The organism is Acetobacter cibinongensis (assembly GCF_000963925.1).
GTDB lineage: Bacteria > Pseudomonadota > Alphaproteobacteria > Acetobacterales > Acetobacteraceae > Acetobacter > Acetobacter cibinongensis.
The window spans coordinates 115,344-173,014 of record NZ_BAMV01000001.1; the positions used below are offsets into that span (position 1 = coordinate 115,344).

Below are 57,671 nucleotides of genomic sequence, written 5' to 3' on the forward strand. Positions count from 1 at the left end.
CCAGCCGTTAGCACACGTCCCTGCCCCGCTCCCGCATGCGCCTGACGGAACTGATCTGACTGCGTCCAGCCCACAAAGGCATCATATGATTCCCATAGGGTGTGAGACGCATAAAGGCGCACCCCATCTTTTTCTGGTCCTTGTAAAAACTGGAAGCTGATGAATCCTGGAACAGTTTTTAATAAAACTTCTCGGTCTAGCCAGCGCTTCTGGAATGCTTCTTCATTTTCCGGCGCCACCAAAAATCTGTTCATTGCGATATAGTGGGACATAGTCTTTTTCTTTCCCTAGCTGTGATTGGAAAACATGTTGTGTGGTAGAATATAGGGCTTTCCTGTCGTCTCATGCCTGCACACCTGACCATTCTGCAAGCCAAAGACGTGGCTTGCCAATTCATTGGTCAAAACTTGCTCAGGAGCCCCCTCGGCATGAATTCGCCCTTCATGCACCACAATAATTCGATCTGCACAGGCCGCTGCCCAATTCAGATCGTGAATAACCAGCACTACACCACCACCCCGCCGAGCATGAGCACGTGCCAGATCAAGCACCAGATGCTGCCGGGACAAATCCTGAGCAGAAATCGGCTCATCCAACAACAGAAAACCCGGCTGTTTGTCCGTATCATGCACTGCGGCTTCCAGTTGCATCATAACTCGTGCCAGATGAGCCCGTTGGCGCTCCCCACCGGATAAGCCCATAATATCACGCTCAGCAAACGCTCCCAGCCCCACGCGCTCCAAGAGCAAACCAGCCAACTCCAGCCGAGCCGAGGCCATCATGTGCGGTGCGGATACTCGTCCCCCCATTGCCACCAGATCACGCACTGTAAACCGGGCACGGAGAGCACTTTCTTGCGTCAACATTGCCCGGCTACTGGCCAGATGTGCTGGTGAGAGCACCGCTATGGGCACATTGTTCAAACGTACCTCGCCGCCCGTTGTGGGTAACAGGCCACTTGCAAGACGAAGCACCGTGCTTTTGCCTGCACCATTTGGGCCAATAATGGCCGTAACCTGCCCCGGTACAAAAGCCAGCGAGGCCTCATGCACTATCGTTTTACCACCTGCGCACCAACTTGCGCTGTGCAAGGATAATATCACGCCGGTACCTCACGCTCGTGCGCACGTGTGAGTAGCCAGACAAAGACAGGTGTACCCAAAACTGCGGTAACAATTCCCACAGGCACATCTGCTGGCATGGCAATAATGCGTGCCAACGTATCTGCCGCAATTAATAACGCAGCGCCCAGCAGCGCACTTCCTGGCAGCACAAGACGATGGTCGGGACCAGTTACCAGCCTGATCAGGTGAGGTACAACAACCCCGACAAACCCGATCGCCCCAACAAAAGACACCGTAGGGCCAACACTGCACGCAACAAGCAGCATAGCTAGGCGCTTAATACGCTCCACGGGGTACCCCATAAGCCGCGCGTCATTTTCCCCAAGCAATAGAGCATTCAAAGGCGTGGCTAACCCTGCTGTTATCCATACCGCGACCAGTAAAAACGGGCATAAAATGCCAATGCGCGACCACGTTGCACCAGCAAAACTCCCCATGGTCCAAAACGTCAGATCTCTTAAAGCTGTGTCATTCGCGCGAAAAATAAGAATGCCCGTTAAGGCACCCGCAAACGCACCCAGTGCCACGCCCGCCAGCAGAATCATGCTGACAGATGTCATGCCGCCACGCGTCGCAAACCGGTAAAGCAGCCACGCTGCCGCAAAACTCCCCAATGTACCCGCTATAGGTACGAACCAAGCTGAACCTGTTATAAAAGCGTGTATGCCCGCGCCCGCCACATCCAGCCCAGCACCCCCAAGAACAATCATACAGGCTGTTGCCAAGGCAGCCCCGGATGAGACGCCGATTAATCCCGGATCCGCCAACGGATTTCTAAAAAGCCCTTGCATAACAGCGCCGGCAACAGCCAAAGCAGCTCCCGTTAACCCGGCCATAACTACACGGGGCCCACGGATCTGGGTTAAGACAATGCGGTCGGCATAACCGTTTCCGGGTGTATCGCCTTGCCAAAGGGCTGTGAGATGCACTCCGGTCGCCCCGACATTGAGAGAAACAGCCGTAACAAGCAGCAACAATGGCAACATGGCGACCAAAAACAGAAAGGCACGCTGTTGAGCCAACGTCATGCAGGGTGTTCCACCGCTGCCAGCATTTTGGCTAAATCAAGTGCCGCCTGTGGCGTACGCGGCCCAAAACCCAGCAAACGCTCCCCCTCCATCGCTATAAAAGCGTGGTGCTGCCCTGCTGGCGTAAGCTTAAAACCGGCGTCATCCTGAAGGGTTGAGCGGATAGAGGCCGCAGTTTGATCCATGAGCAAGACAACATCGGGCCGCAGTGCCATCAGATTTTCCTGATCCACAATTTTATAGCCCTGCATATCACCTCCGGCATTAATCCCCCCAGCAAGACGGATCATGGCATCTGCGGCGGTTCCTTTCCCAGCGGCCATAGGCCTGTTGTTTGTCATGCGCATGACAAACAATACGCGCGGTGTGCCTGTATGCTTCGCTCGCCATGCCTCTAATTGATGAAATTGCTCGGCAATAGTGCGGCACAATTGCTCGCCTTCTGCCTTAGCCCCCACTATCTCAGCCAGAAAGCGGGTGCGGCCTTCAATCGCATCGGGGGATGGGGTGGCGTCAACAAACACAAGTGGCACACCCGATGCCATAAGCTGGTCCATGGCGGCAGGCGGACCAGAGTCATTCATAGCCAGCACAAGGTCCGGCTTCAAAGACAACACGCCCTCTGACGAAATAGCCCGCATATAGCCAAGGCTTTTTTTCTCTTTCTGGGCCTGTTCTGGCCATGTGGAGGTCTGGTCCACAGCTAAAATAGCGTTTGACCGTCCAAGCGCATACAATGTTTCGGTTATCGGCCCACCAATACTTGCAATTCTCGTCGTCTCATTAAGAATAACGTGTCGCCCCCGGCAATCCGTTATACTACGGGAACCAGCGCTTTCTACGGTATGTGGGCTACCACCCTGCGCTCTCACCATGCGCGGCATACAAACTGCTGCCGCAGCAGAAAAAAATAAAGAGCCTATAAACCTGCGGGAGAATGATGCCCCTTCCTGTGGGAGGTCGTGGCTTTTGCTTGCTGCCTTATGCATTTTCATCACGCAGCCTGCTCCTGCGCCGGGACTGTGCGGAGCACATCATACCCACTGAATTCGCGTTTTTCGAGCGTTAGAACGTCCCCTTGCCCCATATCTTTATGGGCTGTGTGGAAGAGCTTTGACTGACGCCATGCCTCGTAAGCGTCGCGGGATGCCCAAATGGTCTGGGAGGCATACACCACATAATCAGCGAGCACATCACCACGCATAAACTGGATCATTAAAAATCCGGGAGCCGTTTTCAACAAAACCTCCCGGTCAAGCCAGCGGCTTTTAAACTCACCTTCTTTTTCCGGAAGGACTTTAAAACGATTCATGGCAATAAACATTCGGCCCCTCCACACAGCACAAGGCCAATCAAGGGTGCGTTTGTTCAAACGCAGCACCGAGCCTCGCACATTAACGTAGAGTGACATTTTCATAAACGAGAATGAGAATCAATATCAAAATATAGAGAGGGATCTAAGTCACCAGCACTATCGCCCCTCTTGCTCGGAGATTGAAATGTCTGGCTTGAAACATCCTGTACTGCCAGTAGATCAAGTCTCCGTTAAAAGCCAGACCTATAAGCTCTCCATTATTTTTGGGCTGCCAGAAGAGAGTATGAAATGGTGGGGCGATGCCACTCGTGTTTGTGTCGTAAAACCGCAAAAAAAAACGGATGGTGGGACACGAGAACCCCACCACCCGCTAGTCAATCCGTTAACCAGCCTGACGCAAATCGGTCTGGCTCTGCTCTTTCAGATAAGGACCGCTTGCCACCACCTGAAGCGAAAGTATGCTCGGCTCCATGCTGCTGCGGTTCTGGTTATCCAGCACAAGCATCGCGTCTCCGTTTGTCCAGCGATAAAGGGGAGATTCCACCTCGTGCCAGCCGGAAAGCTCTGTATCGGTAAGATGCGCAGTCAGGGCCACTGTTGTACGGGCGGTCTGCAAAGAGATATCACCAATCAGCACGCCAAGGGTACGACGATCATCGACAAACGGTCCGATGACATCACTCGGGCGGTTAGCGCGAGACATCAGCCTGACTTTACTGACACCGGCTGGAATCATGAACATGACACGCCCCTCTGCCTGACGCAGTGGGCGGATACGCTGCCCGAGGTCTGTCATCAGGTGCATATCGGCATCTTCAGTCAGTTGTAGCTGAGTGTCTGACACGCCAGCGCGCGCTGCAATGGCAGCATAAATCGGCGCGACAAAAGCGCGGGACGTATCAAGCGGCAAACTATCCGACCCTGCCCCGTGCCCTGCACCACCAAAGAGAGCTGTTACCGTATTATTCTCAAACTGGTCACGATTACCTGTATCCAAATAGCTTTCTGTCAGGGCGTCTTCAGCCCAGAGTGCCTCGTGGCTTTCCAGTTCAACATGATAATAGGTGTAGCTGTTAAGGGTACGATCCAGCAGAATAGAGCTACCATTGACCAGCATACGGGCGGGAACCAGCTTGCCTTCAAACACCATGCAGTGTTCCTGGGTTACCAGGAGATCACGGGATGGCACGCCATCTGCTAGGGCGTTTTCCCGTATCCGCACCAGCCAGTTTTCTTCCGGTACAGGCTGGCTGGATACAGTAATAGCGCGATGGCCCATCCATTTGACTGGCATATCTCCCTTGGGGGTGGTGACCATATGACCAACCTTAAGGGCTTCTACCCGCGCAGTTCCCTCCGGTGTTCTGATCAGCGTGCCTTCAGCAAAGCAGGTTGTGTAGATCAGATCCCCATTATTGCCTGACTTCAGTTCATATCCATAGGTGTTTGCGCCCGGCACGTTCAGAGTATAAGTGCCGCCTGTTGTGTAGAACGTCACACCGTTGGCTGTGGTGACTACCTGAGTCACACTGTTACGGGGGATAGAAGCAAGCTCAATCGTGTCCGATGGAGACCAATTGGAAATCACGTTGGTTGGCATGGATGTGCCACTGATCACCAGATGTGCGCCGTCTCCTGCAAGGGAAATCACCCCTGTGCCCGCCGTGCCATTCAGGACCATCGTACCACCAGAAGACACAGTCTGAATTCCAGACAGAACTGCGCCGGAGGATATGACCACATTGCCGCCCGAATTAACAAAGTTCGGGCCGCTCCATGTGCCGCCTGACATGACTGTCACGGACGCACCAGAGCTAACCGTTGTGCTGTTGAGAATAGCGCCGCTGGAAACAATATATTTCACATTGTAATTTGCGCCCCAGACACGTGGGTCGTTAAACGTGCCACCAAATATAACCGTACCACCGTTGCTGGTGGTGATGGTGTTGAGTGAAGCACTTGTGGCGCCCAGATAAAGTGTCCCACCATCCAATGTCGCGGCGGAAACAGCCCCTTTATAAACATTGATCGTGCCGCCAAACCCAATTGTCTGGCTAACAACCAGCCCACCATTAACATTGATGGTGTTACCGTTGGTCAGCGCGGTGCCATTACTATTTTGCACCAGACCATAATTGCCACCATTGCTTAGGGTCAGGACGCCGTTTGACCCCTTAAATGCAACTCCCGTAACGTCGGCACCACTCAGCGCGATGCTACCACCACTCAACACAAGGTTAGAACCGCTTGTACTGCCGTGCAAATACAGCGCGCCACCACTATTAACTGTAGTGTTTGAAACAGACGCATAATAGGTTAGGTCAACGGTGCCGCCAGACTGTATAGTTCCGCCTGAAACGACCGCATTTGATGTAACATCGATCCGACCTTCCAGCAAAGCGCCTGAGGCCGCTGCAAGTGTAGCTGAAGTCCCAGAAAAGTATCCACGACTTACGACAGCGCCGTCAGCTGCACTGATAATGCCACTAGTATAGACATTTGGTATGAGAACTCTTGCACCACTAGCAGCGCTGACCACCCCCCCGCTCACAACGACAGAGACATTCGCTGTACCACCGTCCGAAACGAAACGAATGCCGCCACTTCCAACAACACCTGCAAATGAAGAGCCGCCGCTTGAAATATAATCCTTCCCGCCACCGCTAACGCTGCCATTGGCAACAAGACCACCGGACAAGACAAACCGCTGCCCAGCGTTGGTCTGGTCCTGCGTTTTACCGCCGCTATATACAGTTTCTACGTCTCCGTAGACCAACTGATTTGATACCACCTGCCCAGATGAGACGTGATAAGTCGCCATATTTTTTCTCACTAATTAATGGTACAGCGCTACCGAAGAAGTAGCGCGACATTTTCCGCTCAATTCTTTCGTGGGCAGAAATGTTGTTCTCCTAAATTTTGATACAGATTGATTGATAAATAGTTTTGCAGATATTTATTTTTCGTAAATTTATAGATATTTTATCTTAAACCCTCATATGTTTCTGAATATCAAACTATTGTTTGTCAAAATTATGCAGAAACTAGGTTTCATTAGTTCGTTTAATATGTATTGTTTCGTATTTCTTATTTAGAAAATTACGGAATTCAAAAAACTTGTTATCTTATTTTAATTTCTATTCTAAAATATAGAGACACAATAAACCAATCACTTCAATCGGTGTCGCTTCGGCGATCTAAGCTCCCTCACTAAGGCAGCTCAACCCTAACTCCAGAATCTATGCCGGATCTGCATTATATTTATAAACAAGCATTAATTTTAAATAACGTTTTAGGTAAAAAAATGCATACTAAAAATAAATAGGAGTAGCGTCATAATAAAGATGCAGCTTGCAAAATTATGCTGCGCCTTTCTCAAGGCAAACGTTACAATAACATCCTGCGTTGTGGAAACACTCCTCCGCCGTACGCTGACCAACACTGCTTCAATCGATTTCTGTTATCTAGTCCTGCTAGCGCTATCACCACCACCGACAAAACTGTGCGCCTCTCTAGCAACCAACTTCATGACGCAATCTTGCGCGTCAAGTCTGCCAATGCATTTATCTGTCTTACCAAAAAATCTTTTGTTTTCTGATCTATTAATTCCAAACTTTCTGTATCAAACTTTTCGCTAGCCTGACCAATCATGGCTTCAGGTTTATTCAAAACAAAAGCGTCCAGAAAAACGAGACTTTGCCGCAGATGATATTGTGCTCGTGCCCCGCCAATTGCCCCGGGGGACACCGTCTGAATTGCTACAGGCTTACCAGCCAGTGGCTGAGGCGTAAGCCGCGACAACCAGTCAATCGCATTCTTGAGCACTCCGGGAATGGAGTAATTATATTCGGGGGTGACAATGATAAGCCCATCGGCTTCACGGATTTTATCGGCCATAAGGGAAACAGACTCAGGAATACCATTATCTTGTATGTCCTGACTATAGTGTGGAAAGTCTGCGATTGACCCAAGCTGCGAAATACTGACGCCCGGTGGGGCGATTTGAGGAAGTGTTCTGGCAACAATGCCATTTAAAGAACCAGCACGAAGACTGCCCAGGAGCACGACAAAATGAAGCTCTTTTTGAAACGACATGGCATGGTTTCCTTACAATTTTAATGCAAGAACACCGCATATTAGTGTTAGCTATCAACCCACTTATTCGTGAGTGTGTCTGGTGACTATGGGTGCTTCAGTTTTAAGACAACTCCCGATGTAGCCGATAAAAAGTCATACCTTCATGTCGTTAGACCGAATGGCATGGCACACAAGCAAAAACCCTCCAGCGTACCTCCAGAATACTTCCGCAGGACTTAGAGACAATCGTAGTTTTTAAGATTGGTCACCTTGCTCAAACTTTTGGGAAGAAAAAAAGCATTACGATTATCTGATGTAGAAACAATCGCAAAAAAAGGCCTGACGCTGCAATAAGCATCAGGCCTTTTTTGAGTAACACGCCCCTGATTTTAACAGGAACTTTTCAGATTTTTAAATGAACTGCGTTCCACGTCTCAAAAAACATGGCGGAACAGCATGTAAAGTATACCACTAATCAACATGGCGGCTGGCAAAGTGATAATCCATGCCATAGCCATGCTGCGCAGGGTGCTCATCTGTAGCCCTCCACCACCGGCAACCATTGTTCCTGCAACGCCACTTGAGAGAATATGCGTTGTGGAAACCGGCATACCGTAGCCTTCGGCCAGACCGATTGTCCCCATGGCAACAATTTCAGCAGAAGCTCCCTGTGCGTATGTCAGGTGCGTTTTCCCAATTTTCTCACCAACGGTTACGACAATACGTTTCCATCCAACCATCGTGCCAAGGCCAAGTGCAAGCGCCACGGATATCTTGACCCAGGTAGGAATAAAGCGGGTTCCTGCATTTAAGAGCCCCATAAAGCTCTTAAGTTGCGTCCCTTCTTCCCCAGAAAAATCATTAGCTGGGCCAAGTGTACGAATTGCATCAGAAACCAGATACATATCTGTTCGCACGTTTGGCACAGCCGCGGCTGGAATAGCATGCAAAGACCGATAATTTTTAACGGATTCAGCAATATCGTCAGACAATGTGCCGAGCGCACTATAAACAAGCGGACGGTTCACAGATTTCTCTCTGAGAGCATCTGTTACTATGCTTCTTGCTTCCACAGCGCTTGGGGCAACCCCGCCTGATGGTGCATGCTGACGAAAAACTGTCGCTGTCTGCTCCGCTGTCTGGACGAAGGCGGGCATAGCACTTTCTGGCATTGCGCGATTAAGGGCATAGGCTGTAGGTGCGGCACCGATCAGGATGAGCATAATAAGCCCCATTCCCTTTTGCCCGTCATTGCTGCCATGGAAGAAGGATACCCCGGTGCACGTACCAACCAGCAGGCCACGGATCCAAAGCGGAGGCGGTGCATCTCCCTCGGGTGATTTATAGAGCGCTGGATTTTTAATCAGCAGTTTGAAAACCAACAACAGCCCGGCTGCAAGAATAAAACCGCAGATTGGGCTGAACAAGAGAGAAGAAAAAACTTTTCTGACCTGAGACCAGTCAACACCATATAACGCGCTGCCAGTAGGAGACATTAACTGGTTGGCAAATCCAACCCCCAGAATTGAGCCCACGAGCGCATGGGAAGAGCTATTCGGTATGCCCATAGCCCATGTGGCAAGGTTCCAGAGAATAGCCGAGAGCAGCAGGGCAAAGATCATGGCATGCCCCGCACCACTTCCCACTTGGAGAATAAGCTCAACAGGCAGCAAGGTTACAACACTATAGGCAACCGCCCCTGAAGAGACCAGCACACCAAGAAGGTTGCAGGCCCCAGACCATACAACGGCCACCAGAGGCGGCAGGCTGTTTGTATAAATGACCGTCGCCACGGCGTTGGCTGTGTCGTGAAAGCCATTTACGAACTCAAAGCCAAGCGCAATGAGAAGTGCCAGCGCGAGCAATGCAAAAGCGCCCACCGCGATGCCATGTGCCCCGGCTTGGTGCAAGTCCTGCAAGACGCTGTACCCGACGAAAGACAGCGCTGCGGCGATAACCGCCAGAAAGAAAAAACGAAACGCCTGATGTTCACCGCCGCCCATATTGGGCCGACTTTGTGCACCAGCACTGACCATCGTTTCAGACATAGAAAAGTTCCTACACGAGCTATGAATAGGGTCTTTTTATAAAATTTGGTTTAATCTGACTGTGAATATTGCGTGAATTCATCAGGCTGAACTTTTCTCTACTCTGCTTCACGGTTTCTTTTACAGCGCACCTGCAGAACATCATCACGTTTGAGCGATAAGCTTACCAGAATTTCCGTCTCTCGGTTTAATAAGCGTGACGGACGTTCAGCGTATTGTGCGATGACGATCCGTTGTGCCGGGCGACTGCGGCCGGGGGATATATGGCTGCTGCCCGTATCAGGAGAGAAGCCATGTCTGACGAAAACAGACGTGTTGTCTATCTCGGCCCCAATCATGTTGAAGTCCAGCGGATAGACGATCCCAGAATGGAAACACCGGACGGACGAAAGATTGACCACGGCGTCATTCTCAAGGTCGTTTCCACTAATATTTGTGGTTCTGACCAGCATATGGTCCGCGGCCGCACAACCGCCCCGGCGGGCTTGGTCCTTGGCCACGAAATCACGGGGGAAGTGATCGAGACCGGATCGGATGTTGAGATGGTGCGCAAGGGGGATCTGGTCTCCGTCCCCTTCAATGTAGCCTGTGGGCGATGCCGGTGCTGCCGTGAGCAGCACACAGGCGTGTGCCTGACCGTTAACGCCAGCCGTGCCGGCGGCGCGTATGGTTATGTTGATATGGGCGGATGGATCGGCGGGCAGGCGCGCTACGTTATGGTCCCTTACGCAGACTTCAACCTGTTGCGTTTTCCTGACAAAGCACAGGCACTTGAACGCATCAAAGACCTTACAATGCTGACCGATATACTTCCCACCGGTTTTCATGGCGCTATCAACGCCAAAGTTGGCGTAGGATCAACGGTCTATATTGCCGGAGCAGGCCCCGTGGGTATGGCCGCAGCGGCGTCCGCACGTATTCTTGGCGCAGCCGTTGTTATGGTTGGTGATTTTAATCCTGAGCGTTTAGCCCATGCAAAGGCTGTGGGGTTTGAAACCGTTGACCTTCAAAGCCACGACAGACTTGGAGACCTTATTGAGCACATCATTGGCACACCGGAAGTCGATAGCTTCATTGATGCGGTTGGTTTTGAGGCCAGAGGTTACGATGGGAAAGAACAGCCTGCCGTCATCCTAAACCAAGCCATGGAAGTAACCCGACCAGCAGGAGCAATAGGTATTCCCGGCTTGTATGTGACAGAAGACCCGGGCGCACACGAAGCCGCCGCACAGAAGGGCAACCTCACCCTCCGGCTGGGTCAGGGATGGGCCAAAAGCCAGTCCTTTCACACCGGCCAGACACCTGTTTTGCGCTATAACCGGCAACTGATGCAGGCCATTCTGCATGGGCGGCTTCCAATTGCCGACATTGTCAATGCGACCGTCATCCCACTTGAAGAGGCACCGCGTGGCTATCATGACTTCGATGGCGGTGCGCCTCGCAAGTTCGTTCTTGATCCCCATGGAATGTTACAGAACGCAGCCTGAATGATGGTGCACCGACAGACGGCCCTTTTCAGGCAAACTGAAGCGCTCGGTCGAGAAAAATAGTCGTTTTGTAGCCAAAGGCCGGAGGGCTGTATCTGTTCAGGGAGCGAGCATCCGGCCGAACTGCAATGTCCAGTGTGCATAGCCGTCCCGCCCCTCCAGTCAGATCCGGCCTTCCCGCAAAACTACGTTGTATTCTGACAGCGACGCAGTTTTTTGGAACATCCAAAGAAATCGCCGGAGCCTCTTCCCGGCGTGACAAACGAGGGTGTTTGCCCGTCATCCGCGCCAGTATCTTAAAATTGACATGACAAATTATGGCTTAGCTGGAATCAGTGTGGCCATAAGCCAAGCTTAAGACCGGTCGGCTTGTGTGGCCGTACTGTTAGTCTGTAGACTTCTCTGGGATATTGGGACTGCGATGACCGCCTATTCAGATTACCTGATCGACATCAAGGAAAGAGCAACTCACGGACTTGCTCCAAAGCCGATTGACGATGGCGAACTCGTTCGTGACATCATTACACTGATTGAGGACACCGGTAACGAGCAGCGGTCAGACGCTCTCAGGTTCTTCATCTACAACACTCTACCGGGCACAACGAGTGCCGCTGGTGTTAAGGCCGACTTCCTGAAGAAGATCGTCCAGGGTGCGGTAGTTGTCCCTGAGATTACGCCCGCCTATGCCCTCGAATTGCTGTCCCATATGAAGGGTGGCCCGTCCGTCAGAGTTCTGCTGGATATTGCCCTTGGTACGGACCCCGCGATCGCCAAACAGGCGGGAGAAGTGCTGAAAACTCAGGTTTTCCTCTACGACGCCGATATGTTCCGCCTGCGCGATGCCTACAAGGCAGGCAATGCTGTCGCGAAAGATGTGCTTGAGAGCTATGCCAAGGCCGAGTTCTTCACCAAGCTTCCGGATGTTGAAGACGCCATTAAGGTTGTCACCTTCATTGCTGCTGAAGGCGATATTTCAACCGATCTTCTGTCACCGGGCAATCAGGCACACTCACGCTCCGATCGCGAGTTGCACGGCCAGTGCATGATCTCGCCTGAGGCGCAGCAGGACATTGTCGCGCTGCAGAAGCAGCACCCTGATGCACGGGTGATGATGATTGCTGAAAAAGGCACAATGGGTGTCGGTTCCTCGCGTATGTCAGGGGTGAATAACGTAGCACTCTGGACCGGCAAACAGGCCAGTCCTTATGTTCCGTTCGTCAATTTCGCGCCTATCGTTGCGGGCACTAACGGCATCTCGCCAATCTTTGCCACCACTGTCGATGTGACCGGCGGCATTGGTATCAATCTGAAGAACTGGGTCAGGAAGACCGGTGCCGATGGCAAACCGGTTCTGGACAGCGATGGCAACCCCATCCTTGAGCAGAAATACTCGGTTGCTACAGGCACTGTCCTGACGATTGACGTGAAAAACAAACAGCTCCGTGACGAAAACGGCAAGGAACTGGTTGATATCGCATCATCCTTCACACCCCAGAAAATGGAGTTCATGAAAGCGGGTAGTTCTTACGCTATCGTTTTCGGCAAAAAGCTCCAGACTTTTGCGGCCAAGACACTGGGCATTGAAGCGCCTCGGGTCTTCGCGCTGAATAAAGAGATTACGGTCGAAAATCAGGGTCTGACCGCAGTTGAAAAAATCTTTAACCGGAACGCTGTGGGTGTGACACCGGGTAAGGTTCTTCATGCTGGTTCGGATGTTCGCGTACAGGTGAACATCGTTGGTTCTCAGGACACCACAGGCCTGATGACCGCACAGGAACTTGAGGCGATGGCGGCCACCGTCATTTCCCCTCTTGTGGATGGCGCCTATCAGTCTGGCTGCCATACAGCTTCCGTCTGGGACAAGAAGGCTCAGGCAAACATTCCGAAGCTCATGAAATTCATGAACGATTTCGGGCTAATCACCGCACGCGACCCCAAAGGCGTCTATCCGCCAATGACGGACGTGATCCATAAGGTTCTGAACGACCTGACGGTGAGTGACTGGGACATTATCATCGGTGGTGACAGTCATACCCGTATGTCCAAGGGTGTGGCTTTCGGTGCTGACTCAGGCACTGTGGCACTAGCGCTGGCCACTGGGGAGGCAACCATGCCAATCCCACAGTCGGTCAAAGTGACGTTCAAAGGCACAATGCAGCCGCATATGGACTTCCGTGATGTGGTCCATGCGACACAGGCACAGATGCTAAAACAGTGCGGTGATAACGTCTTCCAGGGCCGCATCATCGAGGTGCATATCGGTACGTTGCTTGCTGACCAGGCCTTTACCTTCACGGACTGGACAGCCGAGATGAAGGCGAAAGCAGCAATCTGTATTTCGCAGGATGAGGCGCTGATAGAATCACTGGAAATCGCTAAATCGCGCATCCAGATCATGATTGACAAAGGCATGGACAATGCCGCGGGCATATTGAAGGGTTTGATTGCCAAAGCCGATAAGCGGATTGCTGAAATCCGTTCCGGTGAAAACCCTGCTCTGGCACCCGATGACAATGCAAAGTATTTTGCCGAGGTCGTGGTTGATCTCGACGTGATTGACGAACCCATGATCGCCGATCCTGACGTGAACAACCCGGATGTCTCCAAGCGTTACACCCACGACACCATCCGTCCGGTGTCGTACTACGGCGACCACAAGAAGGTTGATCTTGGTTTTGTAGGCTCGTGCATGGTGCATAAGGGGGATGTAAAAATTGTCGCCCAAATGCTGAAAAATCTTGAGGCAGCAAGCGGCAAGGTCGAGTTCGGGGCTCCGCTGGTTGTTGCTGCACCGACCTATAATATCATTGATGAATTGAAGGCGGAGGGCGACTGGGAAATTCTGGAGCGCTATTCCGGCTTCGAATTCAATGACCAGCACCCAAAGAGCGCTGCGCGAACTGAGTACGAAAATATCCTCTATCTCGAACGTCCAGGCTGTAATCTCTGCATGGGCAATCAGGAAAAAGCTGAGAAGGGTGATACCGTACTGGCTACCTCAACCCGTCTCTTCCAAGGGCGTGTTGTTGAAGATTCCAGCGAGAAGAAAGGTGAATCGCTTCTAGCTTCCACCCCTGTTGTTGTCCTTTCGGCCATTCTTGGCCGGATACCGACGAACGATGAATACAAGGCGGCAGTAGAAGGCATTGAACTAACCCGGTTCGCTCCTCCCAAGGCGGCTCTGTTCGACCCTCTGTCCGTTCACTACTAAGACTTAAAATTAAGCTGGGCCTGTTTGACCTTGGTTGAACAGGCCCATACATTTGCCACGTTGTTGGTTGGCGCTCTATTGCTGGGGCCAGTTCACCCCACAGCAACATCTGCCAGCAAAACAACGGCCCGTTCATCGGCCATGACCGCCAGGGTGACAACACTCCTTACGGTAACAGCATCTCCTGCGTTTAAAATCGTACCTTCCACCCGTACCACGCCGGAAACCACCACCAAATAAAGATCACGAGCCAGAGTGGTATTATAGGCTGCCCCCTCGCCTGCTCTTATGGTTGCATGCAGCAAACGAACTCCGGCACTCAAGGTCACAGGCGCGCCATCGGTAATAGTTCCCCACTCCTCCGGATCATCCTCTGGAAAGCCGGACGCCAGAACCCTGAAGCCACCATCATCTGCTTGCGAAAAGCGTTTCCGGCTTTCTTGTCTAGCAAGCCCATCTTCCGTATCGGCCAAAAACCAGAACTGAAGAAAAGTGGCACCTTCCGCTCCTGCTTTCCATCCTAGCGTCTGGCAGCATGATCCCGTGCTAATCAGATGCAGTCCTTCTGTTTGGATTACCTCTGGCGCAAAATCTTCTATCTGTGCGGTCAGGCTTCCTGCCTGCACCCATGTCAGAATATCAACTGCCGCTTCTGCTCCCAGAGAGTATGTCTCTGAAGGACGCAACGCTCCTAGATTGAGAACCCGTAACTGCCCATCATGCTGATGAACAGGGTCCTGATACGTCGCAAAAGCAAAATGGCAGCGTAATTCAAACGTCTCTGACCGCACTGCACCGAGGGTCTCTGCCCGTCTGACACGTATCATCTCGCCTCCCCTTAAGCAGGTGTGCCCGCAGCAGACTGTACAGGATATGCAGCCTGCCACCCGCCACCAACAGCCCGATAAAGATGCGTCACGGCTCCGGCCACTTGCGCGGTCGCCGTTGCCAGCGCGCTTTGAGAAGAAAGCAGAGCGTTCTGCAAGGTCAGCACGGTCAAAAAGTCTGATGCCCCCTGCACGTACTGGGTTCTGGCAGTATTCACTGCAATCTCATTCTCATGCACAGCCTCTGCCAGCTCGTCTCGCCGCGTCTGGGCTGCGGTGAAATCTGCCATAGCATCATCTATTTCCTGCCAGGCCTTCAGCACGGTGCGCTGAAATAGCGTTGCAGCTTCCTTCTGTTGTGCCTTACGCAGGTGCAACTGGCCTGTCAGGCGGCCGCCTTCAAACAGCGGCAAGGTGGCTGTGGGGCCAAAGCCATACTGTCGGGATGCCCAAGACCCTAGGCCGCTGAACTGAAGCGCCTGAATATCCAGACTGCCCGAGAGCGTAACACGCGGGAAAAAATCCGCTATCGCCACGCCAACGGTAGCCGTAGCGGCGTGCAGACGGTCCGCAGCCATACGAATATCCGGCCTCTGCTCGGCAAGCTGAGATGGCAGGCCAACCGGCACCAGCGCAGGCACGGAGGGAATACCCGCAGGCTTGCCCAATTCAGCATCCAACGCCCCCGGCTCCCGCGCGACCAGAAAGCTCAGAGCGTTCAGTAAATGTGTTTCCTGCGCTTTGAGTGGGGCAAGACGGGAGGTAAAGCCGTGTAGCTGGCCCGTTGCCTCCGCCACATCCAGCCGCGTGGCTGCCCCTTGTTCAAACCGTAGTCTGGTCAGCTGGACGCTACTTTTGGCCACATCGATATTATGTTCAAGGATACCAACTTGCGTCTGGGTCGCCCGCAGATCAATGTAGTTCTGCGCCGTCTCCGCCATTAGTGAAACCAGAATAGCGCGCCGCATATCTTCAGTTTCCTGCGTAGCGGCTGTGGCAGCTTCTATCTGGCGGCGCACATGTCCCCAGAAATCGACCTCCCACGAGGCACTCATTCCATATTGCGGCAAATTGAAAGACGGATTGCCCACACTGCCGGGCAAAGCCGTGGGGCCAAACCCCTGTGTGCCGGACGCAATGGTGCCCGCCTGTTCACGCTCCATCGTGCCAAGCAGACCCAGCACGCCGTTGGTGCTTGCGCGCTCCCGCCCGTAAGACGCGTTAGCCTCCACATGTGGCATCTGCGCGGCACTGGCTATACGCCGCTCTGCCTGACTTTGCATCAAGCGCAGACCAGCCGCTTTCAGGTCCAGATTACCAGATGCAACCTGATCTTCCAGCTTTGTCAGAGCAGCATCGTGAAAGAGCATCCACCAGTGCGGGTCGGCTGATGCTGTCGTGATGCGGCTTGCCGCTGGCGGCTGAGACTGCCGCCATGTTGCCGGAGCTTTGACATGCGGTGCATGATACGTTGGCCCGACCGTGCACCCCGCAAGCGCCAAAGTGCAAGAGCCTGCAAACAGAAAACGCCTCATGATATTATTGCCAGACATAGCGCGCATCATTGGCATGCACTCCCTCCGGTTTTGAGGACGTATCAACTGTCACTTCCACGGACATCCCAACCCGCACTCTGGCCGCCAGCGTCTGGCCGGAGTCAAACGTCAGCTTGACCGGAATACGCTGCACCACCTTTGTGAAGTTGCCAGTAGCATTGTCTGGCTGGATGGGAGCAAAAGCCACCCCGGTCGCCGGAGCTACTGAATCCACATGCGCCTTTAAACGCTGGCCGGAAAATGTATCCACCCGAATTGTCGCCTGCTGCCCGGCCTGTAGCTTTGTCAGTTGCGTTTCCTGAAAATTGGCAAGCACATAAGCTTTATGCACGGGCACAACCGCCAGAATAGCTGTGCCCGGTTGCACATAGGTGCCCACACGCACGCCACGCTCCCCAACAACACCGTCAATCGGCGCTGGAATGGTGCAATAGGACAGATTAAGTTCCGCCTGCTTTTCGTCCCCCTGTGCGCGCACGAGAAGACCGCGGGCATGTTCAAGCTGGCCTTTGATCACGGCCAACTGCCGGATAGATGCCTCTACCCCCGCCTGATCAAGCGCTATTGCGGCCTCGACCTCTTTTTGATGCGCTTCGGATGACTGCCGCTGCTCAATTGTACCGGCCCCGCCGGAAGACAGAGTGCGATACCGCAGCGCATTCTGCCGCGCAAACATCAGGCGGGCCTGATCTGCCTGCACGGCTGCGTGCGCCTGTGTAATCACGGCGTCCTGCCTGCTTAATTCGGCCTCAAGGTTACTGACATCCCCTTGCGCGGCCTGCCTGTTCCCGCGCGCGACTTCTAAAGCAGCCCGGTAATCGTCATCCTCAATATGGGCGAGTTCCTCCCCTGCATGGACCTGCTCATTGTCCTGCGCCCTGACACGATCAATTCGTCCGGAAACCTTGGGAGCAACGGTCGGGAAGTCCGCTGTTACGTAGGCATCATTGGTGTACTGGTAAACGCCATCGCCATTCACCAGTCGCGTGCCACCCCATGCAAGAATAGCAAGAACACTTGCAGCACAACCTGCATAAAGTAGAGGTTTTTTATAAATCATGGTCCGATTTCCAAATTAACGAGCAGGAGTATTGGGAGACGGCGCACGGGGCGGGTAAACGCGGTGCGGCAGCAGCAGATTGATCGCCGCATAGCCAAGGCAGACACAGACCAGCACGGCGTAAATATCGTTCAACGCCAACACCAGAGACTGCTCACGCACATAGGTATGGAAAATTTGCAGGCTGTTCCGGGCCACATACCCAGCATCAGGCGATGTACCGGAAAGCTGGTGCGCTATAGGATTACCCATCCCCTGCAAAGCCAGAGCCTGCGTGCCATGATGGTCCAGCAACATGGTGGAATGATACTGCTCCCGCCTGCGGCTAAGTGCCGCAAACAGCGCGTATGCCACAGCATTGGCCAGCCCTTTGAGCATGTTCACCATGCCGGAAATAAATGGGCCATCCGCAGGCCCCATCGCCATGGTTGCCAGCATCAGGGTCGGGATAACCGTCATCGGTTGGCCGAAAACCTGGAGGATTTGGAGGGGATAGAAATTATCCCGCACCCAGTCCACCGTCAGCCATGTGCCAAGCCACGCTGATGCAGCAAGACAGAGCATGCCCCCTGCCAGCACAAACCGGCAGTCCACCTTGCGGCTGTTACAAAGCGCGGCAATTAACGGCAACATGATAAGCTGCGGCAGCGCGACCACCAGTGAAACCGGAGCCGCCTGCACAGGCCTGTAGCCCCGCACGGCCTCCAGATAGGTGGCGGGAATTTCCGCCATGATGGAGCAGACCGCCAGTATTCCTACAAGCGAGAGCAAAGCAGCCTGAATATTGCGCGAACGCCAGTATTGTATGCGGAAATACGGGCTGGGGTGAAACGCCTCATTAATGACGAACACAATAAAGGCCGCCGTTCCCCAAAAGGTCAGGCTGGTAATAAGTGGTGAGCGAAACCAGTCCAGCCGGTCCCCCTGATACAGCACAGTTACGAGCGAACAGATGGCGGGCAGCCCCACAGCCAGCCCCAGCCAGTTGAATTTTTCAAACCGTTCAAAATGCATGGGATCACGCGGCAGGCCATACGCCATCATCCCTACGGCAATGGCTGCAAGCGGAATGATCTCCCAATACAGCCAGTGCCAGCCCATCGTTTCAAACCAGAAGGCCTCCAGCGGCAGGCCCAGATTGGGGCCGAAAGTTGCGCTCATGGCATAGCCACCAATACCAAACACACGGAGCTGCGGCGGCAGATATTTGAGCATGACGGTCATCAACACCGGCGGCAGGCAACCTCCGGCCAGTCCCTGAAACGCCCTGAGAATGCAAAGAGATGTCACATCAGGCATGAAGGGAGCCGGAATGGAAAGCAGCGCCATAACAGCCGTCATGAAGATGGAAAACCGGTAGATTGAAAACGTCATGTAAAACCATGGCGTGAAAGCCATGGCTGCAATATTGAACGCTTCATAGATGGAGATAAGCCAGCTTCCCTCATCATGCCCAATATGCATCGCCCCCCGAATGTCAGAGAGGCCGATTTCAGTAACATGCTCATTAAAACCCGCCACATGCACAGCCAGCAGCATACCCAGACAGCCAATGACAGTCCGCAGGCCAAAAGGCGGGATATAGGATGGCAAGGGTGGTGACGCGTGGATAACAGGCGCACTTGCTGCGTGTGGAGGGATGATGGTCTTCATGAGCGCTGATCATCCTGAACCTTAAGCGACCGACAACCCTCATTAAGGGAAAACAACGACTTCGATTTTCGGAGGAATAAAATCTGGCCAATGCACCAGACAAAATCTATTCTTGGAAGAATGAAAGGGTATGACCTCGACCTGCTGCGCTCTCTTCAGGTGCTCACTGAAGAAGAAAGCGTCTCCCGTGCGGCCCGCCGCATGAAGATAAGCGAACCAGCCATGAGCCGTCAGCTTACAAAACTGCGCACGGCCTTTGCAGACCCCATTCTGGTGCAGGCAGGGCGGCGAATGCTCCCTTCGGCCTTTGCATCATCTATTCTCAGCCAGGTGCAGGATTTGGTCCGCAATGCGGACAGCCTTCTCGCAACCAGAGCCCTAGCCAATCTTGCCAGCATGGCCCCGACCTTTACTATCCGTGCGAATGATCTGGTCATTGCCGCCCTCGCCCTCCCATTACTGGAAGCCCTCAAGAAGGAATGCCCTCAATGCGAGGTAATCTGGGCACCGGAGCTAGATGCAGCGCCTTCAGACCCACTGCGGGATGGTGGTGTTGACCTTTATATCGGCGCAACAGAACTGATAAAACCTGAAATCCGCCGCCAGACCGTGCTGCGTGACCATATGCGTGGGCTTGTGCGTAAAGGGCATCCTATCCTAGCGGCTCCCATAACACCGGACAGTCTGGCGCTGTACGACTATATCAGCGTGTCCCGCCGTGGCAGGGCGCGCGGCCCTATCGACTGGATGTTGCAAAACCAATACGGCCTGACCCGTCGCATTGCCATGGTTGTCCCCAACTATCACTGTATGGTTGAAAGCATGAAAGGGACTGACCTGATCCTGCCACTACCGGGACTTGTCATCAATCATATCTCTCAGGATGCTCTGGGGCTTACCTCTTTTGAATTCCCGTTCTCGCTGCCTGGCATTGAAGCTTTTCAGGCTTGGCATCCTAGGCGGGATACAGACCCTGTGCATCGCTGGTTGCGGGAAACACTCTTTAGAGTGTCCCGAAAGGTTTTTGAAAATATCGCGGTATAAAGACCGAACACAACCACGGCGCTCGTATCTTCATGGTCATAATACACACCGCCACACGATGCCCCCACCTCAAAACAGGAGCAACATGCTTGCGTCTCGTTTTCAACTAAGCGCTTTAAGCGCAAGATCCGCCACCGCCTTTTGAGTTTCCGGAACAATTCCGTCCTCTATAAACCAAACCGCAGAGAGTCCGCTCCAGGCATGAATCCATTGCAGTAGCCTGACAGCATCAAGTTTCGCGTGTGAGCTGACAAGCCTGACTCTCTGCTCAAACCGGTGTGGAGATATCGCGTAGGGACGCTGTGAATCCGCAAGATCAGGATTTAGAAAAAGAGCCGCGAAATCAGCCACTCTCTCCCCGTACAGCCCTTTAGGGTCAATCGCGCACCAGCCTCGAGTTCCAAAATCCAGAACATTGCCATGGTGAAGATCCCCGTGCAGGGCAAGCTGTTCTTGTGGCGCACTTAACAGGCTATGGGCCTGCCGGGCACAGTTCTGCACCCATTCTGCACTGTGAGAGGGTGATGCAAGCAAATCAGCGAACCAGCTTTTCAAAGGGCGCATTTGCTCTGGGTGTCGTAGTGGAACTGAGTGTAATAGCTCTGCTGTCTGGCAGAGGTATCGTGTCGCGTCATCATCCTGATCAGCGTAAACAAGGTCAGCAAGACTACGACCACTCACCGCTCTTTCAAGAAGAAGAGCGCCTTTATCGTGCTCAATCACTCGGGCAGCCCCCTGCCCTGCCCACAGCGTCATGAGACAACCACCACGAAGTTCATCAGGGTCAGACGTGACTTTTAACATAATCGGAACGCCATGCCGAGTAACAGGCAGTAACAGAGAGCTTGCTGTCCGCACAGGCGTACCATCACTCATGAGCTGCCATCGTGACATAGAGGCCGAGGCTGCTAAAAAAAGATCTGTATTGTCCATGGTTACTGGCATTTCAAAAATCTTACTACCTCCTTCATAGCATCCACAACGCTGCAACCTGTTTACGCAAATTTTGTATTATTGACATAATAACTCTCGCGTTCTCATTTTTTGTGCTTCTCTATAGGCTGCGGCGCTATGTGCCATTTTAAGGCCTTGCAGGATATGATGATCACGTAAAAGCTGCGCTGAAACCCATGTACCGCTGGCGTTTTGGCCGTAATGACCCGCGTTTTGCACCTTTGATAGTAGGCGAGCAATATTACCGCGGGACACACCGTAGTGCTTTGCCATTGCACTGGCACTCCCCAAGTGAATATAGACCCGTCCGTCGTCTGTGGATTTTTCTTTTTGAGCCCTCGTCATTTCGTTAAGAACTGAAATTCCGATTGTTGTATTGACCAGCGGCGCGATTGAAGGCGGGGGCGCATAATAAAGCGGGTCACGCAGCATACGCCGTGCAAAAATTGGGTGCATATACGTTAGAATACGTGGATCTGAGTTGACGCGCTCAGCCCGTCCAGCACCATCAATCAGATCTAAACCTTGCAGGCTGATCTGAAGATAAAGGTAAAACATTTTCTCCGAGAACTCAGTCATACGGTAGGCACGTACACGCTGATCCGCCTGCGGCAGTGCAATAATGTATCCCCGGGCATGGATTTCTTTCAGATAGCTGGTGACCGTATTCGGGCTGGCTATGCCTATATGTTCGATTTCACGAAAAAGGTTGGTAGCTGAGAGCACTGGTTGAGTGGGGTCAACCTGATGTGAAAAGTGAAGTGCCAGTGCACCATGCGTCATGACCCAACGCCGTAAATCAGCGACATACCGGACTTCACGCGGCATTTTCCTGTGTATCTCCAGAAGCTTCTGATTACAAAAGCTCAAGCATTGTGGGAAGCCCGGCAACGCTACTATTTCGTCAGTTGTATATGCTTTTGCAGTGTCGTGACCGGATTTTTCAGAATCAACTGGCATCATAAGTGGCCTGCTCGAATGGTAATTCGCTATCCTGAGCGTTTTGCAGAGCTCAGGGAAGGCCTTTGTCGCATTTTTGGTGAAACCTCTTATTTCATTTGCTCTTCTGGCCGAGCAAGATTAGCATCAAATACACAATAACTGTAAAAATTTAAGAAATTAGGATTTTATTTTAATTTAAAAAGTAAAAAATGCTACTTATTTTTAATTTTTGTAATTTTAAAATAAGTAATTGTCGTTTTTATATAATAATTTCTTCTTTTTATTCATCTTTAGCGTGAAAGGTATGTATCCATATGAGTATCGGATCTTTTGACAACACCCAGAAAACTATAGTGTTGAGGCAGGTGATTGTCGTAAATGATATCGATCCGGCAACAGGAAATTCTTCGGTCATGCCTTTGGGAATCATCCGAAGCTTTGCTTTTGATCATTTCCTTACGCCTGATACGCTAAGCAGTGAAGGACAGTTGCTGTATCTCTCTGACAATTTAAGACTGTTTTCCCTGCTGCTGACTGCATACGGCAAGCACGACGCCGGAAACTTTGCTCTTCCAGATTTTTCAGGAAAGGTAGCAATCGGAGCTCAACCCTACACTGCCACAAGCTACACCGACATCGGGCATACGACTGGTGAAAACGCGACAACTCTTACGCAGGCTCAGCTACCGCCAGCACTGGGAGGGACAAGCCAGTCAATTGATAACGCACAGCCGTCCCTCAGTGTGAACTATCTTATTCGTGTGAAGCATGCTCCGTCGGCAGGGGGATTTATGGGAGAGGTGGTTGCCTTTGCCGGATTAGAGCCGACCATGGCAGGAGACCAGTTTATTCCCGCTCAAGGGCAACTCCTAAAAATTGCTCTGTTCCCTGAATTATTCTCGCTACTCCGCACCACTTACGGCGGAGACGGAGTGGCAACATTTGCATTACCCGATCTGCGTGGCCGTAGCATTATTGGCTCATCCAACACCGTATCTCTTGGGAGCATCGTGGGCCAAAAAACAGTGTCACTGAGTGACGCAAACGCTCCGGTGACTGATGGAGGTCAAGGGTCTTCTTTTGATAATCGTGCGCCGGGCCTCGCGCTGAATTATATTATCTGCATTGATGGTGCTCCCCCCTATTCTGCCAGCAAGGGCCAAGCTGTTATAGGCGAAGTTCGTGCATATGCAGGAGTAGCGTCCACCATCCCTCAAGGTTGGGTGCTCGCAAACGGTGCCTTGTTGTCTATTTCCGACCATACGCACCTCTTTGCACTCTTAGGGATAACATATGGAGGCGATGGCCGGAGCAATTTTGCTCTACCCAATCTGTCAGACACCGTCATTGCAGGCAGTGGTGGCTCGCAGGTTTTTGGAGAAACTTACGGAAAAAATAGCGTCACTTTGCAAGTGTCCGATGCCGCATGTTTCTGCAAAGGAAGCCTGATACGCACCTCCAAAGGAGACACACCCATCGAAGACATTCAAATTGGTGATGTGGTTGCTGTCTATTATGATAACACTATTAATGGTGCCGTAAGGCGCGTGACGTGGGTGGGGTACTCTCATACCGTTGTCCGGTCACATCTTCCGGACGATCAGGCTGGTTATCCAGTACGTCTGCTCAAGGACGCGATTGCTGGGGGCATACCTTACAAGGATATGCTCATTACACCTGAGCATTGTCTATTTCTTGATGGACAGTTCGTCCCGGTGCGTATGCTTGTCAATGGGCGTTCGATTTTTTTCGATAAAAGCATAACCTCTTACACGTATTATCATATCGAGACAGAAAAGCACTCAGTCATTATGGCAGATGGCGTCATGACTGAAAGCTATCTCGATACGGGAAACCGTTCTGCATTCCGTCAGAATGGTTCGGTTGTCTCAATAGGGGCACATCGTCATCTAAGCTGGGAAGAGGCTGCTGCGCCGCTCAACACATCGCGTTTTTTTGTGGAGCCCCTGTTTCAGAAACTCACTTCTCGTGCTGAAACCCTAGACCATGCATACCAACCCTGCGAGCAGCGTCTCACAGACAATACTGGTTTACACCTTGTCACCCAGACTGGCAGCATTCTGTACCCCATACGAAAAGAAAATGATCGTACCCTGTTCATAATCCCAACCGGCATTGAAACCGTTCAGATTGTCTCTCGTGCCAGCCGACCATACGATACTATTGGCCCGTTTATGGATGACCGCCGGGTGCTTGGTGTATTAGTTGGGGCTGTTCAGCTCTTCGAAGGACATGCAACGAAAACAGTAACGTTGCATCTAAACGACGCAAACCTTTCTGGATGGAATAATGTTGAAGATGGCATGATGCGCTGGACAAATGGTAACGCGCTGCTGCCTCTCGGCCCTCGTCCGGTTAACGCTATTGCAATCATGGCTCTTCAGATCCATTCGGCAGGCCCCTATTTAGCATCAGACGCCCAGCCTGACCTTACCGCTCTGCAAGCATAAAATAGTATGAACTGCGTGATCCTAAGCCGTGGGATTTCATTCTTTGACACAGAAAATAAGGGCGACAGCGTTATGGGTCACTAACATGCAGGGGGAAAATCTCTTTTTTGGCAGTGACGGGGCGTTCTGTGTCTGGAAACCTACGCAGAGTTATAATTACTCAACAAGCAGCTACGGCCCTAGCCTCACACCTCCGATCTAGACCATTTTCACGGAAGACGACATTTCACTGCCGTCAGGCCAGTCCAGGACCTTGGGAACCCGACCTCCCTACCCAGAACACCGTCACTTTGTTGAGAAAGCTGTCCTTTATGAGGAACAACGATATCACTGGCGACCAAAAATTATCTAGCCATGGCCTAAAACGCCTTAATGGCTAGACCCTCTTTACCCAAGCAAACCAACCGAAAGGATCTTCTCAGCAGATCTGCTTCCGTTGTTGATTTCTCCTGCAAAAAGGCAGACCCTCATTGCGATAGTTTTCTATTCTTACTTGGCCAGTGGTTGCACACCTATAAGCTGCTCGTCGTCCGGTACTTGTGCAGGGGGTAACGTGAAAACCTGATCTTTTTTCAACCCTTGCCGGCCTCGTTCCGCAGCGTTGAGAGACACAGGCCGACCGGATGAGAGAGACTGTTCAATCGCCGTCAAAATTCTGACATCTAGCAGTCCTTCCCATCCATCAGGGCCGGGTTCACGATTATGTAAAATACACTGGGAAAAATAAGAAATTTCACCACCAAATTGCTCTACGGGTTCAAATTCAAAGGACTCTCGAGCTTGGTTTGTCTGTAAGATCGTTTTAATTCTGGTAGATGCACCAAACTGGTAGCAGGGTGAGACATGTGCTGACCCTTGGGTGCCAAGCAGCGTAAAACTGTCATGCCCCGCACTGGAATAAGAGACAAAAAAATGGGCTAGACGATTATCGGAAAAACGCAGTGTAACAGAAACGCGGTCATCAAATTCAAAATGTTCTGGGTCAGTCTTTAAACCGACCGCGGAAACCTCTACTGGCTCGGACGCAAATAAATTACACATCACATTGATCGGATACGCTCCCATATCCGGAACCGGTCCGCCCCAAAAGCCGCCTTTTGCACGATGATTATTGAGATTGACGTCTTGTGAAAAAGTAGAATTAAACGAGACAAGATCTCCAATCTGCCCCTTTTTGACACGCTCTACCAAATCAACCGTGCCCGGCTCAAAATGTAGCCGGTATGCAACCATGAGCTTGCCGCCACCCTTCTTTTGCGCAGCGAGAATGGCTTCACATTCCTCCATGCTTGTCGCCATCGGTTTTTCAATCAACAGATGTTTGCCTCCTTCCAGAATGGGGACGGCATGTTCGATATGCCGCTCGTTAGGTGTGGCAAGGTAAAATGCATCGACATCTTGAGACGCAATAAGCTGGTCCAAGTCTTCATATCTGTAACCGGGAACATTATACTGTTTTTCCAGAGCATCTGACTTTTCACCGCCGCTACTTACAAACGCGGCCAACTCCGAATTATCCGCACGTGAAAGGCCGGGGATAAAAGCCTGCTGCGCGATCTGACCCATGCCAACAACCGCGTATTTTACAGTTTTTTTCTGCATTTTTCCGTTCCTTATGTCTTGTGAAGACCGCAACGCATGAAGGGTTGGGCACGTTTCATGTGATTATGTTATCTGCCATAACTGCATCTATTTAATTATTTTTTGATAGAGAATAAGAAAATAAATATGAAACTTCTGGGAATACCTCTTTTGTGAGAAATATTTTACGGAAGAAACATTTTCCCTTTCATGCGTTAACACAGAAATACCAGTAACAAACCTAAGCGCGTAATCCTGTTTTTCTAATACACCATAAGGTTTTCCCATGACGAAAGTAGCTTCCGGCCAGAAAGATGACCGCCTCGTCCCGCAACGAACGACAGGCTACTTGCCGTTGGAAGATTATGGAGCTTTGGGAGATGGGCGCTCCGTTGCATTAAGCGGAACCGATGGCTCAATTGATTGGTGGGGTGTGCCGAACCTCGACTCCCCTCCCCTTTTTGACCGTCTTCTGGACGCGAACAAAGGAGGGTACTTCAGTATTCAACCAACTGATCCATTCTCAGTCGAGAGACACTATCTTAAGGATAGCAATGTTCTTGTAACATTTTTTCACACTCAATCTGGTTCTGCAAAGCTGACTGAATCCCTTAACAGTAGTTATGCAGGCCGACTGCCGTGGTCAGAACTGGCACGACGCGTAGAAGGAATAAGTGGTGAAATTTCTTTTCGCTTTTCTGTCTTCTTTAGTACCAGAGACGATACTGCCAGCCCGTATTTTTCAAAAATTGGGGACTTTCCCGTTTTTCATATCAAGGATGTCTTGGGATTATTTCTTCATAGCGAGAGCATAAATTCAGAAAGTTCTGATGAAGGTATCTCCGGCCATTTCATGATTTCTGAAGGGGAGCGGAAACTACTGGCTATTGTTGCGGGACAGAGTGAACCTTTAGTTGTACCCACCATAGCCGACATTGATGGACGCATAGATATTTCCCATCACGCGTGGCAGGAATGGGTAAAAATTATTTCTTATGACGGTATTTATAGAAATGCTTTTGTGAGAAGTGCCTTATCTCTCAAATTTCTTCTTTTTTCTCCGTCAGGGGCTATTGCTGCCGCAGCCACCACATCTTTGCCTGAGAAAATCGGCAATAACAAAAATTATGACTATCGTTATGCGTGGGTCAGGGATGCGGGTTACACAATTAATGCCTTCCTCGCCATCAATGCACAGGCTGACGCAAAAGCTGCATTTACCTGGCTTCTTGAGCGGTTGCAGCAACACGGTTCGCACGTTTGCTACACCTTGGCTGGTGATCTGGTTGACGAAGTTTATGAAACCAATCTTGCCGGATACAGGAATAGCCGACCAGTCGTAACGGGCAATCTAGCGGCCAGCCAGCATCAACATGGTATTTATGGTGACATATTTGGGACGGCATGGTGTTTTGTCAGTAAAGGCAACATCTTAGACCCATGTAGCGCTGAACTTTTGTCTCACCTCGCAGACGAATGTGCTGACAATTGGCGTCAGAAAGATGCAGGGATATGGGAGTTACCTAAAAACCACCATTACACATCTTCAAAAATCAGTTGCTGGCAGGCTCTTGCCCGAGCCGTTGAGCTGGCTGATTGTGGGCAGCTCCCAACGACCTGTCGTGAACGCTGGGGGCGTGAACGTGATAGAATTGAACAGTGGATTGAGGAAAATTGTTGGTCAGACCAACAACAGGCCTATGTCATGTATCCTGGGTGTGAAAAGTTGGATGCGTCATTGGCGCTTGCTGTGCAGTTCCGCTATCCGGCAACTGAACGCTTGAGCCTGACTATGGAGGCCCTTGATCGGGAATTAGGGGCTGGCCCTTTTCATTATCGTTATAGCGAAGTGGATAAAGAAGAAGGGTGTTTTCTGGCCTGCTCGTTCTGGATTGCTGAAGCCAAAGCACATCTCGGGCAGAACGATGACGCAGCGCGCAGACTGGACAATTTGGTTAAAGCTCTGGATAGAGGGGTTGGAATTTGGTCTGAAATGGTTGATCCAAAAGATCTTTCCTGGCTGGGAAATATCCCGCAGGGCCTAACCCATTTGGCCTTTATTACTGCCCTGGAAACCTTGTCGGAAAAGAGCCAAGCATAATGTCATTTCCGGATAGTGTTGTAGACATGAACGCTATCCGGGACATTTGAACAGCAATTCTCTCCTCGTGCAATGAGGACACAGTAATAAATTGACGAAAATGCACTATTCTAACGACCCATATGATCGAGCACGCACTCATATAATTTAAAATGATTTAGGATTATAAAATAGAACTACTAAAAAATTTTCGTTATTGGATTACTTTATCAAAGCACTATCTATAATCCTCGACCCCCTAAGTTTTATTCCACACGGAAAATTTGGTCAGCACCCCAGACATAAATAGAGGGGGGACGTGAGAACAAATCCCCGAAGGCTTGGCTCACTGTGCTTAATCCGCCAGTGTAGGCCCCAAATGCTGGTAAAATCATACGGTCTGGCCCGATCATAAAACACGGGCGACTGATTGCGTGTCCTTTTATGCGCATTCTAATTTTGGGATGCAGGTGGCCCGCCACTTCTCCCTTACCAGAAGGAATAGCCGCAGAAGGGATATGCCTAAGGATCAAATTGCCCAAAAGGCATTCTTCAACCCATGAGCCGGACAGACCTGAAACCGGGAGTGTATCATGGTTGCCCGCCACCCACACCGTGGACACTGCGCATGTTATCGCCTCAAGTCTGGATTTCTCGTCATCCAGAAAACGGTCACCGGCCTGACCATCATGGAAACTGTCACCAAGTGCTATCAGATGCTGTGGTGCGTAACTATCCAGCAGCTTTGACAATTTTTCGAGAGTTTCCATTGTATCCCCCGGGGGCAATAGCACGCCGCGCGACCGGGCTGACGTTCCTTTTCCAAGATGCAGATCCGCCACCACAAGCGTACCTACCTCCGGTAGAAAAACAGCGCCCCCCGGTAGAAGCCAAAGGTGCTGCCCGGCTAGTATAACCTCCCGAAACTTCATGCTTTTTCTGCCAGCGCATAGAGTTTATCTGCTTCTGCCAGAAGATAGTCCTCCCCCTCACCTCCCCGTATTTTTTCTTTGCCCTGTTCCAGCAGCACCGGAACCGCGAGAGGTGACACGTGCGAGAGATCCACATGGTCAATCTGACCCTGAATGCGGTCCAGCATATCTGAAAGGCGCTTAAGGTCAGTCAGGCCTTCCTGGGCCTGTCGCCAGGTAGCCTGTAAAAGAATATGCTCTGGGTCATATTTCCTAAGGACATCGTAAAGCAGGTCACTGCTTACGGTCATCTGGCGGCGGTTTTTTTCGCGTCCCGGATAGTTTCGTTCTATCAATCCGGCAATAATAGCAACATCCCGAAATGTCCGGCGCAGCATAGCACTCTCAGAAAGCCAGTCTGTAAGATTGCTTTTCATAAGATCCTGACTGAACAACTCGGCCATAGACCCCGTTGGATGAACACACCAGCAGGCGATCATGTAGTCATTTGCGACAAAGCCCAGAGGGCCTTTTCCGGTTTCCTCAAGCATCTTTGTCAGCAAAAGGCCAAGAGTTTGATGTGCATTTCGGCCTTCAAAAGGATACGCCACAATGTAATGCCAGCCTTTATGGGGAAATGTCTCGACCAGAAGTTTTTCCGGTGCTGGCAAGCGCGAGCGCTTTGCCTGAAGCGCAAGCCACTCCTGAACCGATTTTGGCAGTACACCCCATTTTGAAGGGTCATGCAGGATTTCACGGACATGCCTTGCCAGACCGGGCGAAATGGAAAGCTGGTTCCCCCCGTAGACCGGCACCCTCGGGTCTTTGCCGTGGCCACGTGCGGCTTGAACCGTGGTTTCATGCAAGCCTAGAAACTCCAGCAATTCTCCTCCCAGGAAAAACGTATCGCCCGGCACAAGCATGGAGGCAAAATATTCGTCTATTTCCCCAAAAGTTTTTCCGCGGCGGGATTTAACGCGCAACATGGGCGTATCAACGATAGTCCCAATATTCATGCGAAACTGCCGGATTATTCGTTCGGTGCGCACACAGAGGTGCCCTGTTGTATCCCGAACAAGACGCTGGTGGCGCTCATAGGCTTGCAAGGCATAGCCGCCGTCCTCCACAAACTGGATGACTTTATCGAAATCCATGCGTGTAAGCTGGCTATAAGGGGCACAGAGCTTGATTTCTTTATAGAGAGCATCCGGAGAAAACGGGCCGGAGCACGCAGTAACCATCACATGCTGAGCCAGAACATCCAACGCGCCAGCGCGTGGTGGCTCTCCGTCAAGTTCGTGCTTCACCACCGCTTTTCGGGCAGCTTCACATTCCAGCACTTCAAACCGGTTCGCGGGGGCCAGTAACGCACGGGACGGTTCATCCATCCTGTGATTAGCACGGCCAATCCGCTGCGTCAGACGGGATATCTGTTTGGGTGCACCTACCTGAATAATCTGATCCACAGCTCCCCAGTCCAGCCCAAGATCAAGGGAGGATGTCGCGACAACGGCCCTCAGTGTCCCCTGCGCCATCGCCTCCTCCACCTTGGCCCGGTGCGCTGCTTCAAGGCTGCCGTGATGCAGACCGATCGGCAAGTTATCACCGTTCTGTTTCCACAAGGCCTGAAAGAGCAGTTCTGCCTGCGCCCTGCTGTTGACAAAGACGATGGTCAGATTTGCTCGGGCAATCTCGGTCAAAATAGCAGTCGCACTGCCAAGACCCATACGCCCCGCCCATGGGAGATAGCCTTGCTTGTCTGGCAAAAGGACATGCACATCGGGGCGCACCGTGGCCTCTGCTTTAATGAGGCGGACACCAGACGCCTTGCCTGTAGGGGAAACCCAGGCCGCCATGGCAGATGGATGCGCCACCGTGGCCGATAAACCACTAACCCGTAGCAGCGGCGAAAACTGTTGCAGGCGTCTTGCACACAAAGCGAGCTGATCGCCACGCTTGGTACCGGCCAGTGCATGGACTTCATCAATTATCACGACACGCAGTTTAGAAAAATACTGTGCGGCATCCGGGTAGGAGAGCAGAAGCGCAAGACTTTCTGGTGTTGTCAGCAAGATATGCGGTGGGTTTTTCTGTTGCCTTTTCCGGCGCGCGCCAGAGGTGTCCCCACTTCTTACCTCAGCACGAACAGGCAACTGCATGTCCGCTATTGGGCGCGCCAGACTTTGGGCAATATTGGTGGAAAGTGCTTTCAAAGGGCTGACATACAGGGTGTGTAAGCCCGAATATGTACCATGCGCCAGTTCAATAAGGCTCGGCAAAAAGCCTGCCAGCGTCTTGCCGCCGCCCGTTGGGGCGATAAGCAGCGTGGACTTTCCCTGCTGCGCCGCCTCAAGCATGGCAAGCTGATGTGGCCGGGGCGACCACCCTTGCCTGGAAAACCAGTCTTTGAAACGTTGCGGCAGATGTTCGCTCATGATCTGAGGAACGCATGTGCGGCTGAGGGGTTCTTCCCTACATGCTGAATGACGGATGGAGGCAACCGGGTGGACTGGCTTGAACTAAAACCTGAAGGGCTATTTTGTGCACCCGGCGCATTTTATATCGACCCCCTCCAGCCTGTGGCGCACGCCGTCATCACGCATGGCCATTCCGATCATGCCAGACCCAACCATACGCATGTGACAGCCACCCCGGAGACACTGGCCATTATGCAGTTGCGGATGGGGGAAGGTCGGGCCGGTCATACGCAGCAGCCTCTGCACTATGGGCAGGTTACATCTGTAGGGGACATGCAACTCTGGCTCGCGCCGGCGGGGCATGTTCTGGGCAGTGCGCAGGTTGTCATGGAGTATCGCGGGCAGCGGGCCGTGGTCAGCGGCGACTATAAACGCGCCCCGGACCCGACATGTGTGCCATTTGAGGTCGTGCCCTGCGATCTGTTCGTAACAGAAGCAACATTCGGCCTGCCGGTTTTTCGGTTACCTGACCCAGCACATGAAATTGGCAAACTGCTGCACGACGTGCGTCTCTTTCCCGAGCGCACCCATGTGGTGGGCTGTTACGCCCTTGGTAAATGCCAGCGGCTGATCGCCCTTTTACGGAATGCCGGGTATCACGATCCTCTCTGGCTACATGGTGCCCTTCTCCCCATGTGCAGACTATACGAAAGTCTGGGTATTCCCCTTGGAGAGTTGCGGTCCGCGACTGTCGCACAAAAAGGAGAGATGCGCGGCGGGATTGTTCTGGCTCCCCCTTCCGCCATTGCGGACCGCTGGGCACGCCGCCTGCCCGACCCTGTTGTCTGTCTGGCATCAGGCTGGATGCATGTACGCCAGAGGGCGAAAGCGCGCGGGGTCGAACTCCCTCTTGTCATCAGCGACCATGCTGACTGGGACGCCCTGCTTGATACCTGCCGGGCCACGGGCGCAAAGGAAATATGGGTTACACACGGGCGGGAAGACGCGTTGATTCATGCCTTGGGCAAAATGCAAATTCAGGGTCGTGCCTTACGGCTCATTGGTTACGAAGACGAGGATGAAGACCTAACGACCGGAGCGCCAGCATGATTGAATTTGCAACACTTCTGGAGCGTTTGGCCTTTACCCCGTCACGCACTATGAAGCTGGCACTGCTGAAAGAGTATTTTACCATGGCCCCTGACCCGGACAGGGGATATGCACTCGCCGCAATGGCGGGCAGCTTGTCCTTTGCTGCGGTTAAACCTGCCATGCTCCGCGCCCTTGCGATGGAGCGCATTGACCCTGAGCTATTCGCTCTCTCGTACGATTATGTGGGGGATCTTGCTGAAACAGTTGCCCTGATCTGGTGTCCGGATGCCGGGCAGCATACTGACATGCCAGCGCCCAGTCTTTCTGAAGTTGTACACACTCTGGAACGCCTCCCAAAAGCAGAGGTGCCTGGTGTGATCCGAGAATGGCTGGATGCCTGCGATGCATCATCCCGCTATGCGCTTCTCAAACTTATCACAGGGTCACTCCGTGTTGGCGCTTCGGCGCGGCTCGCTAAAACGGCCCTTGCCAATATAGCCACCATCTCCCCGGATGATATTGAGGAAGTCTGGCATGGGCTAGAGCCGCCGTATGAGGCGCTGTTTGCATGGGTCGAAGGAAAAGCTCCCAAGCCGGATGCAAAAGACGCCCCAGTCTTTCGGCCACCAATGCTGGCTCAACCACTGGAAAATGTTGACCTGACTACTCTGGACCCGGCTGACTGGCGCGCAGAGTGGAAATGGGATGGTATCCGTGTCCAACTGGTTTCCACCCCCGGCGGCGAGCGCGTCTATACCCGCACGGCGGAAGATATCGGCAAAGCATTCCCCGATATTTTAGCAATCATGCAGGACCTCGGCAGTCGTGTGGTCCTAGATGGTGAACTTTTGATCATGCACGGTAGCAGCGTTGCGCCATTTTCTGATCTTCAGCAACGCCTTAACCGAAAAGCCCCTACAGCACCCATGCTGCGGGACATGCCCGCTGGTGTTCGTTTATACGATATCCTGTTTGAAGATGGAGAAGACCTCCGTAGCCTTCCTTTTGACACGCGAAGAGAGCGGCTGGAAAGCTGGTTCGCACGCTTGAACCCGCCCAGAATGACCGTGTCTGAACTCATTCCCTTTTCTGAATTCGGGGAGCTTGCCAAACTGCGGGACGCAGCGCGCAGTGAAGGAATTGAGGGGCTGATGCTGAAAAAAGCTGATAGCCCCTACGTTCCGGGGCGGCCACGCGGCCCCTGGTGGAAATGGAAGCGAGACCCCCTGACTGTTGATGCTGTGGTGATGTATGCCCAGCGCGGACATGGAAAACGCAGCAGCTTTTACTCCGACTATACATTTGGCCTATGGCGCACCGTAGAGGGCAAGCGCGAACTGGTCCCTATTGGGAAAGCTTATTCAGGCTTTACAGATGAGGAACTTAAGTTTCTGGATAAATGGGTGCGCGATCATACAACCAAACGTTTTGGTCCTGTTCGGGAGGTTGCTCACGGCCTTGTTCTGGAAATTGCTTTTGACGCTGCCCAGTATTCCAAACGTCATAAAAGTGGCGTTGCGCTGCGCTTCCCACGCGTTTCCCGTATTCGCCGCGATAAACCTGTAGAGGATGCAGATACACTCGAAACTTTTATCAGGGCATTTCTATAGGAAAAAACAGATCCGTCCTTGGGTGTGCATACGTTTATTGCGTAGGTTCCGCACCGATCAAACTTTGACAGCCTTGTAGCATATAATCATTTTCATTTCGTTGCAGAGCAATATTTCCCAAAGAAAACAGAAACTTCCCGTCAAATTTAGGGAACCAGAAGCCCGCACTGAATGTTACTATCTGGGTCTCAAGACCCGATGAAGATTAAAAATAACTGCTTTTTAGGGAACGCAGTCATCGGGCTGCTGCAAGAGGATTATGAAAAAACGTAGTGAGGCGGACAGACTTATCACGACAATTGTCGTAGTCGTCACGATGGGAGCACTGGCCTTCGGGTACGACACGGGCGTTATTGCCGGTGCCCTTCCCTTCATGCAACTTCCCATTGCCGAGGGTGGTCTAGGCCTCACACCGTTGACAGAAGGTCTGGTAACCTCAGCACTGGTACTAGGCGCGGCGTTCGGTTCTTTGGTCTGCGGGATTATGGCGGACCGCTTTGGACGCCGAGACAGCCTGATGGCCCTCTCTGTCGTGTTTGTCATCGGGGCTATTGGTACAGCACAGGCACCTTCCGTTACCGTAATGGTTGTCATGCGTGCCATTCTTGGCTTTGCGGTTGGGGGCGCCTCCGCTCTTGTCCCTATGTTCATTTCTGAAATGGCGCCTTCCGGCCGTAGAGGACGACTGGTCAGCCAGAACGAAATGATGATTGTGACAGGCCAGCTGGTTGCCTACACCCTCAACGCAGGGTTGGCGCATTTTTCCCAGTCACCGTCCATCTGGCGCACCATGCTGATGATTGCGGCAGTCCCGGCCATCCTGCTTGGGGTTGGCCTCTTCTTTGTCCCTCGTTCCCCCCGCTGGCTGGCCAGCAAAGGCCGCACGGAAGAAGCGCAGCATGTTCTTGAGCTTATTCGCTCTACTGATAGGCAGGTCCGACAAGAAATGCGGGCGATCTATACGGCGGTGGATGATGATGCCGAACAGATTGGCTGGCGCCAAGCCTTTGGAGAAACCTGGATCAAACGTCTGCTGCTTATTGGTGTAAGCCTTGGTTTTACAGCTCAGTTTACCGGTGTAAACGCGTTTATGTATTTTACACCAATTATTCTCCGCCAGACTGGTCTGGGAACTGAAGCCGCCTTGATTGCCACCATCGGGGATGGTCTGGTTGCCGTAGGGGCAACCTTCGCCGGGATCTGGATGATCGGGAAATTTCCGCGCAGGGTTACACTTTTAAGCGGCCTATGTGGTGCGGTCCTAGCCCATATAGGGCTTGGAGCAACCCTGCTTTTCCTGAAGGGTACAGCCATAGAAAGCTATATGGCGCTTGGCTTCATTCTTCTGGCTTTGCTTTTTATCCAGATGATGGTCTCACCACTTTACTGGCTGTTGATGTCTGAATTGTTCCCAATGCGGGTGCGCGGGGTCCTGACGGGCCTGTCAGTGTCATGCCAGTGGATTTTCAATGCGACAGTCGCCTTTCTCTTTCCTATTCTCCTGCACGCTATTGGGCCGAACACGTTTTTTGTTTTTGCACTCATCAATGTTGTATCGTTCTGTTTCGTGGCGCGCTTTTTGCCAGAAACAAAAGGTCTTTCACTGGAAAAGCTGGAAACACATCTTCAAACTCATTTGTCACCCAGCATCTAAAGACGCACGTTTTGTTTGAAACGAGATGACGTAACCATCTGTGCTTGGAGAAAGATTGAAAAAATCGTTGTCTTCTCCGGGTTGCCCTAAAAGATTTTGGCAGCCCGGAGAATATGTTTTTCTTTTGAGGGATTTTTTCTCATTCTTCAGAGTTTTAAAGACCCAGTTTTTCCAAGTTCTTTTTTACCGCATAAATTATTTGGCCTTAGAAAACCTCCACGCCGCTTCACACGTTCAAAAGAGCATTCGGCAGTCTCTTGGCTGCCGCCCAAGACATGACAGAAAGTGGTATCCTTATGATTGCGCGCATCCTCAGGATTACGGTCGGCGGCGCTCTTACCTCTACGGGAGCGGCCCTCGCCCTTAGCCGTCTCAGGACCGGTTCGTATGGTCCGGGCGTAAACTGTACCGCACACTGGCTTTACGGCAACAAGGCTGCTGACGTGCATAAGCTGAATGTTGCCCACTCTTTTACAGGTATAGCGACAAATACAGCCGCCGTTCTATTCTGGAGCTGGTTCTATGATAAAGCTTTGGGACGCACACCCAAAATGACGCGTGCTTTACTAGCGACAGCCGCACTTGGGCCTGTATCCTGCCTGATAGATTACAAGGCGCCACCAAAGCGCTTTACCCCAGGCTGGGAACTCGTCTTTTCACGTAGGGATATGGCTATCATCTATTTTGCAATGGTTCTTGGAATGCTCTCGGGCGTATTCCCATCTCTTGAAAAGAGCGAAAGCTCCAAGGCATGACGCCACGGCTTTACAAAGGTGAAGAAGCAAAGGCCGAGCATACTCCTCTCGAAGGGGGCATTTTAGGGTGGCTTGCCATTCTAATGCTTGCGGTGCTTCTGGTCGCTGCCCGCCTCACATCTCGTAACACCCAGTCCCTAATTTTTCGTATTGCGCGCATCTGGGTTGCTGGCCTTTTCTGTTTCTTTGCTGGAGTTCACCGCGGCGCAAGCTTTTACAGCCCCGAAGGTCCGCGCCTGTCTGACCCGCTTATTTTCCTGACCATGCATTTTGGTGGCCTCAGCCTTGCTCTCGTGCCTTCTCGCACGGCGTGGACGCTTGCGCCCGCCGGAATGCTGCTCACCCTTGGTGGTGATCTCTTTTTAGCCCGGCAAAATCGTCTACCGCGCTTTTTCCTGCGCCTTAGGCCCTTGCAGCTTATTGTCGCAACACTCTTGATCTCACGCCTTGGTTCAGCAGCACGATCTGGGACTGAAGACAAAACATAGCATTTCTGGGTCATACTCTGAGGGACCACTCGTCTCCGCCTTTTACCAGATTCACAAAATATCGAGCCCGGGACTTCCATTATATTTCTTATGAATTTTTTAGATAAGGCCACACACTTTCCGCTCCACGCAGAAAGAACCGCAATTTTTCTCTGCTATGCGCCATTTTGCAAAAGGCTTACATGCGTGGGCTGAACGCTTCATTACATTGGGCTGGGTGACCCAGATGATACGCAGAACTTTATGGGCGAAGTCGCGACTTGCAACGCCTTTATACCAGAGCCTGAACCTCTCCCCCATCGTCGTGACAAAGATCGAACGCGGTCATCAATCGTGCATCGCCTCCCCTCACTCCGCACTCAAGGCTATGCCCTGCGCCGAGGACCGCCCGATCCGCAGTGCCATCAGCGCTGCAATTAACCCCGCTATCCCGGCCATCACCAGCATGTCACGATAGCTTCCCTGTGTTTGGCGCAGCACACCCGCGAGCGATGCCGCAACCGCCGCGCCAATTTGATGGCCGAACACGATCCATCCAAATACAACCGGCGCACGCGCCTCGCCAAAAGCGGCATTGGCGAGACGCAAAGTCGGTGGCACAGTTGCAATCCAGTCCAGCCCGTAAAATACACCAAATAGCGTCAGACTTGTGCCGTGGAAGTCTACGAATGGCAGCGCCATTAGTGACAGGCCGCGCAGTCCATAATAGGCAAAAAGCAGCCGCCGCGCATCCATCCGGTCAGTAAGCCAGCCTGAGGCAGTTGTCCCGAACAGATCAAAGCCCCCCATGAGCGCGAGATACCCTGCCGCCGGAACCTCACCTATACCGTGATCTGCGCAGATCGCGATGAAATGCGTGCCAATCAGTCCGTTTGTCGTAAAGCCACACACAAAGAACGTCAGAAACAGCAGCCAGAAATCCCGTGTCACCATAGCCTCACGCAGCGCCGACACCGCGATATGTAGCGGATGGCGCATTAGGCGTGGAGGCGGAATATACCCCTCCTGCGCCCCATGTGGCAGCAACCCCATACGCTCCGGGTGCTCAGGCAGGAATAGTGCGACAAGCGGTACAAGAGCCAGACAGACAACCGTCACAGCAACAACCGGGCCCCGCCAGCCATGTGTCTGTGCGAGGGAGGCCAGCAGAGGCAGGAATAGCAGCGACCCTGTCGCCGTGCTGGCCGCGAGCAAACCCATGACCGTGCCACGACGCGCCACAAACCAGCGATTGACGACCGTAGCGCCCAACACCATTGCAACGGCCCCAGTGCCAAGACCGGTTAGCAGCCCCCATGTCAGGAAGAATTGCCACGGTGCTGTCATAAACAGTGAAAGCCCGGAGGACGCACCAATCAGCAGGAGTGCCCCAACCAGCGTGCGCCGGATACCGATTGACTGCATGAGAGCCGCCGAGAACGGTCCTACGAAACCATAGAGGAAAATACCGAATGCAGCGACCGCCGAAACTGTGGCCCGGCTCCACCCAAGCTCCATTTGCAAGGGCATCATCAGCACGCCCGGCGTGGCACGCACACCCGCCGACACCAGCAAGGAGAGAAAGGTGAGCACGACGACCACAACAAAGACGGCACCCTTGCGGATACGAAGGTTTCTGCTCATATGACTAACCAGTAAGTTACAACTCACTCAGCGTAGGTACCGATCGGTAACATCGCCAAGAGGAAACTATGGCATGAAGCGCCCTACCCCCGGCATAAGCGCTGCCGAACGCATCCGGAACTCAGCACGCGAACTGTTCTATAACAATGGGATACGCGGCGTTGGCGTAGAGGAAATTGTGCAGAACGCGGGCGTCACCAAACCGTCGCTTTACCGTGCTTATGAATCCAAAGACGGGCTGGCTGCGGTCTACCTTGATGAGTTCTACCACAGTTGTCGTACGCGCTTTGAGGAGGCCGAAGCCGATTTTCCTGACGATCCGCGCGGTCAGATCCTTGCCTATTTTGACGGTATGGCTGAACGGGCGTCTCGCCCAGCCTATCGGGGGTGTGGATTAACAAACGCAATTCTGGAGTTCCCCGATCGCGACCATCCTGTGCGCCGGGAAGCAGCGCGACTAAAGCAGGCGATGGCCGACTGGATTGCCTCCCGCGTCAGACTTCTGGACGTGCGTGATCCAGAGGCACTGACCGCGGGTCTTGTCCTACTGATGGAAGGGGTATTTGTCGCGGGGCAAGCCTTCGCGCCACCTGGTCCGAGCGCCCACGCAGGCACAGTGGCTCGCTTGTTGCTTGATGTGTAGTATACCTCCGAAGTGGGCGCGGCATTTCTGCTTCTGACCTCTTAAGAGGTATCAAAAACAAGCCGTTACAAACCTGAAAGTAGGCATATGACGCCTTGATTTGAATTACAGCCCACTCGTCGCGGTCTTGCTTGACGATGTTCCTGCAAACAGAGCTTTAAGAGAACGAAAAAATCTTTCGGGAATGCTGTTTCAAAATCTGCAAAGATATCATCTTCAACAATCAGAAGAGCTGATGCCGCAGCACTACTCAGAAGCCAAAAAGCCGTTTCATGAGAAAGAGAGGCGCCTCAATCACACAGCACCTCTAGTGCAACCATACTTCGATAAAATGGCATTTTCCCCACGCGCCACATCGCGAAACGCTTTAAATTAGTGCATCATTCGGCATTCATTCGGCGGTTACCTGCAAGGCTAGGCGGCAGTATGCGTGCGAGATAGCACGAAAGCTGCGCCTCCAGTCCTTCAGAGAGAAATATTCCGGCAATATAGCCGTCAGGACGCACGAGCACCCACTGACCAGGGTCGATCCCGTACGCTGCGACGATATGACCCTTATCATCGACGAGTTCTTGTCCCTCACCGATAGTGACGATCCGGGTGCCCGCGATGGGAGAGGGCCGGTTGTGCGGCTGGTAGCCGAGCAACGTCCAGTGTGGCCCCTGAAAAACCGCGAACAGTCGTGTCGGTTGCCCGGCCTGCCCACGACACGGTGCATCAGGGGCGCGATCACCCGCCTGCACTTTGCCACCCATCGAACCAGGCGCGTTCAACGATGAACCGCGATAGCCAAGGTCGAGTTGACGTGCCTCGCGGTCGCGCCGCATGGTGCCCTGCTTTGCTTCCCCGAGCAGCCGCGTGGAGAGACGCAGCATGTTTGACGCGATCGGTCGGCGCTCCGCCTCATAGCTGTCGAGCAGCGCTTCCGGCGCACCCGCGAGTACGGCTGCCAACTTCCAGCCGAGATTATAGGCATCCTGAACGCTGGTATTAAGACCCTGACCACCGGTTGGCGGGTGAACATGCGCGGCGTCTCCTGCAATGAAGACGCGCCCGACCCGATAGCGATCAGCCAGACGGGCACTCATTGCATAGACCGAGGACCACGATACCGAGCAAACAGTAATATCCCTTCTGCCAGTTCGGTCTCCGATAAGCGCGGTTAGTCCGGCAGCAGACAAATCAATCTCTCCGTCAAGCGCCACGGGTGCCTGAACCTGAAACAGATCTGTGCCCGCCAGCGGGCAGATCATAATCTGTGTTGCTGGTGAACCGAGTTGGAAACGATGCCAAGCGGACCGATCAAGACCTTCCAGCCGCACATCGGCAACGATCGCACGCACACCCAGTGCTTCTCCCGGAAAATCAATCGCCAAAGCATGGCGCACAAAGCTCCGACCACCATCGGTTCCGACAAGAAACCGGGCGCGGATAACCTGTTGGCTGGCGTCCTGTTCTACCGTTGCCGTGACACCGTGAGGGTCCTGTTCAAATCCGGTCAGTCGTGTGCCAAAGCGAGGATAATGGCCCAGTTCGGCCAGCCGCTCCCGCATGACCGCTTCAGTTGCGAACTGCGGCAGCATTCGCGGCGCAGCATAGGGCTCTTCTGCTGTCGGGAAGACTTCTGCCTCTGTCAGAAGGGACAGCTTGTGGGCTCCATCAGGACGATACTGGCACAGCGGCGGATAGCGTCCGCCTGCTGCGGCTACACGATCGACAAAGCAGAGGTCCTCGAAAATCTCCATCGTCCGAGGCTGGATACCTTTTCCGCGAGATCCGCTGAAAGGCTGCATATTCTGCTCGATCAGTTGAAATGAAACCCCGCGTCGAGCAAGGTCAATGGCAAGTGTCAGGCCTGCGGCCCCCGCACCCGAGATCAGGACGTCTGTATCGAAAGACACTGGCAACTCCGCGAATCAATGTGTAATATTCACGTATATCGAAGAGACGTTAAAGGCAACAAGAAACGTGAATAATACACACGATCCGGAAATCCTGCGTGGGCTGCATGCCGCAATGATTGATCTGGTGGATGAAATTAACCGGCCACGGCGCGATGACCGTTTGATCGAAGAAGCGGGCATTCCACTGGATCGGGCCCTGTTTCCCCTCCTTGCGCGGGTATGGCGTTACGGTCCCATCGGCGTAGTTGATCTCGCGGACAGGACGGGGCGTGATCATACGACCATAAGCCGACAGATGAGCAAGCTGGAAGAACAAGGGCTTATCGAGCGCCACCCCTCTGCCACCGACAAACGCGTTCGCGAAGCGAGAATAACCGGGAAAGGGCAAGAAATGGTCCGTGTGCTGAATAGGGCCCGCGAAAGGCTGGCCAACCGTATACTTGTCGACTGGACAGACGAAGACCTCGACCAATTGCGGACGCTTCTGCGGCGCTTCGCTGATGATCTGATGCGGTAATGGTTGGCAACAAGCGGAGGTGCCACGGTTTAGTGTCAGACCATGGGGTATATATTATCGGTGGTCAGAGCAATGACTAAAGGATTAAAACAATCCCTCATTAGCGATGAGAGGTTAATACCAGACTATTTCTTGGGTTTTTCTAATCGCGGCAGTGCTTTGGGCAATTTTCAATATAATTGCTAAAACTTACGTAGGACTTAACCATTTCCATCTCGATCACTTTGATCTCCGCCCACGATTTTTCAAACTGATAGGCTGCCAAAAAACTTGGAGCACTCCCCTCTCAAGTTACATCTGTTTTATCGTGATATACAAAACGCCAAAAAATCGGATCTAGCTTGGGACTTTTGTCTGTAAAAATCGCGCCATTGCCCATAAAGTTAAAAAAACCGCCAAAATAAATCCGCCTACGGCTGAGAAATGTTCGCTTATAAAGTCGATGCTTTTAGAGACAGCTCCCAAAGAGCCATCGCCCCAGATAAGCGGCCCCAGTTCCACCACAGCGACTGCTGCTGCGGCCATTAGCGAGATAAGCGTAATACCTAAATTATAAATAGCCCGCCTGCCCTCAGCCTGTCCACGCCACGCATACACACGACACATGACCACTGTGTCTAACGTATCAACCAAAGCCATGGCAGACGTAAACAAAAGTGGCAGACTTAAAACACCAAGTACTCCTACCCCTTGAGCTGCCTGTAATGTTGTCATGCCTAGCAGGCTGATTTCACTGGCCGTATCAAAACCAAGGCCAAATACAAACCCTAGGGGATACATGTGCCATGCACGCCCTATGAGACTAAAAAAGGGACGCACTACCCATCCAACAGGGGAACACACTGTACCTACCGTTCCCAAGGCCGGGGATTTCTGGTGTTGCTTAAGCGCACGCCATTGTTGCGCAGCCATTCCGATATTGGCAATGACTGTAAGCCCCATAAATGCGCCAGAAACGACAGTTCCTAGCACCCCACCAATAAGGTGCCACTGCTCCAACACACCCCGCACCGGCAGCAATGCCAGAAGCAGGGTCGCGGCTATGACCACGCTGGAGTGCCCGAGCGAAAAAAATAGCCCTACGCGTGATGCGGGCCGACCAGAGAGCATAAGTTTGCGGGTTACTGTATCAATCGCAACAATATGGTCTGCATCTAGCCCGTGCCGTAGCCCGAAAACCCACGCCAACCCCGCTGTGCCCAATAAAAGTGGAGATGTGCCCAGCAGGCAGGCCGCCCAAACCCATGCCCCGATATTAGCAAGCAGTACCACGCCACATAGGAGCTGCTCGGGTTTAGCAGCAAAGTGGCTGCTCGCTTTTTGTGAAAACCTGCTTAATGGGGGCATTGCTACTCTGGTGGCGGCCTGATGCTACACTTAAGCCGCATTAAATGGTGATATGGGCGTGAACATCCTCTGCCGCAAAGTCACATGCTTGCCCGCTTAACACAACCCGCCCACGATCAAGCACGGCAATGCTATCTGCCAGTTCAAATGCAAAATCAAAATATTGCTCAACCAACAAAATGGCCATGTCCCCTTTGTCGCGCAGCATGGCAATAATAGCGCCAATGTCTTTGATGATACTGGGCTGAATACCCTCTGTGGGTTCATCAAGTACCAACAAGCGCGGCTTGATAACCAAAGCACGTGCAATAGCGAGTTGCTGCTGCTGGCCACCAGACAAGTCCCCCCCACGCCGGTCCAGCATTTTTGCCAGAACCGGAAAGAGGTCAAATATTTCATCAGGCACTTTCCGTTGGCTACGGGGCAGCAAGCCAAAACCCGTTTCCAAATTTTCGCGCACACTCAAAAGCGGGAAAATATCACGGCCTTGTGGCACAGTTGCTATGCCTCGCTTGGCGCGGTCATAGGCGGGCAGTTTGGTAATATCCTCCCCTTCCCACTCAATCCGACCATCACTAACTGCGTGCATGCCGGTAACAGCACGTATCAGGCTGGTTTTGCCTACCCCGTTACGGCCCAGCAAGCAGGTTACCGCACCCGGCTTTGCTTCTAACGAAACCCCACGCAGAGCGATTGCCGCACCATAGTGCAGATGCACGTCCTTAACCGTGAGCATGCACATGTCCCCTTTTTCTGCCAGCACAGGAAATTTTAACGCCCAAGGTAGACCTCAATAACGCGAGGGTCTGCACTCACATCATCTAATGTGCCTTCTGCCAATACAGAGCCTTCATGCAGCACAGTAACCGGCACGCCCAAAGCACGTACAAAATCCATATCGTGCTCGACCACCACAACGCTGCGGGTTTTGTTAATTTCCCGCAGTAGGTCAGCCGTTGCCATGGTTTCTGCATCAGTCATGCCTGCTACAGGCTCATCAACCAGCAACAGGTCTGGCTCTTGGCCCATAAGCATACCAATTTCGAGCCACTGCTTCTGCCCGTGGCTCATGTCTCCTGCCGTAGAGTTAGCAACATTCTCCAAACGGGTCAGACTTAAAAGCTCCGCCAAACGCGCACGTTCGCGGCTACTTTGGCGGGCAAATAATACTGCAAAAGGCGAACGAATACCTTTAAGCGAGAGCAACAGGTTTTCTGTGACCGTCAGGGCTTCAAACACGGTGGGTTTTTGAAATTTACGACCAATACCCAAACGCGCAATGGCAGGTTCGTCCAACCGGGTTAAGTCATGCCCTTTAAAAGTGGCTGTGCCGCTATCTGGCCGGGTTTTGCCGGTAATAATATCCATCATGGTGGTTTTACCGGCACCATTTGGGCCAACAATGGCCCGCATTTCTCCGGGTTTAAGTGCCAAACTCAGAGAGTTAATGGCGCGGAAACCATCAAAGGTTACACTTACATCGCGCACATCAAGCAACAGAGCTTCTGTCATGGGTGCTCCCCTTCTGGTGCGCTGACTTCGGGTGTAATGTCTTCAGGGTCATTTTTCCTGGTTGGGCGCCACAAGCCCATAATGCCGTTAGGCAGGAAAAGCGTTGTGCAGATAAACAACAAGCCAAGCCCGTACAGCCAGAATTCAGGCAGCCATGCAGTAAACAGCGTTTTGCCAAAATTGACCAATATGGCACCCAAAACGGCACCACTTAACGTGCCACGCCCCCCAACAGCCACCCAGATAACAGACTCAATAGAGTTAGCGGGTGCAAATTCTCCGGGGTTAATAATACCAACCTGGGTTACGTACAGTGCACCGCCAACAGCAGCCAGCATGGCAGAAAAAATCCATACCAACAGCTTAACCTGGTCTGGCCTGTAGCCTAAAAACCGTGTTCGGTTTTCAGAATCTCTTACAGCAACAAGTAAGTTGCCGAAGCGGCTCCCTACAATAAAGCGTGCAGCAAGCAAGGAAGCAGCCAGCGCAATACCCGTTGCAACCAGCAACGCCGCACGCGTAGCAGGTGCGTGCAGGTCTGCCCCAAGAATATCCTTAAAGTCTGTCAGGCCATTATTCCCACCAAAACCGAAGCCGTTTTGGAAAAAAGCCAGCATGAGGGCATAAGTAAGGGCTTGGGTAATAATGGAGAGATAAACCCCAGACACCCGGGAGCGGAACGCGAGCCACCCAAAAACCCCAGCCAATAAGGCTGGCACAACCAAAACCAACATCATCGCCCATGCAAAATGGTCCGTGCCACACCAATACCAAGGCAGGCTTTTCCATGACAGAAAGACCATAAAATCTGGCAGGTTGGCATCACCATAGGCACCACGGGCACCAATCTCACGCATGAGATACATGCCCATGGCGTAGCCGCCCAAGCCAAAGAAGGCAGCGTGGCCAAGAGTAAGAATGCCAGCAAACCCCCACACCAGATCAACTGAAAGGGCCAGCATGGCATAAGCCAGATACTTCCCGGCCAAAGACACAACAAAGGCAGAAGCGTGCAGCGGGCTGCTTTCAGGCAGTAAGCTGGCCACCGCCAGCACTATAGCGGCAAGGAGCACCAAACCCGCTGTCCAAATAACACTTTTAAAAGACCGTGCAGACTGGCAAGAAAAAGCATTCATGATTCAATACCCCGGCCACGCACAGGAAACATGCCACGCGGGTGCCGCTGTATGTAGGCAATAACCAGCACGAGAATGGCAATTTTAGCAGATACAGCGCCAATAGTTGGCTCCAGCACTTTGCCGCCCATTCCCAGTGCCATGGCCGCAGCCAATGTGCCCCACAGGTTGCCTACACCGCCAAACACAACCACCATAAAGCTGTCTATAATATAAGACTGACCCAAGTTCGGGCTTACGTTATCTATCTGGCTTACTGCCACACCCGCCAAGCCTGCCAAACCGGCACCCAGGCCAAATGCCAGAGCATCTACTTTAGGGGTACGGATACCCATAAGCGCCGCCATACGGCGGTTTTGCGTAACAGCGCGCATTTGCAGGCCCAAGGGCGTGCGGCGCAGCACAAGCATAAGGCCGCCCAGCACAAGCCCGGCAAATACCAGAATAGCTAAACGGTTCAGCGTTATGTCCAACCCGCCCAAGGCCAGAGAGCCAGACAACCAGGCTGGCGTTTGCACAGCAATGTTGGTCGGCCCAAAAAGAGAGCGAGTAACCTGCTGCAATACCAGAGAAAGGCCCCATGTGGCCAAAAGCGTTTCAAGCGGGCGACCATACAAAAAGCGGATCAAGCAGCGTTCTATCACCACCCCAAGACCGCCGCACACCACAAATGCTGCGGGGATGGCAATAAGAAGTGCGAAGGGTTCCAGCGCAGGCACGGTCATTTGAATACCCTGCTGCACAAGCCATGTGACATAGGCTCCAATCATCATCATTTCGCCATGCGCCATGTTGATAACGCCCATAACCCCGAAGGTAATGGCAAGCCCCGTTGCCGCCAGCAACAGCACAGAGCCGTAGCTGAGGCCGTAAAACGCATTTTGCAGCACGCTCCAGATACGCAGGTGCCAATCAATGCGTGAGACAGCACTTTGTGCCGCATGGCGTACTTCTGGTGCTTCACCCACATTGGCGGCAACGCCAGCCAGGAGGCCGCGCGCTTCAAGCCCACCCACGTCTGCCAGAAAACCAACCGCTTTAAGCCTTGCAGCCTGTGCGCCCTCCGCTGGAGGTTGCGCAAGAACTGTCGCGGCATGAGCCTGCATCAGTTTCTCACGCACAGCAGGTATTTTTTCACTGCTTAAAGCGCGGTCTAACGCGGGGAGGAAGGCTGCATCGTGACGGGCATAAAAAGTCTCGGCTGCTTTTATACGTTCTGCAGGCTGCTGAGCACTGAGTTCCCTGACGGCTTGCACGCCTGCCAAAGCCTTACGAATACGGTTATTAACCCTTACAGGCTTTAACCCCTCTTCAGGGCAGGTCGTGGCCTCACCCGTGCGGGCATTTTGGCACACCTCGCCTGCGCGAATAAACAACGCGCCATCTGCACCACTAAAAAGATGGTGCGTCTCAAGCGCCTGCAACGCCGCATCTGCCTGTGCGCTACCATTTGCGGCAAGGGCCGTAATGCTGGCAGACACATCGTCAAATTGCGGGCTTGCCAGACCAGAGAAGTCATCTGCTCTAGCAGATGCCCCTCCTAGCCCGCCGCCCATACACAGAGCGGCAAGCAGGCAAGCAAGGCCCAGCTTACGCATGCTTGTGGCTTAGGCAGGTTTTGGTAGCGCTATTGTAATTGCCGCACGCAATAGGCTGCCGCCAATCCCCTATCAGGTCTTTTGTCTGCGCCACCCAAGGCGACCATGCCTGCCCCGGCACCAGTGCAGGGGTTTTCCAGACGACTGAAAACTGCCCATCATCCTGAATTTCGCCAATAAACACAGGTTTCGTCAGATGGTGGTCCGGCAGCATTTCTGCCACGCCGCCAGTCAGGTTAGGCTGGCGAATACCAACCATGGCATCAATCACCTTGTCGTGGTCGGTTGTGCCTGCTTTAGTGACGGCCTGTACCCACATGTTAAAGCCAATATAGTGGGCTTCCATGGGGTCGTTAGTGGTGCGCTTGGGCTGTTTTGTGTAAGTATGCCACTGTTTGATGAACGCTGCATTTGCAGGCGTTTCAATGCTTTCAAAGTAGTTCCATGCGGCAAGCTGGCCAACCAATGGCTTGGTGTCCATGCCCGCCAGTTCTTCTTCACCCACGCTGAAAGCCATAACCGGCAGGTCGGTTGCAGAAATACCCTGATTGCCCAACTCTTTGTAAAATGGCACGTTGGCATCGCCGTTGATGGTAGACACAACAGCCGTTTTTTTACCCGCAGCACCAAAGGCTTTAATTTGGGAAACAATAGTCTGCCAGTCAGACTGCCCAAACGGCGTATAGTTGACCATGATATCTTCATCAGCAATGCCCTTTGACTTCAGGTAGCTGACAAGAATTTGGTTGGTTGTGCGGGGGTAAATATAGTCTGTGCCCACCAAGGCAAAGCGTTTGGCCCCACCCCCATCTTCGCTCAGCAGGTAATCCACTGCGGGAATAGCCTGCTGGTTGGGTGCCGCACCGGTATAGAAAATATTGCGGCTGCACTCCTGCCCCTCATACTGCACGGGGTAGAACAGAATGCCATTCAGTTCCTCAAACACCGGCAAGACAGATTTACGAGACACGCTCGTCCAGCAGCCAAACACGGCAGAAGCTTTATCAACAGACAAAAGCTGGCGTGCTTTTTCTGCAAATAACGGCCAGTTGGATGCCGGGTCTACCACAACAGGCTCAAGCGGGCGGCCTAACAGTCCGCCTTTACGGTTCTGTTCGGCAATCAGCATCAACATGACATCTTTTAGCGTTGTTTCGCTAATAGCCATGGTGCCAGAGAGCGAATGCAGAATACCAACCTTAATAGGGTCTCCTTTAGGCGTGGCAGCGCGCGCATAACCAGACCCCAGAGCACCACCGAATGCGGCGGCAGACGAAGCAAGAGCCAAACGGCCAAAAGCACGACGGGAAAGATTTGGCATGGTGCGGGGCATGATCAACGGTCCTTTTGCTGCTATGACCATTCTCCTCTGCGGCACGCTATCTTCCCATACGCATTCCTGCGTATCGGCTTATCTGGACTGCCGTAACAAGATTAGTTTTTGCCCACCCGCTACCATGGAAGCCAGTTGCTGTGCCGCATTCCATACGCCGCCTGCGTATTGTACGCCCCCGCCGGGCTTATAGCCGCTGGGCCGCCAACCAAACGTTTGAAGATTACGCCCTGCGCTTTACCGCACAGCGTGCACGCACTGCCACACCAATGCGGGCGGCCCTTACTGCGCTTGGCTCCATTTCCTTTCTGGCACTGGAAGCTATGGGCGGCACACTTACGCTCGCCTTTGGCTTTGCCAATACCGCCGCCGCCATTGCGTTTGTTACCCTTGTTATTTTTTGCGTAAGCCTGCCCCTGTGCCTGTCTGCCGCCCGTTCAGGGCTTGATATAGACCTGCTTACCCGTGGTTGTGGCTTCGGCTATATTGGCTCCACCATTACATCACTACTTTATGCCAGTTTCACTTTTATTTTCTTTGGGCTGGAGGCCGCCATCTTGGCCGGCACGTTACGCAGCCTGCTGGGTGTACCGCTGTGGTTGGCATACCTGGTGTGTGCCGTAGTGGTCATACCGCTGGTTATGTGGGGCATTACGTTTATTGCCCGCTTTCAAATAGCCACACTTCCCATCTGGTTTGCGCTCAACGTCATCCCTCTTGCTGTACTGGCCAGCACGCAATACCCACATTTTGCCGCATGGACACAGTTTGGCGGCTTGTTAAGCCAAGCAGGCCCTCTAAACCCGATCGCTATTGGGTCTGCTGCCTCTCTCATTATTGTGCTTATTTGCCAAAGTGCTGAACAAATAGATTTTTTGCGCTTTCTTCCAAGCCCTACCCCACAAAATCGCAAACAATGGTGGGTGGCCCTTGTTCTAGGTGGCCCCGGCTGGGTGATATTTGATGCCTTTAAGCTCTTTGCGGGCTCGTTTTTAGCATGGTTGCTCCTCAAAGTCGGTTTTTCAGCCATACAGGCCGTGCAGCCGGGACTTATGTATTATTACGCGTGGCGTAGTTTTACGTCCGCACCACTTGCCGTCATACTGACCGTGGCACTCGTGGCGTTGGCACAAATAAAGGTCAATATTACCAATGCCTATGCAGGCTCGCTTGCATGGTCAAACTTCTTTTCACGTTTGACCCATACTCACCCCGGCCGCGTATTTTATGTGATTTTCAACATCACCATTTCCTTTTTATTAATGGAAGCTGGGCTGGTTAGCACCATTGAAACCGGCATAACCATTTATGGAGTTTTGGCCTGTGCATGGATAGGTGCCATTTTAGGCGATATTGTTTTGTGCAAACCCCTTGGCCTTAGCCCGCCCTTTGTTGAGTTCAAGCGTGCTTTTCTACCAGATTTTAATTGTGTAGGGCTTGGGGCCTGGGCCGTATCTGCCTGCTTGGGCATAATAGCGTTCTGTGGGTTTTTAGGCGCCTTGGCCAGCGCCTACGCTCCCTTTTTAACGCTCTTTACCGCCTGCTTAAGCGCCCCGGCGCTGGCATGGCTTACGGGCGGGCGTACCTATCTGGCCCGCACCCAACCTTCTGGCTGGGCCACAAAACCAGCCATGCAATGCGTTATTTGCGAACATCATTTTGAAGCGCAGGATATGGCATCCTGCCCGGCTTATGGCGGCACCATCTGCTCCCTCTGCTGCTCGCTTGATGCCCGCTGCCATGACCGCTGCAAGCCGGTCTCCATGCGTATGAAAACCCAACTTCTGACCCCGCTACGCATTGTTCCTGCACGCTTGCGCCGTTGGCTTCTGGCCCCCGCCGGGCGCTTTGTCGGTATGCTCGCAGGCTCGGCACTCATGTTAGGCGGGTTGGCATGGCAGGCTGGTGGCCCGTGGCATCATGTGCTGCTGCTAGCCTTTTTAGCCAGTGCTATAGGGGCATGGCTTTTGGTCATGACCCAGGAAGGCCGCCGTACCGCCACGCGCGAGACCCTGCATCAGACACGGCTGCTCATGAATGAAATACGGGCACGCCGCCGCACAGACGAGGCCTTGAAGCTTGCGCGAGAAAAAGCAGAATCAGCAAGCCTTGCCAAAACTCGTTACATCAGCGGCATCAGCCACGAGATCCGCTCTCCGCTTAACGCCATTATGGGCTATATTCAGCTTTTGCAGCATGATAAACGCATACCTACGGAGCGCCAGAAAACCCTTGGTATTATGCGAGAAAGTGGGGAGCATATTACCAGTATTCTCTCTGGCCTGCTTGATATCTCACGCATTGAAGCCGGACGTATTGAACTGCATAATGACACCATTGCGCTGCCTGCATTTTTAGAATCTGTCGCACAGATGATGCGCCTGCAAGCTCAGGCAAAAGGCCTGAAACTCAATTGGGAGCCCGGCTTTCTGCCCGCTGTCGTAACGTGTGATGAACACCGCTTGCGGCAAATTCTGCTTAATCTGCTTTCAAACGCTATCAAGTTCACGCACCGTGGCAGTGTGACGTTTTCTGCCAAATGGTATGGCCAAATTGCAGAATTCGTTATTACCGACACCGGCCCCGGCATTGCCGAAGCAGATTATACCCGCATTTTTGAACCCTTTGAACGGGGCAGTACCACAGCAGACATGCCGGGCACAGGTTTAGGGCTGACCATAACCAAACTGCTGACGGAAATTTTGGGCGGTGAACTTACGTTTACAAGCACGCTAGGTGTTGGCTCGCGCTTTAGGGTCCGGCTTATGCTCCCTGACCGCGATGTTGAACTGCCCCCCCAACTATCCGCCTTCCCTGTTGGATATGATGGCCCACGCCGCACCGTGATGGTGGTGGATGACAACCCAGACCACCGTCTGATTATGCGTGAAATTTTAGAACATTGCGGTTTTGATTTTGAAGAAGCTGAAAGTGGTGTGGAATGCCTCGACCGCCTCCCCATAGTGCAGCCTGACCTCTTGTTGTTAGATCTTTCCATGCCGGGGATGGATGGCCGAGACCTTGCGCTACGCCTTCGTCAAACTGAATATGCCGCAACGCCCCTTATTTTTCTGACAGGCAATTTGGTAGAAAGTACCAACCGGCATGTCTCTTCGCTGGATGACTGCCCAGTTTTGGGAAAACCCGTAAATCTGTCCGCCCTCATCACCGAAATAGGACAAATGCTCTCCCTGACATGGCATCTGCCACAACCAGAGTTAACAAGAGCAGACCTTGTAGCAGCCAAAGACATACCCACAGACACACACCAGCCTTTGTCAGACACCCAAAGGACTGCGTTGCTTGCGCTCCTAAACAGTGGCAACCTCAAGCGCCTACGAGAACAGTTAACAACATTGCAGGCCGAGCAACCGGCGCTTCAAACGGCCCTTGCTCCTTTGTTCGATCTGGTATCCTCTTACCAGCTTGAAGCCTTACGCCATCATCTGGAACAGCCTGCACCATGACCGGACCCGCCGTTAACCGCAAAACCATTCTTGTGATAGATGATGACTCCGCCGTGCTGGGCCTGATGGACGAGAAACTGGCTGAAGGCGGCTATAGCGTGCTGCTTGCACAATCTGGCAACGCTGCGCTTGAAGTGATTAGCCACACCGCGCCAGATCTTATTCTGGTTGATGCCCTTATGCCCGGCATGACCGGGTGGGATGTGTGCGAGGCCCTGCGCTCCGATAGCCGCGTAGCCGGTGTGCCCATTATTTTCATGACCGGCTTGACCGAGACGGAACACGTAATCCGTGCGTTTGAAGCCGGTGCCGCAGATTACGTAACCAAGCCTCTGCGGTTAGATGAAGTGATGGCCCGTATTGGCGTACGCCTCGAGGCCGCAAGCCGCATACGCTCTGCCCATGGCGCACTTGACCGCGCAGGCCGCTATTTGTTTGCCACAACCCGCATGGGTGAAGTTCTCTGGGCAACCCCTCAGGCCAGCCTGATCCTGGAAGCCATGCCCCAAAGCCAGGCGGCACTTCAAAAACTGCCCACCCCGCTCCCTCAGCCAGGTACCGTGGTCATGCAACAGGAAAGTGGAGACGTATGCGTGTCTCTCACACTTGTGGGCGCCACCGGACCAGATGAGTTGCTATTGCGCGTTGCCAAGCAGGCTATTTTTCCAGAAAACATATTACGCACCAAGCTCAACCTCAGCGCCCGGGAAGCAGAAGTCTTGCTCTGGATTTCACGCGGCAAAACCAGCCGCGATATTGCTGATATCCTAGAGGTCAGCCACCGCACGGTCGATAAACATATAGAGCAAATTTATAACAAAACCGGCCTAAGCTCGCGAGCGGCCGCCGCAGCCACCGCGTCACGCCTTTTGCAAGACACTTAATTTTTACGGCGTTGCACGCGGTGCTTCATCCGACAAACGATCACGATCTCTGACAAAGCCGCCTTCTTTCAAGCATACCTTGTCTTGCTCGTAATGGCGCACCACAGCCAACTCTTGCCTGACATGGTCAAGATTATGTTCCGTGCTGTCTTGTTTAATGGGTCGGCCAGCGGGTGAGAGGGTTACCCCTTTCATAATGCCAAAGCCCGGTATAGGGTCTAGCCTTACAAAAAACTGGCTTTCTGCCGGAGCTGTATCTTGCGCAATATGTTTTTGTTCCTGCTTGCTCAAGGTCTCCAATTCGTCAGACAGTAATACATCTTCTGCAAACAAATGGCGGCAATCCAGTTTGTCAAATGCCGGTTCTGCTGCATGTACGGCCTTATTCCCAAACATGCAGGAAAGTACCAGAAGTGTAGAAACAGTTATTTTTTTTAAACCAATCATTGCGACCCCCTGCGTGATTCTCGCTCCAACCCGCCTGATAAATGGGCATAACAAACCAACCATTTTAGTACTGAAACTGCATACCAAGCAGGAAAGCCCCTTGCGCCCGCGCACTGGCTGCTTTGTAGCGCACATAATCAAACGTAAACCGCAAGTTATGAGCATCCATCACGTAGTTTGCGCCCGCATCAAACTGTGTGGTTTTAGGATGGCCCGGACCATATAAATTCTCTTTAAACCGGAACTCCTGATAGCGCACCAACGGCTGCACACGCCCCCACCCAAGTTTGTAAGGAATAAGGTAGGCGGTGCTGGCCAAAAAGGCGGTGCCTGCATTAATGCCACCCACGTTGCCATAAGAGGGCGTACGCTGCTTATACCCTGCCTGAATATCTTTTACGCCATCAGTATAATACTGGTAATAGGCACCTTCTAAGGTATAAACACCATATTTGGCATTTTTTCCTATTCTTTTTTCAAACAGGCCATCAACGTTCCAGGCCTTATAGGTCCCTTTTACTTCGGCACTTCCTACGCCATCAGTTTGGTACTGGCCTGCAAGACCAATGGCCAGAATATCGGCCTTGCCGTAATAAGTGCTGGCTGTGTAATAAGCAGGTGATGGCTCAGGGTCGAGAAAATTATATTCCATACGGCCCGCAAAAAGCGGATGTTCACCATAGTTAGAACCGCCCTGTACCCAGTTATGACCACGGTAAATACCAGTAACATACCTAAAATGGTCTTTGGCCAGCTTGCCCCAAATTGCAATGCCGTCATCTCGGCCGGACCAGGCACCCGGATACTGCGCAACCATAGGAAACGCATAAGTGCTTAGAAAATACGGGCCATCAAGGTTGGAACGGTCACTGGGGGTAAGCATCCGCCCACCCCAAATATTAAAGGCTTTCCACGGCTCTACCTGCAAAATGCCATCAAGCACGTTCCAGTTACCATCACGCAGACGTTCAAGGTTGAGGGTCGTTTTGACATATTTATGGAATTGCGCGCCCATATAAATACGCAGGTCATCTGCGCTGGCTGAGTGCTTATTACCCGGCACAGTTGAATCATGGCTTAAATACTGCGCACGGACCCCAACCCCAAGGGTAAAAAACTGATCTTTTCCCAAATTAACCGTTACTACCGCGTGCGCTTGTGAAGAGAGCATGCCCCCCAGCACCACACCAACTGATACAATGCTGCCGTAGTGCAACAGTTCTTTTTTCCGGCCTCTCATAAACCGGGACACAAGCGCAATCATGGCTACCCCCTTGTGGCTGCGGTCACCCGCTGGCGACAAGGGAAATATTACGAAAACGAATTGGAAAGATGGGATGCGTAGAATTACTTACTATTGGGTTTATTGGTCATTTTTTGCCTCAAGCGCCCCAATAAGACACAGTTTTTAAAGGCCTCCCTGCTCAATAATAAACGCGGCAATGCCCTCTACCCCCTCACCTGCGCGAATATTGGCAAAAATGAACGGTCTTTGCCCACGCATACGCTTACTATCGCGCTCCATCACGCCAAGGTCTGCCCCTACATGCGGAGCAAGATCTATCTTGTTAATCACCAGCAAGTCGCTTCTGGTAATACCGGGGCCACCCTTACGTGGAATTTTATCTCCGGCTGAAACGTCAATAACGTAAATGGTCAGATCTGCCAGTTCTGGGCTAAACGTTGCGGCCAGATTATCCCCACCACTTTCAACCAATACCAAATCAAGCCCTTCAAACCGCTCTGTCAGTTCCGCAATACCGGCAAGGTTAATACTGGCATCTTCCCGAATGGCTGTATGCGGGCAACCCCCAGTTTCAATGCCCATAATGCGCTCTGGCGGCAAAGAGCCTGCACGGGTTAAAAACTCTGCGTCTTCGCGCGTGTAAATATCGTTGGTTATGGCTGCAATATTATAGTGCTCTCTAAAACGGCGGCACAATGCATCCATCAAAGCTGTTTTGCCGGTACCCACGGGGCCACCAATACCAACCCGTAGCGGACCATGTTTTGCTTTTATCATGTTCTAAATAACCTTGTTTCTTGAGTTTCGTGGTGCATGGCGGCGAGGTCAGACATAAAACAAGCGCTGCCTATATCATCTAAGGTCTGTTTTTGTGCTTTTTCAGCCGCAGCAATCAAAGCAAGTTCTAGGCCTTCCAAGGCCCGCAGTCCGTCCGTCTGGCCAAGTGGCACAAGCCTTACCGCTGCAGAAACCAGTGCAGCAATGGCAGCATATCCTCCGGCTAACAGAGCTTGGCTCTGCGCCACGCCTCCTTTGTAAAACACCATGCCTTGCGCCACAGGGAGCGGCCAGCGCGTGCCATCAAACTCGTCTTTAGAGGGCATGGCCTGCCACACATGGGCTGCCTTTAAAAAAGCCTCGCCTTGATAAACAGTTTCCTCGTACCGCTCGCGTGATGAGGCACAGGCGCAGGTAAACTCGGCAATTTCAGCTAACCGCGTTGTGTCATCGCCTGCCAGCCATGCCGCGTTGAGCAGAATAAGGTCATTCCCCAAGCTGCCATGCTGGAGCAGTGTCTCAACCCACGCCGTAAGCGAGGCCACATTATGCACATAGCCCTGCTCCACCGCCCACTCCAAGCCGTGGCTGTAAGCATACCCCCCGGTCGGAAAAGCGGGCGACACCCAGGACAGCAGCCGTAAAAATGCCACCCCTTGCACGCCCGACCCATCCTTAGCCATGGGAGTGGCTATGCCCACCATGGTGATGGTGTCCTTCAGGCCCGTGTTCGTGCCCATGCGTATGGTCATGGTCATGGTCATGGTCATGGTCATGGTCATGGTGGGTATGCCCATGTTCACGCGCTGCATAGGCCCCACTTTCCGGGTCAAATGCAGCCTGTACCCGGTGTACGTGGCCGCCAAGGCCTTTCACCATATATGCAATGACGTGGTCATACCGTATTAAAATACGGTCCGGCTCAATGGCCGCAGGCAAGTGCCGATTACCCAAGTGCCATGCAAGCTGCACCAAATGCAGCGGGTTTTGTGCCCGCACTTCCATTAACTCTTCTGGTAAGGCCTCTACTTTTATAATGCGTCCATCTTCAAGGTACAGCCCCTCTCCTGCTTGCAACAGGCGGGCATGTTCAAGCTCAAGCAGCACTTTTTCACCAGACTGCAACGGCAACACCATGCGCCGCCGGTGCCGTCCTTCATAATCCGCGCAAAACACGTCAGTCGCTTGCTCAGAAGACCAACTGCCTACAGGCAGAATTTTTGCAACACGTTTCATCAGAACAAAAAATACCTTTGTGCCATGGGGAGAATATCGGCTGGTTCGCAAGTGAGCAGCACGCCATCGGCACGCACTTCATAGGTTTCTGCATCAACCTCAATATGCGGCATGGCATTGTTATGGATCATGCTCCGTTTACCAATCCCGCCCCGGGTGTTTGAAACAGCAGAAAGCCGTTTGCGCAGCCCCAATTTGTGGCCAATATCGTCTTCCAACGCTGCGTTAGACACAAAAGTCAGGCTGGTGTGCGTAAGTGCTCCACCATATCCGCCAAACATCATGCGCCCATGCACTGGCTGCGGGGTGGGAATAGACGCATTAGGGTCGCCCATCATGGCGTAAACAATGGCTCCGCCCTTTACCACCATATCGGGTTTTACCCCAAAAAAAGCTGGGCTCCATAAGACAAGGTCAGCGAGTTTTCCAACCTCGACAGACCCCACCTCGTGCGACAACCCGTGAGCTATGGCTGGGTTAATCGTATATTTGGCAATGTAGCGTTTAACGCGATTATTATCTGCCCGACCATCTCCGGGTAGAGCACCACGCTGGCATTTCATTTTATGCGCGGTTTGCCACGTCCGCAGTGGCACCTCACCCACACGACCCATCG

Annotated in this window: 45 protein-coding genes (2 of these 45 cut by a window edge); 14 read left to right on the forward strand and 31 right to left on the reverse strand. The window is 52.7% G+C overall.

What is annotated here, in order from left to right; genetic code table 11:
• The 8 genes from Abci_RS00440 to Abci_RS00475 form a co-directional block, all read right to left on the reverse strand.
• Positions 1–272 carry the 5' portion of an antibiotic biosynthesis monooxygenase family protein gene (locus tag Abci_RS00440; RefSeq protein ID WP_048837171.1) on the reverse strand. The gene continues 49 nt to the left of window position 1, outside the view, so only the first 272 of its 321 coding nucleotides appear in the window; its start codon is at positions 270–272; its stop codon lies beyond the left edge, outside the window.
• A gap of 15 nt (positions 273–287) precedes the next feature.
• Entirely contained in the window at positions 288–1,052 is a 765-nt protein-coding gene (locus Abci_RS00445) for an ATP-binding cassette domain-containing protein (RefSeq protein ID WP_244877532.1), read from the reverse strand.
• A gap of 47 nt (positions 1,053–1,099) precedes the next feature.
• Positions 1,100–2,152, reverse strand: coding sequence for a FecCD family ABC transporter permease (locus tag Abci_RS00450; protein WP_048837173.1), 1,053 nt, complete (start codon positions 2,150–2,152; stop codon positions 1,100–1,102).
• The gene (locus Abci_RS00455) at positions 2,149–3,147 is read right to left on the reverse strand and encodes a heme/hemin ABC transporter substrate-binding protein (RefSeq protein WP_084597448.1); all 999 of its coding nucleotides are present in this window, start codon (positions 3,145–3,147) and stop codon (positions 2,149–2,151) included. Before Abci_RS00455 ends, Abci_RS00450 begins: the two co-directional genes overlap by 4 nt.
• Complete coding sequence (locus tag Abci_RS00460) at positions 3,147–3,464, reverse strand: antibiotic biosynthesis monooxygenase family protein (RefSeq protein ID WP_244877533.1); 318 nt, start codon at positions 3,462–3,464, stop codon at positions 3,147–3,149. The genes Abci_RS00455 and Abci_RS00460 overlap by 1 nt, the downstream gene beginning before the upstream one ends.
• 385 nt (positions 3,465–3,849) lie before the next feature.
• Positions 3,850–6,288, reverse strand: coding sequence for a Hint domain-containing protein (locus tag Abci_RS00465; RefSeq protein WP_048837175.1), 2,439 nt, complete (start codon positions 6,286–6,288; stop codon positions 3,850–3,852).
• 704 nt (positions 6,289–6,992) lie between these two features.
• Positions 6,993–7,562 (reverse strand): NADPH-dependent FMN reductase, encoded by a 570-nt coding sequence (locus Abci_RS00470; RefSeq protein WP_048837176.1) that lies wholly within the window; start codon positions 7,560–7,562, stop codon positions 6,993–6,995.
• 416 nt (positions 7,563–7,978) lie between these two features.
• Positions 7,979–9,592: an inorganic phosphate transporter gene (locus Abci_RS00475; protein WP_048837177.1), complete on the reverse strand. Its 1,614-nt coding sequence runs from the start codon at positions 9,590–9,592 to the stop codon at positions 7,979–7,981.
• A 293-nt stretch (positions 9,593–9,885) separates the two neighbouring features.
• On the opposite strand from Abci_RS00475, the gene fdhA reads away from it, so the two are divergent.
• Together fdhA and Abci_RS00485 are read left to right on the forward strand one after the other, a co-directional pair.
• On the forward strand, positions 9,886–11,079 hold the full coding sequence (gene fdhA / locus Abci_RS00480) for a formaldehyde dehydrogenase, glutathione-independent (protein WP_048837178.1): 1,194 nt from the start codon (positions 9,886–9,888) through the stop codon (positions 11,077–11,079).
• Between the two features lie 421 nt (positions 11,080–11,500).
• A complete protein-coding gene (locus tag Abci_RS00485) occupies positions 11,501–14,290 on the forward strand; it encodes a bifunctional aconitate hydratase 2/2-methylisocitrate dehydratase (RefSeq protein ID WP_048837179.1) in 2,790 nt (929 codons plus the stop codon).
• Between the two features lie 92 nt (positions 14,291–14,382).
• Here Abci_RS00485 and Abci_RS00490 read toward each other — a convergent pair whose 3' ends face one another.
• The 4 genes from Abci_RS00490 to Abci_RS00505 are packed head-to-tail and all read right to left on the reverse strand — an operon-like array spanning position 14,383 to position 19,386.
• Positions 14,383–15,117: a pirin family protein gene (locus Abci_RS00490; RefSeq protein ID WP_048837180.1), complete on the reverse strand. Its 735-nt coding sequence runs from the start codon at positions 15,115–15,117 to the stop codon at positions 14,383–14,385.
• An 11-nt stretch (positions 15,118–15,128) separates the two neighbouring features.
• Complete coding sequence (locus Abci_RS00495) at positions 15,129–16,652, reverse strand: efflux transporter outer membrane subunit (protein ID WP_048837228.1); 1,524 nt, start codon at positions 16,650–16,652, stop codon at positions 15,129–15,131.
• Between the two features lie 4 nt (positions 16,653–16,656).
• On the reverse strand, positions 16,657–17,733 hold the full coding sequence (locus Abci_RS00500; RefSeq protein ID WP_048837181.1) for an HlyD family secretion protein: 1,077 nt from the start codon (positions 17,731–17,733) through the stop codon (positions 16,657–16,659).
• A 15-nt stretch (positions 17,734–17,748) separates the two neighbouring features.
• On the reverse strand, positions 17,749–19,386 hold the full coding sequence (locus Abci_RS00505; RefSeq protein ID WP_048837182.1) for an MFS transporter: 1,638 nt from the start codon (positions 19,384–19,386) through the stop codon (positions 17,749–17,751).
• A 120-nt stretch (positions 19,387–19,506) separates the two neighbouring features.
• On the opposite strand from Abci_RS00505, the gene Abci_RS00510 reads away from it, so the two are divergent.
• Positions 19,507–20,430, forward strand: coding sequence for a LysR family transcriptional regulator (locus Abci_RS00510; RefSeq protein ID WP_048837229.1), 924 nt, complete (start codon positions 19,507–19,509; stop codon positions 20,428–20,430).
• Between the two features lie 102 nt (positions 20,431–20,532).
• Here Abci_RS00510 and Abci_RS00515 read toward each other — a convergent pair whose 3' ends face one another.
• Positions 20,533–21,306, reverse strand: a complete 774-nt coding sequence (locus Abci_RS00515) for an aminoglycoside phosphotransferase family protein (protein WP_219810292.1) — start codon at positions 21,304–21,306, stop codon at positions 20,533–20,535.
• Between the two features lie 135 nt (positions 21,307–21,441).
• On the reverse strand, positions 21,442–22,347 hold the full coding sequence (locus tag Abci_RS00520; protein WP_146806859.1) for a hypothetical protein: 906 nt from the start codon (positions 22,345–22,347) through the stop codon (positions 21,442–21,444).
• 293 nt (positions 22,348–22,640) lie between these two features.
• Here Abci_RS00520 and Abci_RS00525 point away from each other — a divergent pair, with 293 nt between their 5' ends.
• Positions 22,641–24,797 (forward strand): tail fiber protein, encoded by a 2,157-nt coding sequence (locus Abci_RS00525; protein ID WP_084597449.1) that lies wholly within the window; start codon positions 22,641–22,643, stop codon positions 24,795–24,797.
• A 489-nt stretch (positions 24,798–25,286) separates the two neighbouring features.
• Here Abci_RS00525 and Abci_RS00530 read toward each other — a convergent pair whose 3' ends face one another.
• On the reverse strand, positions 25,287–26,399 hold the full coding sequence (locus Abci_RS00530) for a Gfo/Idh/MocA family protein (RefSeq protein ID WP_048837184.1): 1,113 nt from the start codon (positions 26,397–26,399) through the stop codon (positions 25,287–25,289).
• Between the two features lie 334 nt (positions 26,400–26,733).
• Between Abci_RS00530 and Abci_RS00535 the strand changes: the two genes are divergently transcribed.
• Positions 26,734–28,479 (forward strand): glycoside hydrolase family 15 protein, encoded by a 1,746-nt coding sequence (locus tag Abci_RS00535; RefSeq protein WP_244877534.1) that lies wholly within the window; start codon positions 26,734–26,736, stop codon positions 28,477–28,479.
• A 245-nt stretch (positions 28,480–28,724) separates the two neighbouring features.
• Here the strand turns inward: Abci_RS00535 and pdeM are convergent, their stop codons facing one another.
• The gene (gene pdeM, locus Abci_RS00540; protein WP_048837187.1) at positions 28,725–29,390 is read right to left on the reverse strand and encodes a ligase-associated DNA damage response endonuclease PdeM; all 666 of its coding nucleotides are present in this window, start codon (positions 29,388–29,390) and stop codon (positions 28,725–28,727) included.
• Positions 29,387–31,804, reverse strand: a complete 2,418-nt coding sequence (locus Abci_RS00545) for a ligase-associated DNA damage response DEXH box helicase (protein ID WP_048837188.1) — start codon at positions 31,802–31,804, stop codon at positions 29,387–29,389. Before Abci_RS00545 ends, pdeM begins: the two co-directional genes overlap by 4 nt.
• Positions 31,805–31,852: 48 nt before the next feature.
• On the opposite strand from Abci_RS00545, the gene Abci_RS00550 reads away from it, so the two are divergent.
• From Abci_RS00550 to Abci_RS00570, 5 genes are all read left to right on the forward strand, one after another.
• On the forward strand, positions 31,853–32,896 hold the full coding sequence (locus Abci_RS00550) for a ligase-associated DNA damage response exonuclease (RefSeq protein WP_048837189.1): 1,044 nt from the start codon (positions 31,853–31,855) through the stop codon (positions 32,894–32,896).
• Positions 32,893–34,488, forward strand: a complete 1,596-nt coding sequence (locus Abci_RS00555) for a cisplatin damage response ATP-dependent DNA ligase (RefSeq protein ID WP_048837190.1) — start codon at positions 32,893–32,895, stop codon at positions 34,486–34,488. The genes Abci_RS00550 and Abci_RS00555 overlap by 4 nt, the downstream gene beginning before the upstream one ends.
• A gap of 259 nt (positions 34,489–34,747) precedes the next feature.
• The gene (locus Abci_RS00560; protein WP_048837191.1) at positions 34,748–36,142 is read left to right on the forward strand and encodes a sugar porter family MFS transporter; all 1,395 of its coding nucleotides are present in this window, start codon (positions 34,748–34,750) and stop codon (positions 36,140–36,142) included.
• Positions 36,143–36,399: 257 nt separating this feature from the next.
• On the forward strand, positions 36,400–36,897 hold the full coding sequence (locus Abci_RS00565) for a hypothetical protein (RefSeq protein WP_244877535.1): 498 nt from the start codon (positions 36,400–36,402) through the stop codon (positions 36,895–36,897).
• On the forward strand, positions 36,894–37,385 hold the full coding sequence (locus Abci_RS00570) for a hypothetical protein (RefSeq protein WP_048837192.1): 492 nt from the start codon (positions 36,894–36,896) through the stop codon (positions 37,383–37,385). Before Abci_RS00565 ends, Abci_RS00570 begins: the two co-directional genes overlap by 4 nt.
• Positions 37,386–37,733: 348 nt before the next feature.
• Here the strand turns inward: Abci_RS00570 and Abci_RS00575 are convergent, their stop codons facing one another.
• The gene (locus Abci_RS00575) at positions 37,734–39,008 is read right to left on the reverse strand and encodes an MFS transporter (RefSeq protein ID WP_048837193.1); all 1,275 of its coding nucleotides are present in this window, start codon (positions 39,006–39,008) and stop codon (positions 37,734–37,736) included.
• Positions 39,009–39,081: 73 nt separating this feature from the next.
• Between Abci_RS00575 and Abci_RS00580 the strand changes: the two genes are divergently transcribed.
• Entirely contained in the window at positions 39,082–39,651 is a 570-nt protein-coding gene (locus Abci_RS00580; RefSeq protein ID WP_048837194.1) for a TetR/AcrR family transcriptional regulator, read from the forward strand.
• 380 nt (positions 39,652–40,031) lie between these two features.
• Here the strand turns inward: Abci_RS00580 and Abci_RS00585 are convergent, their stop codons facing one another.
• The gene (locus Abci_RS00585; RefSeq protein ID WP_048837195.1) at positions 40,032–41,552 is read right to left on the reverse strand and encodes an FAD-dependent oxidoreductase; all 1,521 of its coding nucleotides are present in this window, start codon (positions 41,550–41,552) and stop codon (positions 40,032–40,034) included.
• 67 nt (positions 41,553–41,619) lie between these two features.
• Here Abci_RS00585 and Abci_RS00590 point away from each other — a divergent pair, with 67 nt between their 5' ends.
• Complete coding sequence (locus Abci_RS00590) at positions 41,620–42,072, forward strand: MarR family winged helix-turn-helix transcriptional regulator (RefSeq protein WP_084597450.1); 453 nt, start codon at positions 41,620–41,622, stop codon at positions 42,070–42,072.
• A gap of 336 nt (positions 42,073–42,408) precedes the next feature.
• Here the strand turns inward: Abci_RS00590 and Abci_RS00595 are convergent, their stop codons facing one another.
• From Abci_RS00595 to urtA, 6 genes are all read right to left on the reverse strand, one after another.
• Positions 42,409–43,344 carry a HoxN/HupN/NixA family nickel/cobalt transporter gene (locus tag Abci_RS00595; protein WP_158319757.1) on the reverse strand — a complete coding sequence of 312 codons (936 nt, stop codon included), beginning with the start codon at positions 43,342–43,344 and terminating at the stop codon, positions 42,409–42,411.
• Between the two features lie 115 nt (positions 43,345–43,459).
• On the reverse strand, positions 43,460–44,155 hold the full coding sequence (gene urtE, locus Abci_RS00600) for an urea ABC transporter ATP-binding subunit UrtE (RefSeq protein WP_048837234.1): 696 nt from the start codon (positions 44,153–44,155) through the stop codon (positions 43,460–43,462).
• A gap of 35 nt (positions 44,156–44,190) precedes the next feature.
• Positions 44,191–44,931: an urea ABC transporter ATP-binding protein UrtD gene (gene urtD, locus Abci_RS00605; RefSeq protein WP_048837197.1), complete on the reverse strand. Its 741-nt coding sequence runs from the start codon at positions 44,929–44,931 to the stop codon at positions 44,191–44,193.
• On the reverse strand, positions 44,928–46,067 hold the full coding sequence (urtC, locus tag Abci_RS00610; protein WP_048837198.1) for an urea ABC transporter permease subunit UrtC: 1,140 nt from the start codon (positions 46,065–46,067) through the stop codon (positions 44,928–44,930). The genes urtD and urtC overlap by 4 nt, the downstream gene beginning before the upstream one ends.
• Positions 46,064–47,665: an urea ABC transporter permease subunit UrtB gene (gene urtB / locus Abci_RS00615; RefSeq protein ID WP_048837199.1), complete on the reverse strand. Its 1,602-nt coding sequence runs from the start codon at positions 47,663–47,665 to the stop codon at positions 46,064–46,066. Before urtB ends, urtC begins: the two co-directional genes overlap by 4 nt.
• Complete coding sequence (gene urtA, locus Abci_RS00620; protein WP_048837235.1) at positions 47,658–48,998, reverse strand: urea ABC transporter substrate-binding protein; 1,341 nt, start codon at positions 48,996–48,998, stop codon at positions 47,658–47,660. The genes urtB and urtA overlap by 8 nt, the downstream gene beginning before the upstream one ends.
• Positions 48,999–49,138: 140 nt before the next feature.
• On the opposite strand from urtA, the gene Abci_RS00625 reads away from it, so the two are divergent.
• Complete coding sequence (locus tag Abci_RS00625) at positions 49,139–52,465, forward strand: hybrid sensor histidine kinase/response regulator (protein ID WP_048837200.1); 3,327 nt, start codon at positions 49,139–49,141, stop codon at positions 52,463–52,465.
• Complete coding sequence (locus Abci_RS00630; RefSeq protein WP_048837201.1) at positions 52,462–53,349, forward strand: response regulator; 888 nt, start codon at positions 52,462–52,464, stop codon at positions 53,347–53,349. The genes Abci_RS00625 and Abci_RS00630 overlap by 4 nt, the downstream gene beginning before the upstream one ends.
• Before the next feature lie 3 nt (positions 53,350–53,352).
• On the opposite strand, the gene Abci_RS00635 is transcribed toward Abci_RS00630, so the two are convergent.
• The 6 genes from Abci_RS00635 to ureC all read right to left on the reverse strand — a co-directional run.
• Positions 53,353–53,796 carry a hypothetical protein gene (locus Abci_RS00635; protein ID WP_048837202.1) on the reverse strand — a complete coding sequence of 148 codons (444 nt, stop codon included), beginning with the start codon at positions 53,794–53,796 and terminating at the stop codon, positions 53,353–53,355.
• Positions 53,797–53,860: 64 nt separating this feature from the next.
• Complete coding sequence (locus Abci_RS00640) at positions 53,861–55,060, reverse strand: porin (RefSeq protein WP_244877536.1); 1,200 nt, start codon at positions 55,058–55,060, stop codon at positions 53,861–53,863.
• A 144-nt stretch (positions 55,061–55,204) separates the two neighbouring features.
• Complete coding sequence (gene ureG, locus Abci_RS00645) at positions 55,205–55,819, reverse strand: urease accessory protein UreG (RefSeq protein ID WP_048837203.1); 615 nt, start codon at positions 55,817–55,819, stop codon at positions 55,205–55,207.
• Positions 55,816–56,481, reverse strand: a complete 666-nt coding sequence (locus Abci_RS00650; protein ID WP_181015803.1) for an urease accessory protein UreF — start codon at positions 56,479–56,481, stop codon at positions 55,816–55,818. The genes ureG and Abci_RS00650 overlap by 4 nt, the downstream gene beginning before the upstream one ends.
• Positions 56,482–56,494: 13 nt before the next feature.
• Positions 56,495–57,055: an urease accessory protein UreE gene (locus Abci_RS00655; RefSeq protein WP_048837205.1), complete on the reverse strand. Its 561-nt coding sequence runs from the start codon at positions 57,053–57,055 to the stop codon at positions 56,495–56,497.
• Positions 57,055–57,671: the end of an urease subunit alpha gene (gene ureC, locus Abci_RS00660; RefSeq protein ID WP_048837206.1), read on the reverse strand. 1,090 nt of this gene lie beyond the right edge of the window; 617 of the gene's 1,707 nt are visible here — the last part of the coding sequence; its start codon lies off the right edge, out of view; the stop codon is at positions 57,055–57,057. Before ureC ends, Abci_RS00655 begins: the two co-directional genes overlap by 1 nt.

What these genes read in the sequence shown, in the direction of transcription:
- Abci_RS00450 (WP_048837173.1), bottom strand. Translation starts at nt 2,152, where the DNA reads ATGACGTTGGCTCAACAGCGTGCCTTTCTGTTTTTGGTCGCCATGTTG.
- Abci_RS00455 (WP_084597448.1), bottom strand. Translation starts at nt 3,147, where the DNA reads ATGAAAATGCATAAGGCAGCAAGCAAAAGCCACGACCTCCCACAGGAA.
- Abci_RS00460 (WP_244877533.1), bottom strand. Translation starts at nt 3,464, where the DNA reads ATGAATCGTTTTAAAGTCCTTCCGGAAAAAGAAGGTGAGTTTAAAAGC.
- Abci_RS00465 (WP_048837175.1), bottom strand. Translation starts at nt 6,288, where the DNA reads ATGGCGACTTATCACGTCTCATCTGGGCAGGTGGTATCAAATCAGTTG.
- Abci_RS00470 (WP_048837176.1), bottom strand. Translation starts at nt 7,562, where the DNA reads ATGTCGTTTCAAAAAGAGCTTCATTTTGTCGTGCTCCTGGGCAGTCTT.
- Abci_RS00475 (WP_048837177.1), bottom strand. Translation starts at nt 9,592, where the DNA reads ATGTCTGAAACGATGGTCAGTGCTGGTGCACAAAGTCGGCCCAATATG.
- fdhA (WP_048837178.1), top strand. Translation starts at nt 9,886, where the DNA reads ATGTCTGACGAAAACAGACGTGTTGTCTATCTCGGCCCCAATCATGTT.
- Abci_RS00485 (WP_048837179.1), top strand. Translation starts at nt 11,501, where the DNA reads ATGACCGCCTATTCAGATTACCTGATCGACATCAAGGAAAGAGCAACT.
- Abci_RS00490 (WP_048837180.1), bottom strand. Translation starts at nt 15,117, where the DNA reads ATGATACGTGTCAGACGGGCAGAGACCCTCGGTGCAGTGCGGTCAGAG.
- Abci_RS00495 (WP_048837228.1), bottom strand. Translation starts at nt 16,652, where the DNA reads ATGAGGCGTTTTCTGTTTGCAGGCTCTTGCACTTTGGCGCTTGCGGGG.
- Abci_RS00500 (WP_048837181.1), bottom strand. Translation starts at nt 17,733, where the DNA reads ATGATTTATAAAAAACCTCTACTTTATGCAGGTTGTGCTGCAAGTGTT.
- Abci_RS00505 (WP_048837182.1), bottom strand. Translation starts at nt 19,386, where the DNA reads ATGAAGACCATCATCCCTCCACACGCAGCAAGTGCGCCTGTTATCCAC.
- Abci_RS00510 (WP_048837229.1), top strand. Translation starts at nt 19,507, where the DNA reads ATGAAAGGGTATGACCTCGACCTGCTGCGCTCTCTTCAGGTGCTCACT.
- Abci_RS00515 (WP_219810292.1), bottom strand. Translation starts at nt 21,306, where the DNA reads ATGAGTGATGGTACGCCTGTGCGGACAGCAAGCTCTCTGTTACTGCCT.
- Abci_RS00520 (WP_146806859.1), bottom strand. Translation starts at nt 22,347, where the DNA reads ATGATGCCAGTTGATTCTGAAAAATCCGGTCACGACACTGCAAAAGCA.
- Abci_RS00525 (WP_084597449.1), top strand. Translation starts at nt 22,641, where the DNA reads ATGAGTATCGGATCTTTTGACAACACCCAGAAAACTATAGTGTTGAGG.
- Abci_RS00530 (WP_048837184.1), bottom strand. Translation starts at nt 26,399, where the DNA reads ATGCAGAAAAAAACTGTAAAATACGCGGTTGTTGGCATGGGTCAGATC.
- pdeM (WP_048837187.1), bottom strand. Translation starts at nt 29,390, where the DNA reads ATGAAGTTTCGGGAGGTTATACTAGCCGGGCAGCACCTTTGGCTTCTA.
- Abci_RS00545 (WP_048837188.1), bottom strand. Translation starts at nt 31,804, where the DNA reads ATGAGCGAACATCTGCCGCAACGTTTCAAAGACTGGTTTTCCAGGCAA.
- Abci_RS00550 (WP_048837189.1), top strand. Translation starts at nt 31,853, where the DNA reads ATGACGGATGGAGGCAACCGGGTGGACTGGCTTGAACTAAAACCTGAA.
- Abci_RS00555 (WP_048837190.1), top strand. Translation starts at nt 32,893, where the DNA reads ATGATTGAATTTGCAACACTTCTGGAGCGTTTGGCCTTTACCCCGTCA.
- Abci_RS00560 (WP_048837191.1), top strand. Translation starts at nt 34,748, where the DNA reads ATGAAAAAACGTAGTGAGGCGGACAGACTTATCACGACAATTGTCGTA.
- Abci_RS00570 (WP_048837192.1), top strand. Translation starts at nt 36,894, where the DNA reads ATGACGCCACGGCTTTACAAAGGTGAAGAAGCAAAGGCCGAGCATACT.
- Abci_RS00575 (WP_048837193.1), bottom strand. Translation starts at nt 39,008, where the DNA reads ATGAGCAGAAACCTTCGTATCCGCAAGGGTGCCGTCTTTGTTGTGGTC.
- Abci_RS00580 (WP_048837194.1), top strand. Translation starts at nt 39,082, where the DNA reads ATGAAGCGCCCTACCCCCGGCATAAGCGCTGCCGAACGCATCCGGAAC.
- urtE (WP_048837234.1), bottom strand. Translation starts at nt 44,155, where the DNA reads ATGCTCACGGTTAAGGACGTGCATCTGCACTATGGTGCGGCAATCGCT.
- urtD (WP_048837197.1), bottom strand. Translation starts at nt 44,931, where the DNA reads ATGACAGAAGCTCTGTTGCTTGATGTGCGCGATGTAAGTGTAACCTTT.
- urtC (WP_048837198.1), bottom strand. Translation starts at nt 46,067, where the DNA reads ATGAATGCTTTTTCTTGCCAGTCTGCACGGTCTTTTAAAAGTGTTATT.
- urtB (WP_048837199.1), bottom strand. Translation starts at nt 47,665, where the DNA reads ATGCGTAAGCTGGGCCTTGCTTGCCTGCTTGCCGCTCTGTGTATGGGC.
- urtA (WP_048837235.1), bottom strand. Translation starts at nt 48,998, where the DNA reads ATGCCCCGCACCATGCCAAATCTTTCCCGTCGTGCTTTTGGCCGTTTG.
- Abci_RS00630 (WP_048837201.1), top strand. Translation starts at nt 52,462, where the DNA reads ATGACCGGACCCGCCGTTAACCGCAAAACCATTCTTGTGATAGATGAT.
- Abci_RS00635 (WP_048837202.1), bottom strand. Translation starts at nt 53,796, where the DNA reads ATGATTGGTTTAAAAAAAATAACTGTTTCTACACTTCTGGTACTTTCC.
- Abci_RS00640 (WP_244877536.1), bottom strand. Translation starts at nt 55,060, where the DNA reads ATGATTGCGCTTGTGTCCCGGTTTATGAGAGGCCGGAAAAAAGAACTG.
- ureG (WP_048837203.1), bottom strand. Translation starts at nt 55,819, where the DNA reads ATGATAAAAGCAAAACATGGTCCGCTACGGGTTGGTATTGGTGGCCCC.
- Abci_RS00655 (WP_048837205.1), bottom strand. Translation starts at nt 57,055, where the DNA reads ATGAAACGTGTTGCAAAAATTCTGCCTGTAGGCAGTTGGTCTTCTGAG.